This is a genomic window from Paenibacillus sp. FSL R7-269 (assembly GCF_000517865.1).
Taxonomy (GTDB): Bacteria; Bacillota; Bacilli; order Paenibacillales; family Paenibacillaceae; genus Paenibacillus_AQ.
In genome coordinates this window covers 57672-115342 of record NZ_ASPS01000023.1, presented here as the reverse complement: position 1 = coordinate 115342, position 57671 = coordinate 57672, and the positions used below count along the sequence as shown (strand labels likewise).

Annotated in this window: 49 protein-coding genes, 1 pseudogene and 2 riboswitches (2 of these 52 cut by a window edge); of the genes and pseudogenes, 12 read left to right on the top strand and 38 right to left on the bottom strand. The window is 47.8% G+C overall.

The features are described from left to right. The 23 genes from C162_RS12510 to C162_RS12400 form a co-directional block, all read right to left on the bottom strand. Positions 1-446: the 5' portion of a heptaprenylglyceryl phosphate synthase gene (locus tag C162_RS12510; RefSeq protein WP_036694806.1), read on the bottom strand. It extends 262 nt beyond the left edge of the window; only the first 446 of its 708 coding nucleotides appear in the window; its start codon is at positions 444-446; its stop codon lies beyond the left edge, outside the window. A 166-nt stretch (positions 447-612) separates the two neighbouring features. After that, complete coding sequence (locus tag C162_RS12505) at positions 613-1479, bottom strand: phosphatidylinositol-specific phospholipase C/glycerophosphodiester phosphodiesterase family protein (RefSeq protein WP_036694766.1); 867 nt, start codon at positions 1477-1479, stop codon at positions 613-615. Between the two features lie 120 nt (positions 1480-1599). Further along, on the bottom strand, positions 1600-3000 hold the full coding sequence (locus tag C162_RS12500) for an undecaprenyl-phosphate glucose phosphotransferase (protein WP_036694765.1): 1401 nt from the start codon (positions 2998-3000) through the stop codon (positions 1600-1602). Next, on the bottom strand, positions 2997-3950 hold the full coding sequence (locus C162_RS12495) for a glycosyltransferase family 2 protein (RefSeq protein ID WP_036694763.1): 954 nt from the start codon (positions 3948-3950) through the stop codon (positions 2997-2999). Before C162_RS12495 ends, C162_RS12500 begins: the two co-directional genes overlap by 4 nt. Before the next feature lie 151 nt (positions 3951-4101). Beyond that, a complete protein-coding gene (locus C162_RS12490; protein ID WP_036694761.1) occupies positions 4102-5157 on the bottom strand; it encodes an RNA-guided endonuclease InsQ/TnpB family protein in 1056 nt (351 codons plus the stop codon). Positions 5158-5263: 106 nt separating this feature from the next. Next, positions 5264-6343 (bottom strand): glycosyltransferase family 2 protein, encoded by a 1080-nt coding sequence (locus tag C162_RS12485; protein WP_051493427.1) that lies wholly within the window; start codon positions 6341-6343, stop codon positions 5264-5266. A gap of 175 nt (positions 6344-6518) precedes the next feature. Beyond that, positions 6519-7379: a dTDP-4-dehydrorhamnose reductase gene (rfbD, locus tag C162_RS12480; protein WP_036694802.1), complete on the bottom strand. Its 861-nt coding sequence runs from the start codon at positions 7377-7379 to the stop codon at positions 6519-6521. A gap of 8 nt (positions 7380-7387) precedes the next feature. Beyond that, positions 7388-8410, bottom strand: coding sequence for a dTDP-glucose 4,6-dehydratase (gene rfbB, locus C162_RS12475; protein WP_036694760.1), 1023 nt, complete (start codon positions 8408-8410; stop codon positions 7388-7390). Positions 8411-8456: 46 nt separating this feature from the next. Further along, positions 8457-9008 (bottom strand): dTDP-4-dehydrorhamnose 3,5-epimerase, encoded by a 552-nt coding sequence (gene rfbC, locus C162_RS12470; RefSeq protein WP_036694759.1) that lies wholly within the window; start codon positions 9006-9008, stop codon positions 8457-8459. 20 nt (positions 9009-9028) lie between these two features. Then, positions 9029-9772, bottom strand: a complete 744-nt coding sequence (locus tag C162_RS12465; protein WP_036694758.1) for a sugar phosphate nucleotidyltransferase — start codon at positions 9770-9772, stop codon at positions 9029-9031. 39 nt (positions 9773-9811) lie between these two features. Beyond that, entirely contained in the window at positions 9812-10159 is a 348-nt protein-coding gene (locus C162_RS12460; RefSeq protein WP_235218415.1) for an EamA family transporter, read from the bottom strand. Continuing rightward, the gene (locus C162_RS12455; RefSeq protein ID WP_036694757.1) at positions 10146-10496 is read right to left on the bottom strand and encodes an EamA family transporter; all 351 of its coding nucleotides are present in this window, start codon (positions 10494-10496) and stop codon (positions 10146-10148) included. Before C162_RS12455 ends, C162_RS12460 begins: the two co-directional genes overlap by 14 nt. Before the next feature lie 40 nt (positions 10497-10536). Continuing rightward, positions 10537-11097 (bottom strand): HAD family hydrolase, encoded by a 561-nt coding sequence (locus tag C162_RS12450; RefSeq protein ID WP_051493432.1) that lies wholly within the window; start codon positions 11095-11097, stop codon positions 10537-10539. 24 nt (positions 11098-11121) lie between these two features. Beyond that, a complete protein-coding gene (locus C162_RS12445) occupies positions 11122-13113 on the bottom strand; it encodes a lysylphosphatidylglycerol synthase transmembrane domain-containing protein (protein WP_051493426.1) in 1992 nt (663 codons plus the stop codon). Then, positions 13113-13856: a sugar phosphate nucleotidyltransferase gene (locus C162_RS12440; protein ID WP_036694755.1), complete on the bottom strand. Its 744-nt coding sequence runs from the start codon at positions 13854-13856 to the stop codon at positions 13113-13115. The genes C162_RS12445 and C162_RS12440 overlap by 1 nt, the downstream gene beginning before the upstream one ends. A 49-nt stretch (positions 13857-13905) precedes the next feature. Beyond that, positions 13906-14694, bottom strand: coding sequence for a glycosyltransferase family 2 protein (locus C162_RS12435; RefSeq protein WP_036694754.1), 789 nt, complete (start codon positions 14692-14694; stop codon positions 13906-13908). Next, positions 14687-16270, bottom strand: a complete 1584-nt coding sequence (locus tag C162_RS12430; RefSeq protein ID WP_156949618.1) for a hypothetical protein — start codon at positions 16268-16270, stop codon at positions 14687-14689. The genes C162_RS12435 and C162_RS12430 overlap by 8 nt, the downstream gene beginning before the upstream one ends. Before the next feature lie 48 nt (positions 16271-16318). Beyond that, entirely contained in the window at positions 16319-18523 is a 2205-nt protein-coding gene (locus C162_RS12425; RefSeq protein WP_084648909.1) for a glycosyltransferase, read from the bottom strand. Continuing rightward, the gene (locus C162_RS12420; RefSeq protein WP_036694751.1) at positions 18520-20553 is read right to left on the bottom strand and encodes a glycosyltransferase; all 2034 of its coding nucleotides are present in this window, start codon (positions 20551-20553) and stop codon (positions 18520-18522) included. Before C162_RS12420 ends, C162_RS12425 begins: the two co-directional genes overlap by 4 nt. A gap of 12 nt (positions 20554-20565) precedes the next feature. Next, positions 20566-21720: a methyltransferase domain-containing protein gene (locus tag C162_RS34340; protein ID WP_051493425.1), complete on the bottom strand. Its 1155-nt coding sequence runs from the start codon at positions 21718-21720 to the stop codon at positions 20566-20568. A gap of 13 nt (positions 21721-21733) precedes the next feature. Beyond that, a complete protein-coding gene (locus C162_RS12410; RefSeq protein WP_036694749.1) occupies positions 21734-22462 on the bottom strand; it encodes an ABC transporter ATP-binding protein in 729 nt (242 codons plus the stop codon). A 12-nt stretch (positions 22463-22474) separates the two neighbouring features. After that, the gene (locus C162_RS12405) at positions 22475-23227 is read right to left on the bottom strand and encodes an ABC transporter permease (protein ID WP_036694797.1); all 753 of its coding nucleotides are present in this window, start codon (positions 23225-23227) and stop codon (positions 22475-22477) included. A 33-nt stretch (positions 23228-23260) separates the two neighbouring features. Further along, entirely contained in the window at positions 23261-24205 is a 945-nt protein-coding gene (locus C162_RS12400; RefSeq protein ID WP_036694748.1) for an NAD-dependent epimerase/dehydratase family protein, read from the bottom strand. A 147-nt stretch (positions 24206-24352) separates the two neighbouring features. On the opposite strand from C162_RS12400, the gene C162_RS12395 reads away from it, so the two are divergent. Next, on the top strand, positions 24353-26812 hold the full coding sequence (locus tag C162_RS12395; protein WP_036694747.1) for an O-antigen ligase family protein: 2460 nt from the start codon (positions 24353-24355) through the stop codon (positions 26810-26812). A gap of 120 nt (positions 26813-26932) precedes the next feature. On the opposite strand, the gene galU is transcribed toward C162_RS12395, so the two are convergent. Further along, positions 26933-27820: a UTP--glucose-1-phosphate uridylyltransferase GalU gene (gene galU / locus C162_RS12390; RefSeq protein ID WP_036694746.1), complete on the bottom strand. Its 888-nt coding sequence runs from the start codon at positions 27818-27820 to the stop codon at positions 26933-26935. A 184-nt stretch (positions 27821-28004) separates the two neighbouring features. Here galU and C162_RS12385 point away from each other — a divergent pair, with 184 nt between their 5' ends. Beyond that, the gene (locus tag C162_RS12385) at positions 28005-28838 is read left to right on the top strand and encodes a hypothetical protein (protein WP_036694745.1); all 834 of its coding nucleotides are present in this window, start codon (positions 28005-28007) and stop codon (positions 28836-28838) included. A 134-nt stretch (positions 28839-28972) separates the two neighbouring features. Here C162_RS12385 and C162_RS12380 read toward each other — a convergent pair whose 3' ends face one another. The 4 genes from C162_RS12380 to C162_RS12365 form a co-directional block, all read right to left on the bottom strand. Further along, a complete protein-coding gene (locus tag C162_RS12380) occupies positions 28973-31492 on the bottom strand; it encodes a U32 family peptidase (RefSeq protein ID WP_036694744.1) in 2520 nt (839 codons plus the stop codon). Positions 31493-31680: 188 nt separating this feature from the next. Next, positions 31681-33645, bottom strand: a complete 1965-nt coding sequence (locus tag C162_RS12375; protein ID WP_051493424.1) for a stalk domain-containing protein — start codon at positions 33643-33645, stop codon at positions 31681-31683. Then, positions 33626-34813: a S1C family serine protease gene (locus tag C162_RS12370; RefSeq protein ID WP_235218412.1), complete on the bottom strand. Its 1188-nt coding sequence runs from the start codon at positions 34811-34813 to the stop codon at positions 33626-33628. Before C162_RS12370 ends, C162_RS12375 begins: the two co-directional genes overlap by 20 nt. A 130-nt stretch (positions 34814-34943) precedes the next feature. Beyond that, positions 34944-35153, bottom strand: coding sequence for a hypothetical protein (locus tag C162_RS12365; RefSeq protein WP_036694743.1), 210 nt, complete (start codon positions 35151-35153; stop codon positions 34944-34946). Positions 35154-35551: 398 nt separating this feature from the next. Here C162_RS12365 and C162_RS12360 point away from each other — a divergent pair, with 398 nt between their 5' ends. After that, positions 35552-35791 carry a DUF3977 family protein gene (locus tag C162_RS12360; protein ID WP_036694742.1) on the top strand — a complete coding sequence of 80 codons (240 nt, stop codon included), beginning with the start codon at positions 35552-35554 and terminating at the stop codon, positions 35789-35791. A 418-nt stretch (positions 35792-36209) separates the two neighbouring features. Here C162_RS12360 and uvrA read toward each other — a convergent pair whose 3' ends face one another. Next, entirely contained in the window at positions 36210-39086 is a 2877-nt protein-coding gene (gene uvrA, locus C162_RS12355) for an excinuclease ABC subunit UvrA (protein WP_036694741.1), read from the bottom strand. 368 nt (positions 39087-39454) lie between these two features. After that, positions 39455-41446 (bottom strand): excinuclease ABC subunit UvrB, encoded by a 1992-nt coding sequence (gene uvrB / locus C162_RS12350; protein WP_036694740.1) that lies wholly within the window; start codon positions 41444-41446, stop codon positions 39455-39457. Between the two features lie 181 nt (positions 41447-41627). On the opposite strand from uvrB, the gene C162_RS12345 reads away from it, so the two are divergent. Together C162_RS12345 and C162_RS12340 are read left to right on the top strand one after the other, a co-directional pair. After that, positions 41628-42413, top strand: a complete 786-nt coding sequence (locus tag C162_RS12345) for a flagellar motor protein (RefSeq protein ID WP_036694737.1) — start codon at positions 41628-41630, stop codon at positions 42411-42413. Beyond that, positions 42410-43285, top strand: a complete 876-nt coding sequence (locus tag C162_RS12340) for a flagellar motor protein MotB (RefSeq protein WP_036694736.1) — start codon at positions 42410-42412, stop codon at positions 43283-43285. Before C162_RS12345 ends, C162_RS12340 begins: the two co-directional genes overlap by 4 nt. 100 nt (positions 43286-43385) lie before the next feature. On the opposite strand, the gene gcvH is transcribed toward C162_RS12340, so the two are convergent. After that, entirely contained in the window at positions 43386-43778 is a 393-nt protein-coding gene (gene gcvH, locus C162_RS12335) for a glycine cleavage system protein GcvH (RefSeq protein WP_036694735.1), read from the bottom strand. A 184-nt stretch (positions 43779-43962) separates the two neighbouring features. Then, a riboswitch (glycine riboswitch) is annotated at positions 43963-44060 on the top strand. Positions 44061-44063: 3 nt separating this feature from the next. Next, positions 44064-44164, top strand: a riboswitch (glycine riboswitch). An 80-nt stretch (positions 44165-44244) separates the two neighbouring features. On the opposite strand from gcvH, the gene gcvT reads away from it, so the two are divergent. Genes gcvT through gcvPB form a run of 3 tightly spaced genes read left to right on the top strand, consistent with a single transcriptional unit; the run spans position 44245 to position 48175 of the window. Continuing rightward, positions 44245-45369 (top strand): glycine cleavage system aminomethyltransferase GcvT, encoded by a 1125-nt coding sequence (gene gcvT, locus C162_RS12330; RefSeq protein ID WP_036694734.1) that lies wholly within the window; start codon positions 44245-44247, stop codon positions 45367-45369. Continuing rightward, entirely contained in the window at positions 45366-46718 is a 1353-nt protein-coding gene (gene gcvPA, locus C162_RS12325; RefSeq protein WP_036694732.1) for an aminomethyl-transferring glycine dehydrogenase subunit GcvPA, read from the top strand. The genes gcvT and gcvPA overlap by 4 nt, the downstream gene beginning before the upstream one ends. Next, positions 46715-48175 carry an aminomethyl-transferring glycine dehydrogenase subunit GcvPB gene (gcvPB, locus tag C162_RS12320; RefSeq protein WP_036694730.1) on the top strand — a complete coding sequence of 487 codons (1461 nt, stop codon included), beginning with the start codon at positions 46715-46717 and terminating at the stop codon, positions 48173-48175. The genes gcvPA and gcvPB overlap by 4 nt, the downstream gene beginning before the upstream one ends. Positions 48176-48279: 104 nt before the next feature. Here the strand turns inward: gcvPB and C162_RS12315 are convergent, their stop codons facing one another. Continuing rightward, on the bottom strand, positions 48280-49056 hold the full coding sequence (locus tag C162_RS12315) for a helix-turn-helix domain-containing protein (protein WP_036694728.1): 777 nt from the start codon (positions 49054-49056) through the stop codon (positions 48280-48282). A gap of 209 nt (positions 49057-49265) precedes the next feature. Here C162_RS12315 and C162_RS12310 point away from each other — a divergent pair, with 209 nt between their 5' ends. From C162_RS12310 to C162_RS12295, 4 genes are all read left to right on the top strand, one after another. Beyond that, the gene (locus C162_RS12310) at positions 49266-49616 is read left to right on the top strand and encodes a hypothetical protein (RefSeq protein WP_036694726.1); all 351 of its coding nucleotides are present in this window, start codon (positions 49266-49268) and stop codon (positions 49614-49616) included. A 177-nt stretch (positions 49617-49793) separates the two neighbouring features. Beyond that, positions 49794-50843, top strand: a complete 1050-nt coding sequence (locus tag C162_RS12305) for an ABC transporter ATP-binding protein (RefSeq protein ID WP_305954401.1) — start codon at positions 49794-49796, stop codon at positions 50841-50843. Continuing rightward, complete coding sequence (locus C162_RS12300; RefSeq protein ID WP_235218411.1) at positions 50821-51630, top strand: ABC transporter permease; 810 nt, start codon at positions 50821-50823, stop codon at positions 51628-51630. The genes C162_RS12305 and C162_RS12300 overlap by 23 nt, the downstream gene beginning before the upstream one ends. A gap of 19 nt (positions 51631-51649) precedes the next feature. Further along, a complete protein-coding gene (locus C162_RS12295; protein WP_036694725.1) occupies positions 51650-52447 on the top strand; it encodes an ABC transporter permease in 798 nt (265 codons plus the stop codon). A gap of 776 nt (positions 52448-53223) precedes the next feature. On the opposite strand, the gene C162_RS35950 is transcribed toward C162_RS12295, so the two are convergent. The 6 genes and pseudogenes from C162_RS35950 to C162_RS12260 form a co-directional block, all read right to left on the bottom strand. Then, positions 53224-54072 (bottom strand): hypothetical protein, encoded by an 849-nt coding sequence (locus tag C162_RS35950; RefSeq protein ID WP_156949617.1) that lies wholly within the window; start codon positions 54070-54072, stop codon positions 53224-53226. 91 nt (positions 54073-54163) lie between these two features. After that, positions 54164-54364: pseudogene (locus C162_RS35370) on the bottom strand (cation:proton antiporter domain-containing protein); the annotation flags it as partial. 150 nt (positions 54365-54514) lie between these two features. Further along, positions 54515-54838 carry an L-rhamnose mutarotase gene (locus tag C162_RS12275; protein ID WP_036694720.1) on the bottom strand — a complete coding sequence of 108 codons (324 nt, stop codon included), beginning with the start codon at positions 54836-54838 and terminating at the stop codon, positions 54515-54517. A 108-nt stretch (positions 54839-54946) separates the two neighbouring features. Beyond that, positions 54947-56107: an ABC transporter permease gene (locus C162_RS12270; protein ID WP_235218410.1), complete on the bottom strand. Its 1161-nt coding sequence runs from the start codon at positions 56105-56107 to the stop codon at positions 54947-54949. Continuing rightward, positions 56100-57266 carry an ABC transporter permease gene (locus C162_RS12265; protein WP_036694719.1) on the bottom strand — a complete coding sequence of 389 codons (1167 nt, stop codon included), beginning with the start codon at positions 57264-57266 and terminating at the stop codon, positions 56100-56102. Before C162_RS12265 ends, C162_RS12270 begins: the two co-directional genes overlap by 8 nt. 15 nt (positions 57267-57281) lie before the next feature. Then, on the bottom strand, positions 57282-57671 hold the 3' end of the coding sequence (locus C162_RS12260; RefSeq protein WP_036694718.1) for an ABC transporter ATP-binding protein. It continues 546 nt past the right edge of the window; only the last 390 of its 936 coding nucleotides appear in the window; its start codon lies off the right edge, out of view; it ends in the stop codon at positions 57282-57284.

The following is a 57671-nucleotide window of genomic DNA, read 5'->3' as shown; positions in this document are numbered from 1 at the left end:
ATCTGCGCATAGGCTCCCGCACCAGCCACATCCAGCGAGCAGTCCGCACCGGTCAGGCGTGCTACCGAGGAATCGCTATTCAGCACAATATAGCCCTCTGTCAGCAGCAATTCCCATGGGATCAGACTGCCGAAACGTTCAATCGCCCGGCGGTGATGGCCGAGAATCCATGAAGTATCGTCAGTGTTGAGCACCATGGGAATCATATACAGGTCAAAACCGGGCACAGCGGCCTCCAGATCCGAGATCTCCAGCGCGCAAGGCAGGTCATACTGCCGGATTCTCGCAAGCAGACTCACTGTATTCTCATAAGTCACGCCGGTAGAGCCGCCGACTATAATCGCATCGGTTCCCGACTGGCACACAGCGGCCAGCTCCTTGTCACCAAGCACACGGTCCGGGTCCAGCTTGAATACATGCCGCCACGGCCTGATCATTTGCCGCATCTCGTTCATCTTTGTCCATCCTCATTGTTCATCTAAGTGAATATACACACTCCTGCGCACGCAAAATCCGTATCTCTAGTCTAAGTCAGCACGAAGGGGGGTGTCAATTTAAAAGAGAACAAAATGCGAACATTTTTTCGCATATTTGCTTTGGTCTGTTCCTCAATCAACGGAGACCCTTGATCCGGTTCAAATCATTTTCCGGGACAAAGTCAGTGTAGAAACCGTTGACACCCAACCGGGACAGCTCCACAATTTCCTGTTCATCGTTTACGGTATGCACGTAGACTCTGGCGCCCGCTTTTTTCAAGTTATGCACGAAGCTCTTGGTAGCCCTGGTTGTCGGCATCGTGATGTCTACGCCAGTCTGCTTGACAAATTCAATAACCACCTCGTCGCTGTCCTCTGTCTGGTATAGGGTATAGATGATTTCTGGAAAAGCGTACACCTGCTTCACAACCTCCAGCATCTCCCGGCTGTAAATCTGCGGAACAATCCGCTCTAGCAGCGCAGGGTCCTTCTTCCGGGCAGCTTCTACAATGAGCTGAAATTGCTTCGTTACCTGTTCGGGCTCCAGCTCCTTTGTGTCCGTTACAATATACGTGTCCGGGTAGAGCTCCATCAGATTGACAATTTTCTCAATATCCAGTGGAGAGTAAAGTTCCAGCACCGGGCTGTTCATCACTTCATCGTGAGTCAGCACCTCTCCCTGCTTGTCAGGAGGAAGAACCTCCTGTTGGCCCAGCTTCTTACTCATACCTGTAGTCCATTCATGCCGGGCCACGAGCTGTTCATCACTGGTCAGCAGCAGGTCTGCCTCAAAGATCCGGGTCCCCTGCTCATAGTTTGCAATAAAAGCGTCCTTGGTATTGGTATACGCCTTGTCATTGATTCCGCCCATGGCATGGGCAATTACCCGGTGGGCTGCGAAGCCGGTAGCCGGCTGTTTGTCTTTTCCTCCAAGCGTCAGTACAAGCAGAAGTGCAACAGCCCCGATGATAATCATAGAAGCCATAAGCTTGGTTCTCTTCATGATGGCAGTCTCCTTTGCAAGTAGTAGAGAGTCGGCTGAAAAAAGCAAAAACGGCTGTGTCATCCTCAAGGGGCAGCAACCGTTTTTTAGCGAAACCTATAATTTAGATAAGACCGTGTATTAATAAGCGTTCTTAAACCCGTTACGAATCGTCTTGACAATAATCCGGATGTCAAACAATAGAGACCAGTTCTCGATATAGAAAATATCATGCTTGATCCGGTCCTCAATCGAGGTATCCCCGCGCAGACCGTTACTCTGAGCCCAGCCGGTAATTCCGGGCCGCACATGATGCTTGACCATATACTTCGGAATCTCGCCACGGAACTGTTCTACAAAGAATGGACGCTCTGGCCGCGGACCGACCACACTCATCTGCCCGAACAGGACATTGAAGAATTGCGGCAACTCATCCAGACTCGTTCGGCGGATAAACGTGCCAAAGCGGGTCCGGCGCGGATCTTCCTTCGTGCTCCAGCCTGTGTCCACTTCACCGTCCGTCTGCATTTTCATGGAACGGAACTTGTACATCATGAAATTACGGCGGTTCAGCCCCACCCGCTCCTGCTTGAAAATCACCGGTCCTGGAGAGGTCAGACGCACTCCAAGCGCAACAATCAGCATCACCGGAGACAGCATGAGAATGGCGAACAAGGCGAACACAATATCAAACGCACGCTTCGCCATTTTGTTCCCGGCCATATCCAGCGGTATATCACGCACATTAATCATCGGCATCCCGGCAAAGTTATCGAAATACGGACGGGCCGGCAGATAGTCGAAGAAGTCGGGGATAATCAGCGTCCGCATCCCGGCTTTCTCACAAGTAGCAATAATAGCAGGGTATTTCGAGTGGGCATCCAGCGGCAGCGCCAGAATGACCTCATCGACAGGAAGCATCTCCAGCATCGCCTCCAGCTGATCCACTGTACCCAGAATTGGCTTATACCGCTGCTCCTCAATGCCATCCCAATGATGGAAGTCATCCAGGAACCCGATCGCCTCATAACCCAGCTCCGGATACTGCTCCAGGTTGTTATAGAATCTTTTACCCAATGTGCCTGCACCAAGAATTAGAACGAACTGGCGGTTGAAGCCTTTTTCACGCAGCGACTTCAGCATCTTCTTCAGCACATATCGGTACAGCATAATGGACAGAATATTGAAGCCCATGTAGATCGCCAGATATTGCCGGGAGACATCAATCTCCCTCAGGAAGAACATCAGGCCTAGTAAGATGAAGATCCCCAAGACATGCACCTGGAAAATCTTCAGAAATTCATCAATGAACCGCTTCTTCCGCTTGGGCAAATATAGAGATAGCACAATACCAATCAGTATGGCGATGGCCCCATAGATGACGCTCCAGTAAGCATAAGATTCTATAGGCAGCGTCCGGTAGGATTCCAGCAAGCCGCTCTTGAACTTCAGCCACCAGGCTGCAAGGAAGGACATCTGAATCACGAGGAAGTCAGCTACCATATAGAGTTGGGTCAAAAATTTTTGATTCCGGCGAATCATAATCTCACCTCAGCCTTCGATTCATTGCGGATACCAGCTTCCCCGGGAACATTCAGACTCTGTGCGGGAGTAGGTACCTTACGCGGGGCAATCAATGCGTTACGCAGCAGCGACAGAGTGAACTTAACGCCGACGCCAGCATAGACCGCTCCATTTATCATACTATTGTAACGGCTGCTATAATGCTTCTTATGAAATAAAATCATCGCCCGGTGAAACTCATACACAATCTTGAACGGTCTGCGGCGCGCGCTGCCACCCTTCAGATGTACGATGGACGTCTGCGGATAATAATAAATCCCCCAGCCCGCTTCCTTGATCCGGTAACACCAATCCAGATCCTCTCCATACATGAAAAAGGTCTCATCCAGCCCGCCCACCTGCTCAATCGTCTCCCGGCGCAGCAGCATGAACGCTCCAACCAGACAATCTACCGGATATTCATCATCCGGGTCCAGATAGCCGAGCTGATAGCCGTTGAACTTCGGACGGTCCGGGAACAGCTTACTGAAGCCAAAGGCATAATAGAAGGACGCAGACGGGGTCGGGAACCCTCTCCGGCAAGCCTTATCGAGCGACCCATCCGGCAAAATCACCTTACACCCGGACGCGCCAAGATCAAGGCGGCTGTCCATGAACGCCAGCATCGTCTCCAGCGTATCCTTACGGATCACAGTATCTGAATTGAGCAGCAGCACATAACGCCCGGAGGCGACCTCCATCCCCTGGTTATTCCCCTTGGCAAAGCCTACATTCTCTGAATTGGCGATTAACAGCACCTCCGGGAACTCCTTGCTTATCGTCTCCACCGAGTCATCCTCGGAGTTATTATCTACTAGAATAATTTCATAGGAATAGCTTGTCTCTGAATCATATACCGACCTCAGACAATCCATCGTCAGGCGGCATGTGTTGTAATTTAGAATCAATATACTAACATCTACATTCACTGCTATACTCTCCTGACAAATATATTGACATTCCCGAAGTTTACATGTTGGGATTCTTAAGTGATTAAACCGAAGTGTATTTCTACCATCGGAGTATGACCTTAAGGTGAGGCTATGCCGTTAGCCCTCCTAAGACAGTGCATATAGCATCTTAGGCTGATTGGCTACTACCACCAATCACAGGTGCGTGAATGATATTCACTGCACCGACTTTATCACGATGTGTTTGAAACCCGCATAGGCATGAATACTTTCTATCTGTTGCTTTATTTAGTGCAGAGCAAGAAGGACATTTTTGGGATGTATACGCAGGATCTACGTATTCCACTTTTATTCCAGCTATATTTGCTTTGTACTCAATAAATTGTGATAAGCGATAGAATGACCATGTGTGCAAGTTTTTTTCGTTTTTACGACTTGTTCTTGTCGTTTTCCTGATATTCGTTAACTTCTCTAAGTGGATGACAGACACTTGATTCTTGGTGGCAAAATTGATAATTTGCCTACTTGCTTTGTGGTCTTTATCTTTCATCCATCTTTGTTCTTTATTATCAAGTCTACGAATTGCATGTAGTTTTTTCTTCTTTCCTAATACTTTTCTTTCACTACGAAACTTGCGTTTCCTATATTTATTCTCTCTACCATTCCCAAAAAAACCTGTCTTTCCTCCGCTAGTAACCGCCACGGCAGGGACCTTCAACCCTAGATCAACACCCATTACATGTTCGCCTGTTGCTATCTCTGTGGGAACTTCAAGTGAAACCTGCGCAAACCACTTCCCTGATTTTTCAACAATTCGCATTAGACCACATTTTGCATGTTGAAGATACTTCTTATGTCTTTCTGTCAAAACAGCAGGAAAAACCGTCTTCTTCACTATATTGTTTGTAATTATAGGAAAAGCAATGGAAGAATCCCTAATGGAATAGTTTTGATTGTTGATATAATAGGTTGGCTTCTTTAAAATTGGACGCTTCCTGTCTTTCTTTACTTTCTTGAATATGCTCTTAGCATCACGAATAGCTTGATTAATTACAGCAGAAGGAAGTGTAGCTTCTACATGTTTTGTGGTGAGCTTTGGGAATGCCCCTTCTTGTTCTGCTTGTTCTGTTAATAAATTTATAACTCGAATATATTCTTTACTCAAGGATTTCAATTCGATGGAGTTATTTGGAAAGAATCTAATCTTTATGGTGACTGACTGCAAGGTTCTCTCCCCCCATCATGTAGTGTTCGACGTAATATTTCAAAAAAGTTTATAATCTATCGACAATTATTATAACATGAAAGGCGCATCGATAGGCGGAGCCTGTTTAGGTTTTTTTTACATACTTAGTATGATTTATATTAACCATGTTGCGCTTGACCCTCTCCTGAATATACCGGCGCTTGCGCTTAAGGGCAGCTCTCTGTGCGAAAAAGGAGGTCCAGGCTCCCAGCAGCTTAGGCTCCTTCAATAGGGAGTAGCCGTGTGCGGCAATCTCATAAGGAAGAGAATTTAGCAGAGTAATCAGCAGGGTATGGGAGGACTCGTTCTTGTATATCATTTTATACCGATTAATATAGGAGATCCGCTTAATGAACATCGCCTTGCCGCTCCGGCCCGACGTCTTCCAGCCCCGCTCATGATAGCCTATCGCTTCCGCATCATAGTAGGCCTTCCAGCCGAACAATCCCGCACGCCAGGCCACATCCACATCTTCCTTATACGCAAAAAAATCAGCGTCGAAAAACTCCCCGTCCACGCTGATATCCTCAATCATCCGCCGCGAGTACATCGCCGCTGCACCGGAGACACCGAATACTTCACCAGACTCATTCCACTGGTCAGCAGGCTCTCCCGCTCCACGGTCAAACGCTCTCCGCGCCTTATTCATCCGCAGACCGGTGCTGTCCACCAGCGAATGGTCCGCCTTCAGCAGCAGTTTACCTGTGGCACTCCCGATCCGGGAGTCGGCCTCCATCCGGGCGACCAGCTTGGAGATATAGTCTGGGGCCAACGTAAGGTCCGGGTTCAGCACCAGCACATAATCGGTCGTAGTCCCGGCAATCGCCTGATTGTGCGCGGGGGCAAAGCCTGTGTTATGTTCATTTTCCAGGAGGACAAGAGATGGACTAGGAATACAGTTGATAGCATCCCCTGAGCTGGTTGCTGCTGTAATTGTTGCTGCGTCCACAGAATGTGCTGGCTTTGCGGTGTGCAGCGCTGCACCCTTATTGCGCTCATGATAGAACGCCCTCACCTTCTCCGCCGATCCGTCTGTGGATGCATTATCCACTACTACAATCTTTTTAACCGGATAATCCTGAGTGAGCACAGCCGACAAGCATTCCGCAATATCATCTGCGCTGTTATAAGTAACAATATGCACACTGACTGTTTTAAGTTTCATGGGGTACCTCGAGTTCCATATATTCATTGTTCGAACCTGTTACTCCCCATTATAACGAAAACAGAGGTGCCGGGCTATGGAAGGTTGTTGAATTGACCCCACCAATACTATCGAATTACAATAAGAAACCCCTAACCATTAAGATGGATTAGGGGTTCTTCAACATATCCTGGAACTACTTCAGCTCCAGCAAAAAGTCTCTCAGCCCTTCACGCCATGGACGGATATCCTGGAACCCGTTGGTACGGATCGCCAGATGCTCCATCACCGAGTTGCGTGGACGAGGCGCCGGACGGGGGAATTGCTCCGTAGCACAAGGTTCAAGCTTCGCTGTAAACTTCAGCCCCAGAAGTTCCTCGGCTTCCGCAAAGATGGCCTGGGTGAATTCATACCATGTGCAAGACTCTGTGTTCGAGGCGTGGTACACTCCATACTTTTCAGTCTGGATAAGCTCAAGCAAGAATCTTGCCAGGTCCACCGTATAAGTAGGTGAGCCCTTCTGGTCATCGACAACCTGCAGCAACGGCTTTTCCTGCCCCAGCTTCAGCATCGTTTTCACAAAATTATTGCCGTATTTGCCGTAGACCCATGAGGTGCGTACGATAAAGAATTTAGAAGATAAGGACTGGACCAGGATTTCTCCTGCCCGTTTGGACTTACCATAGATACTCTTAGGATCAGTGTTATCATATTCATGGTAAGGCTGTTCCCCCATGCCGTCGAACACATAATCCGTGCTGATATAGACCAGCTTAGCCCCTGCCTTCTCAGCAGCGAGCGCCACATTGCGGCTTCCAGTAGCATTAATCAGGTACGCTGCATCCACATCAGTCTCAGCTGCATCCACCGCCGTATGAGCCGCACAATGAATGACCGCATCGGGAGCGAACGCACCAATAGTCTGTTGGCACTGGTCCAGATCGGTAATATCCATCTCCTGACGGTCACAGCCCAGCACTTCATACCCCTGCCCTTGAAGCAAAAGCATAAGATCCTGCCCCAGTTGCCCGCCAGAGCCTGTGACAAACACCTTCATCTTCGCCATTACAGAGAATCCCCCAGACGGGTACCGTACTGGAGTGCGGCATATTTCTGGTATTCGCCAGACTGAATGCGGGTCCACCATTCCTTATTATTCAGATACCACTGAATAGTTTCCTTAATACCGGTTTCGAACGTGTGCTTAGGCTTCCAGCCCAGCTCGTTCGTAATCTTTGTTGGATCAATGCCATAACGGCGATCATGCCCGGGACGATCCTGAACATACGAAATCAGCGAATCCGGCTTGCCGAGCTCTTGAAGCACAGTATTCACGATATGCACATTCGTCCGCTCATTGTTGCCGCCGATGTTGTACACTTCACCATTCACGCCTTCATGAATAACCAGATCAATTGCGCTGCAGTGATCCTCAACATACAGCCAATCACGGATATTCATTCCGTCCCCATACACAGGCAAAGCCTGATCTGCCAGCGCACGCGAGATCATCAGCGGAATCAGCTTCTCCGGAAACTGATAAGGACCATAGTTATTCGAGCACCGGGTAATGTTAACCGGCAACCCAAAGGTTTCATGATAAGCACGCACCAGCAAGTCTCCGCCTGCTTTACTTGCAGAATACGGGCTGTTCGGCGTCAGCGGAGTCTCTTCCGTGAACAGACCTGTAGCACCAAGCGATCCATAGACCTCATCCGTAGACACTTGAACGAACTTAGTCACACTATATTTCTTAGCCGCATCCAGTAGCACTTGAGTACCCAGCACATTCGTCTTCACGAACACTTCAGGCTCCAGAATACTCCGGTCTACGTGAGACTCGGCAGCAAAGTTAACCACTACATCTACACCGTCACCGATCAGCTTATCCATCGCCGCTACATCGGTAATATCCGCCTTCACAAACGTATAGTTAGGGTGATTCTCAACAGACTTCAAGTTCTCCAGATTACCTGCATACGTCAAGGCATCTACATTGACGATCTGGTAATCAGGGTGTTGCTGCTGCATGTAGATTACGAAGTTGCTGCCGATGAAGCCGGCTCCGCCTGTGATAAGGAGTTTCATTTGTGTACCCACCTTTTACTAATAATGATGATTGAGATGCTATAGCTTACACTTCAAAGTTCAGTTCTGCATCCTTTAACAGCGGATGACGCTGATCTTTATCAGACAATACCGGATTCGTGGCCGGCCAGTCAATCCCCAGCGCCGGATCATTCCATAATATGCCACGGTCATACTCTGGGGAATAATATTCGTCCACTTTGTATAAGACTTGGGTGTTGGGTACGAGCGTGCAGAATCCGTGGGCGAAGCCCCTAGGTACGAGTAGCTGACGCTTGTTGTATTCGCTGAGAATGACCCCGACCCATTGTCCGAAGGTGGGAGAATTGCGGCGTACATCCAGGATAACATCATAGATTGCACCGCTGAGCACACGTATGAGCTTCGTCTGTGCCTTGGGTCTCAGCTGGTAGTGCAGTCCTCGGAGTACGCCAACTTCAGCCGAGAGAGATTGATTGTCTTGAATGAAGTTATAGTTAACCCCAGCTTTATGCATGATTTCTTCGTTATAGCTCTCCATAAAAAAACCCCGGTTGTCGCCATGGACAACCGGTTCGAGTAGGCTAGCGCCTTGAAGTTTTAAAGGAGTGACATTCATAATGGAGCTCCTCCTCATATCTAAAGTTTCAGCTTACCAAACGCTTCATCAAAAATAATATTCTGCGCCAGCTCATTCGCCCTAGCCAGCGATGCATGTGTACCTGCGTCAGTCCACCAGCCATTCAGAACATCATAGGTAAGTTGATTCTTCATAATGTATGCATTATTTACATCAGTTATTTCAAGTTCTCCGCGACCAGAAGGAGTGAGCGTTTTAATAATTTGAAAAACCTGACTATCAAACATGTATATGCCGGTTACCGCATAACTGCTCTTTGGAGTCTGCGGCTTCTCTTCGATCGAAAGAATCTTACCCTCTTGAAGCTCAGGAACACCAAAACGCTGAGGATCTGTAACCTTTTGAATAAGAATTTTCGCCCCATTGCCTTGTTCACGGAAATTCTGGATGTATGGGGTGATGTCCTCTTCAAATACATTATCACCAAGAATAACAACACACTGCTCCTGCCCGACGAACTGCTCCGCCAACCCAAGTGCCTGTGCGATGCCGCCTGCTTCGTCTTGGACTTTGTACGTAAAGGAGACATTCATACTGGTACCGCTCCCTAACAAGTTCACCACATCACCCATGTGCTCCTTACCAGTTACAATCAGGATGTCATGTATACCAGCCTGCTTGAGCTTATAGATGGAGTGAAAGATCATAGGATATTTACCAACAGGAAGCAGGTGCTTATTGGTTACTTTGGTTAAGGGATACAGGCGGGAGCCTGTACCTCCGGCTAGGATTATGCCTTTCACTTGGTACCTCCTTTGAGCTACTTATAAACAACAAGAAAATCATTTTATTAAAAATGCCGCTCCGACAATAATAAGGGTTATGCCCAGAATCTTCTTACGAGAAACTTTTTCTGATAACAAAAAATAAGAAATCAGTATCGTCCATATATATGTTACTGATGATAAAGGGTACAAAATAGTATACGGTAAATTTCTTAATAGAATAATATTACTTATAGCTCCTAAAAAATATAACATTCCCCCAGACAAGAAAAAAAGTAAAAAACCCTTATTAATTCCTGGTTTATATGCTGAGAGTCGCTTAAATGCATATCCACCAAATGCCCCAAATAAGGTCATAAGGATAAACAGAACTATTAGTACTACATCCTGTTTAATGATCGCCACCCCCAATAAGTAACACCCCTATGAGGATAATAACGATACCTAGAAGTTCTTTAGGACTAACTGCTTCATTCAACAAAAAATAACCAATAACAAGAGCGAATAGATAACCTACGCTAAGTAAGGGATGAAGGACGGACAAAGATCCGTGGCGAAATGCCACAATCATCAATACTGCTCCAAAAAAATATAATATAAAACCTGAAATTAAAAATATCCATTGGTTTTCACTAAATAATTTCCAGAGCGCCTGTCCAAGAGAGGTACAAACAGCTGAACATAGTATATAAATAATACCTTTTTTGTTTTTGTGAAAAGATTCAATAATTTGCTCAAACATTATGACACTCACCTGCGATCAATAGTTTATACCACGACCTTCAAAATTGAGCTACGGTAAATACTACCGCACCACTACGCAATGCTGCTTCTATGCCGACTTCTGAGTCTTCAAAAATAATAGTATTTTCCGCAGAAATATTAAAAAAACTCATAGCTTTAAGAAATCCTTCTGGATCTGGTTTCACTTTCTTAACATCATTATGTGTAATGATTAGATCAAAAAGTTCCTTCTTCTCAAAATGCTTTAAAATATCATAGCAATTCTTATTTGATGCAGTAGTAACAACAGCTACATAATAACTTTCATTTAAACCCTCAATGATGCTAAATAAATGTTCATTCACTCTGGCAGCACTTAGATTTGAATTATACAAGTCTTTTTTCGAGTTATGAATAGCTTCCATTAACTCTATTGAAGGACTATCTATAATTTTAGGAAGATATTCTTTGTAGTATTTCCCATTGCACTCTTTAACATAAAATTCGTAATCCAAAGTATATTCGTGTTGTTGGAGTGCTTGTTTATAGGATAAATAGTTTACTTCATTAGTATCAAATAAAGTTCCATCAAGGTCAAATATAGCTAATTTATTCTTCAAATTCCCAATCCTTCCTCTCATCAATTATGCCAAAAAACTTTGCCTACCCTCCAGTGTAGCAGCCACCTCTAAGGTTTCAGTACTCATATCGCCAAACCAGTCAACAACATCGTTCATAACGATTATTAGTCCAGCATAAAACAGTAATGCTCTCTTCCCGTTCTTCTCGATTTTGTATGGCATTAACCTTAACCAGTGGACAATCTCATGGAAGAAAATACTCCTAATTTGTCTTTTTGTAAACTTCTCATTTAAATAATTGAAGTAAAAAGAAAACATGGAGTTGTATGCCTGAGAACGTGTAAATAAAAAATTAATCTCATTTTTTGATACCGTTATACTTTGTGTCTTCATTAGAAATTCATATCCGCCATGTAAAGACTGCATTAGTTTAGCGTAGTCTAAGTTAGGGGAATCATGTACATTTCCTGTATTAGGGTCAATTAGATAAAAATTCGGTTTGAAATTTGTATCCTCAACACATATTATATTTTCTATTGTTAGATCACCATGAATTTCTGTGTAAATATCATCTTTAAAAACATCGGTCAAATAATCTTCTTGCAGAAAATCCTCGAGAGCGTAAAGGTTTTTATATTGCTGACCGTTTATTATAATCGTCTCATATTCATACAAACCTCTTATTTCTCTTGCAGCTTTAATTTTTTCTAGGTTACCTCTTACTTTACTTGAAATATATTCAGAAATAAGCTTGGGCTCCGCTGGCCGTTGATTGTGTTTATACAAATTATCTGCAAGCGTATCTAAGGTGTTACGAATAATTCTTCTGCTCTTCTCCAGTGGACGGGAATGAATGTAGTTAAATAACCCTACAGCAGTGGTAGTATACTCCATATCATAGCTGCAATATCCATTTCCATACTGTTCATTTAATATTTGAGGTAGCGGTATCTGCTTTTCATATTGGCGTAACCAGTCAAGCTGCTGAGACAACTTATTTCCGTCTTCCCCAAAAGCATATTTCCGGTAAAAAGATTTGTTTTCATCCATGCATAGCATTACTGTCGCATTTGATCCAGCAGAAAAATCCTGGATAATACTAATATTCTGATTGAGTTCAATATATTTAGCTAGGTATTCTCGGCCATCTCCAGAAAAATAAGCTTCAAGGAAATTCAGACGATCATCTTCGTTGACTTGAGGCAATAAATTCAATACTTTACTGCTTGTTAACTTAGTTGGAAATACTGCATCTTTAAACTTACTTGGTAAATAGGAGAGTACCCATAATGCTAATAACGGTAAAATAAGATATACAGCAAATAAAATTTGAGGCCTTAGTGACAGAGACTCAATACTATATGTTAAATTTACTGTACCTGCATCCAAACTCCCCCGTGAAAATAAAGTCGCAAAAATATTCAAAAAACTAGAAAAGTGCATTTGATTTGACAAAAATAAACCTAAAGTAAAATAAGAAGCCAAATAAGATCCCCAAATAAAAACTGTATACATTAGTAATTTAGGCTTATTTACTTTATGGAAGATATCTTTAAATGCTGTGATAATAGACCAGCAAATGAAAAGCATACTTAGTTCGATCCGAGAGTTGAAAATAGAACAAATCTTTTTCAAACTTTTCTTAATTATCCTACTATATCTTACGGCAATTAGAGACATTACAATTAAAGCACATGCAAATAAGGCATAGAATATAGTTGAACTTCTGAACAAATCGTTATCCATTCCGCTAAGCGTAAAGGAGGAAAAGAGAATACTGACAACAATAACATCCAAGTAGCGATCGACTAAAACAGTTGAAAATGAAAAAGAAATGCCATTCTTCATATTCCGGCCTGATATAAATACTCTTAATAAATCTCCCAACCGAAATGGTAGGCAAAAATTGATTAAATACCCGATGGAAAGAGAACGCAACAATACTTTCTCATTTGGTTTTTCATATATTTCAATGAACTGTTTCCATCTTAGCATCTTAAAATAATGGCCTACCATCAATAAGACGATTGCAGAAACAAATAAGAGTGTACCCATTATCTAGCCACCTCAAATATATTTGAATCTTTAGCTAATTCATATTCTTCCGGTGTACCAAAAGGCACATGCATATCTACTCTGAAACTGCTTATAAGCATTCCTTTTTTTGCCATTACATTATAAACACCACTAACAAAAAACTCTTTGTAATCGCAAACTTTTAAATACTCTTCAACGGATTCTTCAAAAACTTTACGGTTCTTAAAATAATACGCTCCACAAATAGCATCACTACTAATTGCTTGCTTTTCAACCGTTTTAATGACATTCCCATTTTCATCGTAAGCTAAAAAGCTAAATTTAGGATCATTAGACTCAAAAGTTAATAAAGCGCCGTCCAAGGCACCGTATTCTTTGGCATTACAGAAATCATTAAATGCACTGCATTTAAACATATGGTCACAGTCATTGAACACGATGGGATATCCATCATTTATATCTCTAACACCTTCCATACTGGTAAGCACCGCTCCATTTAAAACCTCATCTAACACATTGATACGGGCATCAGGAAAATACTTCAAGATCTCTTTATCTATTTTGTAACATTCCATATGATCACGTAAAACAACAAACGTTAAACTTCTTAAAGTAATAAATTTAGCGATTGAAAGGGTTGCCCAATAAAAAAATGGCTTATCATTAATCATAATCAGTGGTTTAGGTACACTGTACCCCTGATTAAAGAAGCGCGAACCATTACCAGCCATTGGCATAACTAAGTGTATACCTTCATTCATTTACTTTCTCCTCTTCTCATCATTTACTTTTCTCATCACAATGTGCTGCTTATTTCTTAATAGATTTAGCTGTATATTTTAACACTTTGTTATTTCTAAAATCACGTTTTAAATATTCCGATTTGTTTCCTGAGAAAAAATACCCTCCTGCGATTTTCAATGTTTTCATAGCTTGACTAAACAATCTAACATTAGAAACTTGATCATCTTCCCTCCAAGAAATAGGAAAGAACTTAACATTTAATTTGTAAGCAGAGTTAGCTAGAAGCATATAACAATTGAACATTAAGTTGTCAGAAAAACGATAGAAAAATCTATTGGTTAGTATATCTGTTTTATACAAATTCAATCCGGAACCAAGATCGTAGATTCTTTTCCCAGTAGAAACAGTGAACACCCAATTGTACACTCTGTTACCAAAGGTCCGAAACCCGGAATATCCTTTTAACTTAGAATCTTTCATAAACCTGGCACCTAGGCAGCAATCAAAAGATCGATATTCTCCCGATTTCAGCAATGGTAAAATATCCTGTATATCTCCCTGATCATCGCCATGAAGCACAATTATATAGTCAAATTTATTATTCAAGGCATAATCAAATGCAACTTTATGGGAACCACCTAGTCCATAATTTTCATCATTCCTAAGAATTGTTAAGGGAAGTTCTTTATTAGCCACGTATTTCAACACAACATCCTCTGTGTTGTCAGTGCTACGGTTATTCACAACAATAATCTTTGTGATATATTGCATTAATTCTTTATCTAATTGATTAAGCACTCGGGGGATTTGTTGCGCGCAGTTGTAACTCGGTATAAACAGGAGAATTTTATCCACTTAGTCCTTCCTTTCTAGCTTTCGTTCTGTCTAATACATAAATTATGATAACAAAAATGCCTGCTAAATAAGTTGGGTAATAATACATAAAATAACTGCCTGGTTCAGTTAAAAAGAGAATTGGAATTCTTCCCAAACAAATCAAATTCATCCAAAATAGCGGATCCTTAAAGGATTTCGTTCTAAATATGATAATAAACAACAACAAAATAATCGGTATAAAATTCCAAAATATCATAGTGAAATTTAACGTTGCCAACTTACTTTTTGAGAAGTCTAGATAATCAATTACCGATTGTCTAATCTTTAGACTCAATGGATAATTCAATGGCTTTTCCAAAAAAAATTCGGCCGCTTTATTCTCAGGCTTATTATTTATAAAGTTATTAATGTAATCATTTACATAGTAAGCATGTGGAGAGAAACCCGAAGAAGCTACAAATGTTCTTGTTCTTGCAGACAAAAAAATATCTGCATTAAGAGTCACGAGCTTAACGTATTCCTTTTTAAAAGAATTAAAATCTTTTTTTGTAAATCCCTCTCTTACTGCTCCGTTCCAAAATGATGGAGTTTCATAGAAGTCAGGTTCAGCTTTGGTCTTTTCAACATCAATTACTTTGTCTATTACTTCCATGTTAGTGTTAGAAATATCAACACTTTTATCCGTTAATATTATTGATAGGGGATTCATAAATGCGGTTAATTCATATTTCATTTTCACATAGTTATCTCTCTTTATCAGATCATAACCTTTGTTAACTAATAGTGTCCCCAAAATTACAAAGACAGAGAAGTATACTAGCCTCTTTCTCATCCCTTTATTAATTCCATATTTAATAAAAAGAAATAGAGGTATTATCACACTATGATATATTCCCTCTATTCTCCATGTAGATAATATTATTGTTAAAAAGGCAAGGAGGAACAATTTGCTTTTTTCTACTGTTTTTTCAGAGAGAGCGAAGTAGATATAACCAATTAACCAAAGTTCAAAGATAGCCAGCATTGTACTCCGGAAAGTAATTAAAGTACTAAAAATAATTGGAGGCCATACTGCTAAAAAAAACAACAAAAAAAATCTAATAAGTTTAATATTGAATTGATATTGTAATTTTGTAATTATCCAAGAGGCAGCAAACGACATAACAATGATTTCAATAAATACAATCGCTCCAGCAGAAGGGAAAAAATACATAGAAATTATATAAAAATAAGAAGTAATATATGACTGCCAATTTTCAATATTAAAATAAGTTGCAGCTTCAAAGACCCAAAACTCATCCCACGTAAAAATCCCTGGCCATGAAAGAAGCAACCAAACAAATAAAGGTATAAATATACAAAGTAAATTGATCGTCCAAGCCTTCTTGAATGGATTTTTAATACCTCTAAAAAAGAAAATTAAAAATCGAGCGCTGAAATAACAAATAAAAAAGTAAACAATTTTTGATGAAATATAACCTTTATAACTAGCTATATTATCCGAAAACACTTTTTCTGTAAAAAAAGAAATTATTAATAATAATACGGCCGTTATAACGGCGTATAAATCAACTCGACTCTCTTCTTTTTTCAAGTATGATCTCACATCATTATCTCCACTCGTTTTTGGTTTTTAGATTTATCAACGGAAAAATTTATTGATTTTTAATTTAAAAGCCAATTTAATTAAACGAGCCCCCCATTTTGAATTTGCCAATCTCATCAATTCATATTTTTGAGCATTTATATCACTAAAATCATCAGTATTATTATTCCCATACCCTACAGTTGGATATGTCATAGTTGGGTTATCCCACAAGTATCCGGGGCCATTGGCGTCCACTAGTTTAAATAGTTCAGCACCATACTTTTCATATACTGGACTATTAATACTAGCCATTCGCTCACGTAAATATATAATCATATCACGATTAAACTGCCGAGACATGGAGTTCGTTCTAACTCTGTATTTCACGAGTGCTTCAGGAATACTCACACCTAAACATCCTTTAGCACACATAGAGATCCAACCTTCATAATCCTCCATGCCATATTCCATTTCATCCTTATTCAGACCATATTCAATGAAATCCTGCCTACGAACCACCACAAAAGCTGACAACATATTTGAGGCTAGTAAGTATGGAAATTCAGTATTAAATGTAGGCCAAGTGTTACTAGCGTTCCCGAAATACTCTAACCAAGAATAAACAAATGACACGTTGGCATAGGAATCTAATATCTTGATTGCCTTAGGATAAAAATGTGGCTCTATAAGATCATCCGCATCAAGAAAAGCAATATATTCGCCTTCTGCGTTTATCGCCCCAACATTTCTGGCATTAGCCAAGCCTTTATTGCTTATATCTACGACCTTTATTTTAGGTACTTTACTTCTGTATTTCTCAAGCACATCAATACTTAGAGGATCATTCGAACCATCATTGACAATAATAATTTCAAAATTATCATATTCTGTTTTTAATGCACTTTGCATTGTTTCCTCAATATGCGTCCCCAGATTATAATAAGGTATAATTATTGAAAGTTTACCTTTTATACAGTTTGTAGGAAAAGAATCTGCTTTAACTTTTAGACTTGTATCTAAAAGTGAGGGAAATGAGATTTTAGTATTAATTTTTGTTTTTTCAATTATTTGTTGAAAGTACTCTATACGTAATTTCAGGTTCTTCTCAATATTACACAAACTCCGAATTCTTTGATGCGATATAATACTCATTGCTTTCAATTCTTCTTTTGTAAAATTAATCATTTGCAGCAATTTATTCTCGAAGTCATCTTCTTTGTTCCAATCAAATATCAGTCCAGCAGCACCATCATTTCCTACCATTTCAGCTTGACCACCTGATTTAGAGACCAACATTGGAGAGCCTAACCACATTGAAGTTAGGCACGTATAAGGAAAGTTTTCATATAAAGAAGGAACAATTACAGCTTTCGCATTTAATATCTCAGGATTTAAATCTGCAGGTGGAATGGCATCCTTAAAAAGCAGCAGTCCTTCATTTATCCAGCGGCTGTATTTATTTTTTAAAAATTCGCCCAATTTCATTCCACGCGGATGAAAATAAGTATCTCCACCAATAATTTTCAACTTAAACCGGTGGCCTTTCAGCCATAATTTTTCAGCGCCGCTAATCATCTGCTGGACACCTTTTCTATACTCAGCCCGACCAAAATATAAAAGTGTATCCGATTCATGGTTCCTAACATATTCCTCGTTATCATATTCCTCTAATTGATAGGGAAGATTTATAACTTGAATAGGGTTTTCTGGAGCCACATTCTGAATTTGGTCTGCTAAAAACTGACTAGGACTCAATAATGCATCGGCTGCCTTCATGCAGAACTTCTCCATATGTCCGATCCAATAATTAGGAAACTTATATCTTGGGGCTTGATTTACCTTATCCAGTTCAAATGTTGGCGTATGCAGATGAAGTATAATAGGAATTTGAGAAATCTCTGTATCAAACTGCCATTTCCTCATAAGTAGGTAATACCCAATACCATTGTAATCCTGAACTTCTATCACATCTGGTTTATTTTCATCAGATTTTAATAGAGATGAAACCTCTTCCGCATACTGATAGGAGAGGGCGGTCCAATACCCTAGATAGTTATAGAATTCCCCTTGCATATGCTGAAACCGTACGATTCTCAGATTAGGTTCTTCATATGTTATGGTGTTTTGGTGTGGGTCTCTTACTAAAACCGTTACTTCATGCCCACCTCTTGCCATCATTACAGCTGCTTGGTTTACATACATTCCAATTCCCCCGCCGAAATCTGGAGGATATTCACTAGTTAACATCCAAATATTCACTTATTTTCACCTTTTGGTTTATTTTTAAGTTGTAGAAGACTAAAATAGGAATCGAATTTCTTACATTGATTTGTCCAATACCATTTTTTTATCAAATGAAGATTTTCGTTTGACATCTCGACAAGCTCATTTCTATTTTTCTCTAATGATATTAGGGTTTCTTTCAATGCCTTTTTTGTACGATCAATAATATATTTGTTTTGTTTAACCCCAAATACTTGAGGGACTATGCCTACGTCTGTCGAAATCACAGGAACACCACAGGCCATTGCCTCTAATACAGGGTTAGGAGTTCCCTCAATTAAAGACATACATACTAATACATCAATTTTCTCATAATAATGAACCATCTGCTCATGAGGAACAAAGCCATCTACTCTATCGCAGTACTGTGCATCAATTAAGTAACCTTCATTTTTCAATTCTTCAATTACTGGTTTGACAATTGTAGCAAAACCTTTAAAATCCATTTCTTCAGCAGCCCATTTACTATTACCAACCCATCCTATGATGAGTGGACGCTTTTTTATATCAAAACGTTTTAAGTTTTTGGGATAAAATAACTTTTCATCAATACCATCTTCTATTACCATTACTGGTTCTGGGTAAAGGGGAATACTCTTGTAAATTCTATCAAGCTTTTCAGATGATACATAGTAGTTAAATGTATTAAATAAGTTTTCTCTTTTTTCAATTTCTTCAGTTTCTAAAAAGAGATGATCATATACACTTGTAGATAATATTTTTTTGTAGAAATATTTATCTAAGAATTCATTAGGTGAAATGTTCAATGGTTTAAGATATTCATAATAACTATTTTCATTTGAAACAATTGCTATCATTTCTCTCCAGAAGAAGTGGAGGATGTCACAATCTGCAGCACGAAATAAAAGCTTAACAGGGTCCCAGTTACAATCCTCAAAACTAATCAATTTAATTTCATATCTATCACTCAGATTCTTCTCAATTTGTCTAGCGATATTACCAAAAGCCCAATAATCAACATCGGTAATCAATGCAATTTTAGGTAGTGGATTCGTAACAACGTTTGTTGGGGTAGAAAGAGAAACAGTTTCCCCTAACCCCTTGTTTTTTTCCTCCAACCATTTAACAAGATTAGAATCCCATATTTTATAACCGTACTTGTCCTCAAGATGTTTGGCTGACTGCTGAATTATATTTACTGAGAAACGCTTCTTCTCGTATTCTATATCAGTTTGTTCCACTGGCTTAGGGTGATCATGAACCAGAGATAAAGAACAAGTGTTCCCTATTTTATATCCTTCCCTGAAGATCCTGATTGATAAATCAGTATCTTCAAAGCCAATAAACATCTTCTCATCATAGCCACCTAATCTTAAAAACGTCTCTTTCTTTAAAAGAGAGGCTCCACCAAAGAGGAAATTCGAAAGAAAAGGTGCATTTAAATTTTGTTCATATTCTTTATAGTTTCCCTGTTTGTAGCAAGAACCTCCACCTACATTAATCTCTCCGTTTGTAGAATCCACATATAAATGACCTCCCAAAGCAAAAACACGCTCTTGATCGGGATCAAGCAGAGGAATGTTCATGAAATGACAACCAAGCATTGAAATTTCTTTACATATTTGAGCAATAGGATTATTTAAGAAATATATGTCATTATCCAAACAGAGAACCCATTCTGTAGCAACATGACTCAATGTTTTGTTTCTACCGCCCGCAACACCATAATTTTCTCCTAAGCTAACAATTCTATATTTAAATGAACACTTAGCACAAAATGCTTCTATTTGGTCTAGTTCGGTGCTCAGAGAGCCATTATCAACTATCAAGACCTCTCCCTTGAAACCAATAAGGCAGTTCTCTATAGATGTAAGCAAACGGATTGATAACTCTGATCGGTTAAGAGAAAGAAATGTTATCGTCAAATTTTCGCCATTTAAGCCAATATTGCTACCATGCAAAACATAATTATCACTTTCTAACAATTCACCATATCCCGTGTAATAATATGATGTTTTCTGTACCCCATAGTTTAAGTAAGTCATCTAATCCCCCCACTACCTCATCCTATTAAAAAAACTACGCAAGGGAGCAGTAATTTTCCAGCTTTTCGAATTAAATAAAGACTGCAACTCTGCTTCCAGTTCGTTCACTCTTTGAATGCTGTCATTTTGATGATTCCACTTTTGTGCTGCTGTCAAATTAGTTCTAAGAAATTCATTTTCTCTATTTGTGCCTTTTACTGCAATAGATAGTTTTTTGTTTTCAATTCTGCAGCTATTCAAGTCATCTTTAAGAATCTTTATCTCATTTTCTTTCATATGCTCAAGTTCTAACTTTAACATATTGATCTCAGAAGTTAACTTATGAACTTCGCCTTGGTATGTTGTAATTTTTTCTTTTGAGTGCATGTAATCAGAGTAAGACACTACTCTCGCCTCATCCATTGAAGTGCCATAGTATGTAGAAGTATTTTGGACTCCAATTTCGGGCGGCCCCCATACTCCTAAAAAATAACTGACGTTGTTTTGGTCAATATTGTGAAAAGAAGGTAGGTTAATTGTTTCAGCCTGCTTATAGGACAGCATGGTCTCCATGCTCGACTGTCTATTATTATCTATTAATGAATCTCTGTAGCTAATATTGGCGAATCCGCTAACAGGCATACCAAACATAAAATTCCTAGCAGTCCCAAGTACACCCTCACATAGCTCACAAAATCCCAAAAAACTGTATTTATTTTCGTGGAATGGATTGGATTGCTCCGGTTCACTGTAGTACCAATTATCATTAGGACATGATATCAGGATGATTCCGTCCTTTTTAAGCCATTTTTTCAAATTTTCAAGATAGGAAACAGGATTAACTAAATGCTCAATCGTCTCAAATGAAACTATAAGATCAAAATATCCCTCTTCAAAAAAATCTGTATCTTTCTCAGCGTTTAATGTATTGAAGTGAATTTTATCATGACCGAAATTTTCCTTTGCTTTTTTTATAGCATCACTCGATATATCAACGCCATGAACTTCTTTAGCTCCCCATTTTTCAGTCATAGCAAATGAGCCATAGCCCTCACCACAAGCAATATCCAAAACCTTTTTATCCTGACAGTATTGTTTCGCCATCAAATATCTACCAAGATGAATAGAAGATTCTAAAGCGCTATATTCTGTTTTCTCTCCAAATTCCAATCTCTCTATAAATTCCATAGGATTCACCCTCTTATTTCAGATACTTTTCCAATACTTCTGCAGTAGGACCAACCTCAACAACTCTTCCCTTTTCTAAATACGCGACCCTGCTACATAATTGCTCAACTTGTGATGTACTATGAGAAACAAAAAGAACAGTAACACCATTTGCTAGCATTTGCTCAATACGTTGCATGCATTTTTCCTGAAACTTATAGTCACCAACTGCAAGAATTTCATCTACAATTAAGATGTCAGGCTCTACAACCGTTGAGATAGCAAATGCAATTCTGGCTAGCATCCCGGAAGAGTAATTTTTAAGTGGGACATCCAAAAATTCTCTTGTTTCAGCAAAATCAACAATTTCTTCAAATTTCCCTGCTATAAATTTTTTATCATATCCTAATATAGCACCATTTAAATATATATTTTCTCGCGCGCTTAACTCCATATCGAATCCTGCACCGAGTTCAATTAATGGCACAATAGAACCGTTTACTGCAACTTTTCCTTTGGTTGGTTTCAGTACTCCTGCTATTACCTTAAGTAAAGTACTTTTACCTGCTCCATTGAGACCAACTAGACCAAATACCTCGCCCTTTTGAACTTGAAAAGAGACATCGTTCAGTGCCCAAAATTCCTTATAATTCACTTTTCCCTTAAGCATTTTTACAAAGTACTCTTTTAAATTATCAATTTTTTCAATTTGCATATTAAAACGGATAGATACGTCTTCTATTGAGACGGCTATATTCTCCATATTCGTCTCCTTCTATATATACATAATGAACCTATCTTGTTTTTTGTAAAAAACAAACACCCCAAGAAGAAAGGTAACTACAGCTGTAAGAAATAGTACCAAATGATGATAAAAATCGGGAACTTCACTATATAATATTAATTGGCGAAGCATTTGGATCGCTTGAGTGAGCGGGTTCATCTCAACCAGCGGACGAATGCGCTCAGGCAAAATATCAATGGGATAAAATACTGGTGTTAGAAAATTTAATGCTGTAATAAAAATTCCGTATAAATGAGCTAAATCTCTAAAAAACACTGCAGCACAGGATAATATCAAACTTATTCCTAAACTAAAAATAAACAAATAAATTATGGGAATGAATGATAAAAGCATGGTGACATGGAATCCAGTTCTAGTAGCAATCATCACAATTATAACTGCAATGAAAGAAGTAAATAGATTTATCAGACTAAATATGTTTTTAGAGAATGGGAACATATATTTCGGAAAGTACACTTTCTTTATCAGTGAAGCATTCGAGTATATTGAACCTAGTGCTAAATTTGTGGATTCTGCAAAAAAATTAAACATTACAGAGCCACAAAGAAAATAGACTGGGAAGTTCGGGATATTCGACTTAAACAGAGTAGAAAACACCATTGTAAGTATTAACATTGTCATAAGTGGATTTAACAGTGACCACAGTACACCAAGTAAGGATCGTTTATACTTCACTTTAAAATCTCTGCTAACTAATTGTATAAGCAAATATCTATATTTCATGAAATTTTGAATAGGAGTGCTAAACAACTTCACCTAGCGAGCCCCCTCTAGTTCATTATAATTCTTTAATAATTCATAGAAATCAAATGTCTTTCTCAATCCCTTTTCTAGTGAATATTCAGGCATCCATTGAAGCTCTAAATTTGCTTTTCCATTATCCAGGCAACTATCCTTGATATCACCGATCTTTGGTTCTAAATTTCTGCAAACGATATCTTTCTTAGTAACCTCTGAAATTATATCCACCAATTCTTTCAAAGATACTCTGGTATTGGTTCCAATATTAAAAAGACCTTCACTCCCTTTACTAAGGGCAGCTACATTTGCAGAAACTACATCTCTGACAAATATAAAGTCTCTTGTCTGAAGTCCATCACCAAAAATGCTAAGTGAATTTTCTTCTAAAACGTTATTGATAAAGATTGAAACAACTCCACCCTCACCTAGATGATCCTGTCTCGGGCCATACACATTGGCATATCTTAAAATCGTATAATCCATTCCATAAAGCTCAGAAAAAACTTTAATATACGATTCTGGTACAAATTTCGAAATCCCATAAAATGAAGTTGGTAATGTACTATGATCTTCGTTTATTGGTAAATACTTAGGTGTGCCGTACACTGCTGCCGAAGATGCGTAAATAATTTTTTTCACTTTGGAATTTACACAAGCTTGCAACAAATTAATTGTACCTCTTATGTTTAACTCCTGATCTAATAAAGGATCAATTAATGATTTACTAACACTTACTTGCGCAGCATGATGAATCACTATCTCTGGCTGAAACTCAGTGAACAATTCAACAAGCTTTAATGAGTTAATATCAATCAAAGAAAAGTCCGCCGACTTGTTAATATTCTCCTTCTTACCAGTTGAAAGATTATCTACTATTAATACGCGGTGCCCTAAATCGATCAGCTCATCTACAATGTTAGAGCCTATAAAGCCGGCTCCACCAGTAACAACAATTCTCATCAAATACGAACCTCCTAATAGTCATTACAATTTTCCTAATAAATCATTATAGTATGAATACTCATTTAAAAATTATTTATTTATTTTTAGTCCCCCTATATTTATGCTAAAATATCCTCGTACCTACAGATAAAGGAGATTAAAAACGTGTCGAAACCAGTATACGGTAAAAATGCGGTTCAGTCGAGAAATGTTGAAAAGATATCCAGTTACATATGGGCGTTAGCGATAGGGTTCATTGTTTTTTTGGTCTGGGCCCCGTTTCAAGTGGGATTATTTAATGGACAGCAGATTGACTTTGAGAAGCCAATTTATATGTCCTCACTGCTTAGCAGCCTATTGCTGCTGGTGTGGATAGGCCTATACTTCACCAAGTTCAGGCTGGAGGGACAGCGTGATGCGCTTGCCGTGGCCTCGTTGTTATTACCTGCTACCTACGCGTTGTCGCTTATTGGCGCTGCTTCGCATTATATGGCGATGAACCTGCTGTTTGTACAGAGCATGTATGTCGCAATATTCATTATAGCGTTATATTTGCTCCAGCAAAAGCAACTAAATGTTGTCATTCAAAATGCTATTCTGGCTATTGCTTATTTCATCGTCGGTTTCGGTCTGCTGAACTGGCTTGGCAGTTGGAAATTCGCTGGTGGGCTTGTAGGCTGGTTCTCCGATACGGTGCGTGGTGATAAATATTTGGATGCAGTCATGACGGACTCTAACGGGCTGCGTCTGACCTCCATTTTCCAGTATGCCAATACTTATGCAGCCTTCCTTATGGCCTTCCTGTTCGTGGCTGTGTATGCCCTGGTCCGCTCCAAAAAGTGGTATGGTACGCTCACGCACAGCTTCATGTTGGTGCCGATTATTGTATCTCTGCTGCTGACCTTGTCCCGTGGGGGACTTGTCATGCTGCCTGTAGTATTCATTCTGCTCTTGCTTTTCCTGAAGCCTGCGCAGCAGATTCTCTGGATTATTCATCTTGCGCTGTCTGGCCTTGCCGCTCTGCTAGTCACTAACCCGCTGACTACACTTGGAACAGAGCTAAATACTACTTATTCCTCATCAGCAGCACTTAAGGCCTGGGCCTATCTAATTGGGGCCTCGGCAGTCGTTGCTGCTTTGGGCTGGGTGATCCAAAGATTTGTGGCACCATGGCTGCATGAGAAGCTGGGGGGCTCAAAAACCCGCAAATTCACAGGGCTATGGATTCCACTCGGATCAGTCATGGCTGTAGCTGTCGTTGCTTTTCTGTTGATTGGGACTAGCGTCCGCAGTTTATTGCCGGATAACATTGAGACGCGCCTGGAGAACATTAACTTCAAGCAGCATAGTGTGTTAGAACGTTTTACTTTCTATAAAGATGCTATGAAGGTTGTGAAGGATTATCCGATTCTCGGATCAGGCGGGGGCGGCTGGTCTGCCTTATATGAAGAGTACCAGAACAACCCATATTTAAGCCGTCAGGTTCATAACTTCTTCCTGCAGTATTTAATCGAAGTCGGAATTGTCGGGTTCATTGTATTTATGGGCTTTATCGGTTTTATTTTCTACAAATACATCCGTACCTATCTGAAGCGTGAGAAGGATGAATTCCATAACGGGTTCTTCTTCTACATTATTGCGCTGTCTATCCTTGTACACAGTCTGCTGGACTTTAATATGAGTTATGCGTTCATGGGTATTCTGGTGTTCATCGGTTTGGCTGGTATGGGCGCTGAAATGGATAACAAACCGCTCCGCCAGAGCTGGAATAAAGCCGGCATTCGGATGGGATACATGGCTGTACTGACCATCGGGACAATATTCCTGCTGTTCCTGTCGATCAACTACATCGGGTCCAGCGATGCTGCGCTCAAGGGCAAAAACTTAGTTTCCGTGAGTACCTCCTATGAGGAGATCAAAACTCCGTTGGTCAAAGCATTAGATGCCCGTCCATACCATCCGGAAGCAGCATTATACTTGTCTTCTCTTGACATGCAGGTATTCAAGCAAATTCAAGATGAGCAGTATCTGTCTGAAGCCTCCAATGTGTTGACGCGTGCTCTGAAAGATGAGCCTTACAACAAAAATCTATTGGCTCAATTGGCCAGCTATTACGATCTGAAGGGTCAACCTGACATGGCGTTAGCAGTATACGGTGACAATGCCTACAAGTTCAAATGGGATATCACGTGGTATGAGTCATTGATTAACCGTGCTCAGACGCTTGCTGCTGCAGCTAATGAGCAGAAAGATGAGGCCAAGAAACAAGAATACCTCACCGCCGGACTGGATGCATACAAGCATGTGGTGGATGGCGTGGAGCATCTGAAGACTCTTCCACCAGAACAAATGCAAGGACGTCCGTTCTCGGTTACTCCTACCATTGCACTAAATGTGGGGAAGCTACAGGTCATCTCAGGACAAAATGATGTAGCTGCTGCTACGTTGAAGCTTGGGTTAAGTGAAGATTACAATGATACAACCAACCGCGAAATTGCCCGCTGGTACTTGGCGGCACTGAAGAAGGCAGGAGCAGCAGTCGATCAGCCAGTCTATGACAAGCTGGTTGCCGCTGATCCGGCTGAGGCCGCAGCCATTGAGGCTGTTGTGAATACGCAGTACTGATCGCAATAACAGAACAGATATACAAAAAAGCGGCTTCCTGTCTGTACAGTGGGCCGCTTTTTCATGATGATTTAAGGGAGATTGGATAAGAATACGTATGAAGATACGCTATAAGTATCCTTACCTACTAAACAGTCTCTCCTCATTCTCGATAACCTGCTTCAAATACTCCAACAGCCCTTCCTTAAGCTCTTCATGCTGAAGTGCGTAGTGGATGCTGGTCTGGATAAAACCCATCTTCTCGCCGACGTCATGTCGTCTGCCTTCGAAATCATAAGCTATAATCCGCTCCACTTCACTTAAACGGGAAATCGCATCTGTAAGCTGAATCTCGCCGCCTACACCTACCTGCTGTTCACCAAGCATATCGAAGATACGTGGAGTCAGGATATACCGTCCCAGGATCGCAAGGTTGGATGGAGCGTCCTCACGCTTCGGCTTTTCTACAAGCCGGTTAGCTTTATAGACACGTTCTGCTAATTCAGATCCGTCTACCACCCCGTAACGGGAAACATCCTCCCAAGGTACGGGTTGAACGCCGACGATAGAGGATCTGTATTGATCGTATACTTCGATCATCTGCTTAAGGCAGGGTTTGTTAGACTCCACGATGTCATCCCCCAGCAAGACTGCAAATGGCTCGTTACCGATGAACTTCCGGGCGCACCAGATGGCATGTCCGAGGCCGCGCGGTTCTTTTTGACGAATGTAGTGAATGTCAGCCATCTCGGAGGATTTGCGTACCGACTCCAACAGTTCCCACTTCTGCTTCTCTGCCAGATTGAATTCCAGTTCAAATGAATTATCGAAATGGTCTTCGATAGCTCGCTTGCCTTTACCCGTCACAATAATAATATCTTCAATCCCGGAAGCAACTGCTTCTTCAACAATATATTGGATCGTTGGTTTGTCTACGATGGGCAGCATTTCCTTGGGCATCGCTTTGGTCGCGGGCAGGAAGCGGGTTCCCAGACCGGCAGCGGGAATAATCGCTTTACGGATCTTCATCTCATGGCTCCTTTAACAGATATACTCATAATCTCAATTATAACAGTTCCTGCTGCTTTTGGGCAGTACACTAAGGCAGGGACAAATAGGGACGGAGCGTTCTGGGTGAACACCCGGCGTTGACGGTCTCATTGGATGTTGATATAACAACACTATAACAAGTACTTGGTAGAGGAGAATAGCCATGTTAGACTTATCCAGTCCAGTATGGGAAGAGCTTCACGGCCCTTTCGGTTCAGCTAAGGCGGTCCCTGTCTTGCTGCAGCAATTGCAGGAGGACTATACCTCAGAGGTTAAAGATGAGCTGTATTGGGAGCACCTGTTCCATCAGGACACAATTTACAGCATCACTTTTGCCGCATTGCCTTATTTGTCGCAGCTTGCCAGGCAGTCGGATAATCCCGAAGTAAAATTAGATATCTACGCGACCTGCGGGATCTTCGTGACGAATCAGTTGACAGTGCACAGCGGAAATCTTCCTGCTGAATTTGATCATCAGAATCCGCCGCTTGTTGAGGAGCTTGTCCAAGAGATTTATACGGCCTACCTCACTGCTGTTAAGCATCTGGGCAACCTGTCGGAAGAGATCTTCCGCTATGCAGAAGCGGCTCAAAAGGATGACCAGGAGAAGCGATACATCCTCGCTGCGGATGCTGCTTACCGGGGAGATCGGGCAGTAGCGGGTATATTGTTGACCTATTCGGAAGGCGATGAATACATGGTCGGATGCCCGAGCTGTTATGAGGAAATGTATATTTGGCCGAATGAGAACAGCCCCGGGATGACCGCCTATTCTGACGACCCGGTATTCAACGGCAAGGAGAATGGTCAAGCCGTTACGCCTTCCGAGCTTGGCAGCACCAGACAGGAGGACAGTCCTCTAGTCCGGCTATGGCAAGCAGCTCATACTATAAAGAACAGTCAACTCCTGGAGCAACTCCCTTACCTCTCTGGCCATGTGTACTGTCCAACCTGTGGTGGAGCTCTGGACATCTGGCCGGAGCTATTGCCTTTGTAAGAGATAGCAGGTGGGTAAAAGGATTGGTTGACCTGGATAGCGTGGAGGATATAAAGATAGGCCCGGGAGAACCTCGGGACCACCCGAATGGATGGTCCCGGCTTCGCCCGGGCCTATTATGCGTTTAATATTATTTACTTCGCATTCACCAGTTGTCCGCGTGTAACGCCAAGCTGGTTAGTGGCCTTCAGGCTTTTCCAGACCTGGGTTCCGGAGATTTCACCACGCAGTGCGCGGCTGTAAAGGCTGATAACCTCTGCTACCTGCTCTGGAGTCTCCTCTAGGAACTCTACACGGAAAGAAGCGACGCCTAGCTCACGGAAGTTATTGAGGTATTCAGCGCCCGACTGCTCCACCGCGTTATAAACCGTGTTGCGGCAGCCTTCGTCCACTCGGACGGGATGGGACATGCCAATCCGGTCCTGCAGCGAGGCCCGCTGCTCCTCACAAGGACGGCCACAGTTGGTGTAGTCTGTGCCTTCACTCATGAACGTACAGTAGACGCAGTGTTCTGTATGGAACATCGGCAGATGCTGGTGGATGACAACCTCCATGCGGGAGGTGTCGCTGTGCCCTAGCAGATCAACCATCTGCTGAATGTTCAGGTCATACGACGGTGTCACCATGTCACAGCCAGCGTCCAAGAACAGATCCACAGCTCTGTGATTGGCGATATTCAGCGAGAAATCACCGATCAGCCGGGGATGCGCAGCCTCCGGGTGCTCCATGCGGTGGCGCAGGTAATAATACAGCGCGCCGGTGTTGCGCACCAGCACAGCATCCGGCTGCAGCCGCAGGATGTTGGCATGGTAGCCGTTCTCGTTCGGCATATGGATGCGCGGGGTGGCCAGTGCAATACTGGCCCCTGCAGCCCGCACAGCGTCTACTGCCGCTGGGAACTGCTTGATGAACTCGAAATCGGCGTATATATTCGTTACGCCGACTTCGAGCGCAGCCTGTACCTGCGGCAGGCTGCGGCACAGCGCGGTGAGCTCCGCTTCACCGCTGCCAACTGCGGCGCCCCTGCGGGAGGCACCGCCGTAGACCTCGACCTCCCGTTTCACATACACGGGAGGCTTAGGGCGCTCGCCCGCAAGCAGCTCTACCGCCTGGCGGCGGATGCTGTTCAGCTCGCGCATGGGCACGATCACGTCGCCTTGCAGATGCGACTCCAGCGCTTCAAGCTGGAACAGGGTCCCGCCCAGGCGGCCAAATTGTTCTTCCAGCAGCGCGGTATCCATCGGACGCTTCTGCGCTGTCTCCAGCGCCAGCTCCGAATCCACACGGACAGTGACGTTCTTCTGAACGTCTGTCCACCAGGTCGTCAGCTTCTCGCCTACGCAGCCCTGCACCCGCACATGAACCGGGAATACCCGGTATGGCTTCTCGGTCTCGTAGGACTGGCGTAGCGCCTTATCTAGCGCCGGGTCATTCGTCTTCCAGATGCGGTCCCCCACATGCAGACGGCGCAGGTCTACGTCACTGCGGCCAGGAACGATATCAATGATCCAGCCCTCACCGGCTTCGCCTTCCAGCTTGACGCCCTTGCGGCGCAGATCATAGACGCGGCCGCCTTCTTCCTTCTTCGTCGGATCACCCGCATCGAACACAATGCCGTCTCCGCGCTTAAGCGGAGCATGAATGCGGCAGACCACCCCATCGCGCAGGATCTGCTCCACGGTGCCCAGGTACACCCCGCGGCTTTTCGGGAAGGTGCCATCGACTAATTTTTTATTATTGGTGCCTTCAAGGAAACCGTTCGTGAACCCGCGCGAGAAGCTCTGCTGCAGCTCCCGCATATCCTCCTTCGAGGTAGGCGTCCAGTTCCCTTCAAAATACTTATCGATCGCCTTACGGTATTTACTGACCACATTAGCGACATACTCCGGGGTTTTGAGCCGGCCTTCGATTTTGAACGAAGTCACTCCGGCTTCAATCAGCTCCGGCATCAGGTCGATGGCGGCAAGATCTTTCGGCGACAGCAGGTAAGTCACATCGCCCATCGGCTTCACTTCACCGTCAATCATCAGATCATACGGCAGACGGCAGGCCTGGGCGCATTCCCCGCGGTTCGCCGAACGTCCGCCCCACATTTCGGAGGTCAGACACTGGCCGGAATAAGACACGCAGAGCGCACCATGCACGAATACCTCCATCGGCAGGCGGGCTTGCTCGCCAATCGTGCGGATTTGCTTCAGATTATTTTCACGGCCGAGGACTACACGTTCCAGCCCCCATGGCTTCGTGAATTCCACCGCTTCCGGTGAGGTAATCGTCATCTGCGTAGAACCGTGAATCGGGAAGTCCGGCGAGATCTCGCGGATCATATGCACCAGCCCCAGGTCCTGAACAATAACGGCATCCACACCCGCATCCACGCAGGCATCAATCAGTCCCTTGGCATCCGGCAGCTCATTCTCGAACACCAGTATATTAAAGGTCAGGAACCCCTTCACTCCATAGCTGTGCAGAAACGCCATAATCTCCGGCAGCTCGTCCATCCGGAAGTTGTTCGCTCTGGCCCGTGCATTGAATTTCTCTACGCCAAAAAAGACAGCATCCGCCCCGTTCGCCACCGCTGCACGCATGCAGTCCCAATCTCCCGCCGGAGCCAGTAGCTCTACGTCTTCTCTGCGTATTCCTTGCTCTTTCATTTATATCCTCCCAAACCGCCTGTTCGGCGGGTCATTTACAGCTTTTTAACTTATTAATTGTATCAAATATCACACCTCCGCGCCATCTAAATGGCAAGAATTATATGAACACTTCATTCGTTAGCACCATACAAAAAAAGAATGCCTCCTGCCAATAATGGCAATTCAGGCATTCTTCGTATACCCCCCTACTCCCCCACCCACCCAAACGACCCCAGCACCCGCTCCAGCACCGCCTGCTGGCTCGCCGTGGCATTGGCGGTGTTCAGTGTGACGGTGAGCGTATAGACCACATCGTTGCGGCTGAAGATGATGATCTTCGTGCCCACCGGGATGCTGTTTTTGGTCTGCTCTATTATGAGTATCGTGGCTGGCATACCGGCGAAAGTGGTTTCTGTGATGCTTTTTACCTGCGGGCCCTTAGGATCTTGCTTGGTGTTCTGGTAATAGCTCTGCAGCTGGCTGACGGCATATTCCGGCGTAACCTCGGGGCTGGCATAGAGCTGGAACCGGCCGCCAGTGAAGCGGTATTCCACGCTCTGGCTCTCAAACAGATCCTGAACCGGGCTCCACAGCCGCGGAATATCGAGCTTGTAGCCGTAGGTCTTGGAGGTCTTGGTGACCGACTTCTGGCTGAGCTGTGTATAATCCTCTGACGCCAGGCGTCCGAAGTTACTCTTCGTTTGGGCAAAATCAATATCGATCGAATTCAGCACCTCTGTGAAGCGCGCCTGATCCCCACTCTGCCCTGGCCCGGAAGCCGCAACATATTCAAAATAATAACGGTACCCGTTCTTCAGCAGCAAAATCTGATATTCGGTACTCCACCCGCTGCCCGGATTAAGCCCGATCTCGTTAATCAGCACCGGCTCACCGGAGACCTTGCTTGCTACGCTGTCCTTCAAGGTGTAGGCCTCAGCCACATAGGTGTCACGGAGCTGAGACAACAGTTCCTGGTTCCAGCTTGCCAGCGTAGAGCCTGCAGGGGCGGAGCTTACTTTTACACGCAGATAACTCCCCTGCTTGCCCGCATAGTAGAGCTGCTGGTCATCCGCACTCCAGTCGGCAGGAACCTTGAGCGCAATCCCGTAGTCATCGTTGTAGCCTTCGCGCAGCCCGTTGCGGATAGTAGAGAGGTCGCGGAGCTTTCCGTCGGATGCGTCAAAAGAGGGCTGGAAAGAATTCAGCAGCGCCGCATATTTGCCCAGATCCTTATAATTCGCTGCATTGTCATCTGTCAGATAGATCTCATACAGCCTGCCTCCGGCATAATATTGCCTGCCCTCCCAGAGCGCGCCGCTCGAATCCTTGCTCACAGTCCGGGCGTAAGGAACCTTGGCCTTAGACACAGCCTCCCGGTCCAGCACAGTCTCCCCGCCCTCCTCCGAGGAGCGGACCAGATTCTCCAGCAGCCCTTCGGGATCAAGCGGAACGGCAAGCGGCGAAGCATGCACCTCCAGATAATACCCGTTCTCTGCACTCGTAAAAGTCGCTACGCTCTCATTCCCTCCGCTGTCGCCTACCACCAGCCCTGGCGGATAGTTCATGCTCCACTCCAGATAGCTGTTGCCGATCCGGGTTTTGCCGGCGTCACTATCAATCCCGCTCTGCGCTTCAACGCCTACTGCTGCCACCGGTGGAGTTAGCGTAACTAGTACCCCTCCGCCCTCCGCCGGATTTATCCGTGCACCGAGCACTCCAGCCACGAACCTCAGCGGCACCATCAGCACACCGGATACCATCCGCGGGGGCGCGGCGAGCTTGATATTGACGCCATCCTTCCAGGCAGTCGTACTGCCTATCGTCATCGCACCGGTATGCGGCCCGTACATAACCTTCACCACATCATCGCCTTGCAGGGAGACGGTGCTGCCGAAGGCTTTTTTGAAAATCCCCAACGGGACCAGCAGCGTTCCATTCTCCGAAAAAGGCTTCGGAATCGTGACCGGCTTCCCGTTAACCGTTGCAGAAGCACTGCCCGCTTGAAGACTAAGCTGTAGCAATGCCCCCTCCGCCGCCTGGGCCTTTCCCACAGGAAATAGGCTGAGCAGCAACAATAGGACTACAATAACAGACACTCCGCGCCGTAGATGTCCCGCCCTGCTACAAGGTCTGGCTGTACCTGCCGCCTCCTCACTCTGTCGTCTGATCATCGGTCTCCCCCTCCGTCTTAGCGGCGCTCACCAAAGGGTCACCTTGTCCAAGAACAAGGCTTCTGGCCACGATATCGCCGTCACTTTGCATCAGCAGCTTGACCACTGCCCCCGGCTTGTACTGTCTGAATAACTCATTAACATCGACAAGTGAAGTTACCCGGTGTCCGTCTATCGCATAGAGGGCATCTCCTGGCGTGATCCCTGCCTTGCGCGCTTCAGCCGTAAGCACCTTCGTCACCGTCAATGGCTCCTGCCCCGGCAGTCCGACAATCACAGGCCAGCTCTCCTCAAGCTCCACTCCAAGGCTCGGACGCCGGACCTCTCCATATTGGAGCAGCTGATTCATGATGTACTTCACCGTATCTGCGGGAATCGAGAAGCCCATATTTTCCACACCCACTGCTGCGAACTTCATACTGTTGACCCCGAGTACCTCCCCCTTCATATTGACCAGCGGCCCTCCGCTGTTGCCGGGATTGATCGCCGTATCGCTCTGGATCAGCCGGTACGCCGCATCCACCGAACGGTTGAGACCGCTGATTACGCCTACAGTCGCCGAATTTCTCAGGGAAAAGGAGATCGGCGTACCAATCGCTATAACTTTTTCGCCTACCTGAAGCTTGGTGACGCTGCCTGCGAAGGTTGCAGGCTTTAAGGCTTTGGCTTTGATTTTGACCAATGCAAGATCACTGAATTCGTCCGAGTATGTATCTGTGATGTTATAGCTCGTCCCGTCTGAGGTGACCACTACTGCCTTCTCCAGCCCTGCCATCACATGGGCATTGGTAATGATCCATCCGTCAGCCCTGACGATAATCCCGGAGCCGTGAGTCAGATTGTAGCGGTCATCCGGCCCGCCGGTTTCTCCGCCCGCTTTGCCGATAATGCCGACTACAGACGGCGAGACACTGCTTATGATTTGCGGAACCGGATCTGCTGCTGCGGGCTGGCTCCATTGTCCCTTACTCTCCTTTTGCACAATACCTGCTTGTCCGGCCTTCATTACGTTGACAGCCGGGCTTCTCTCAGCCGCTAATGCTCCTGCCTCTCCGTAGCCCACCCCATGAACAACACCGGCTGGACCTATGAATCCCGACAATGATATCAGCAGAATACCCGGCAGTACCACCTTGCCTCGGGCAATCCCGCTCCTCCCCATCCCCATGCTCTCCCCTTCTTTCCTGCGCGCGAAGCATATGAATTCTTATCTTCAAAAAAAGACGCCTTTAGGATCGCCGCTGGCGGTAAAGGTGTCTTTAAGATGAGCTTGCATCTGAGGTTATGTGTGCCTTACTCTAGCTAAACCAGTTGATAATCATTGCATAATCGGATACCACAAACACCAGCAGACTTACCACTGCAAAACCGATAGCAAATTTGTTCTTCTGTGGAGCTCTAAGCAGCCGGACCACACCGATAAGTATCAGGATCGTGAATACAATCATAAACGCATCGAAGGTATGAAATTTAGACGGTTCTTGCGCGGCAGCTTCTGCAAGCAGCATGGCAATCCCTCCCTGAGAGTGTTGTCAAGCAAGTTTCTCTAATCCATATCACCTTCTATGTTATCGTTACCATTTCAGTCACGCAATAGAAATATTTTAAAAACGGTGTATTTGTCACAAAAAAATATCCCTTATGACTAAAACGCACCTCAAATTAGCGATATTTATCATTGACCGTTGTTGTTTTATTCATTTTTCAAGGAGCCAATCCACTTCAAACCAGCCTACAGCTGCTGCTATCCATTCAACGTAAAAGCTTCTCATTGAATCTTACGGCGGACATGCTGTAGATATGCCTAAACTGCTTGTCTACTGTCCGTTTAATTTTCTTATAATATAGTGTTACAATCAATCCTGAATTCAGAATATAGGCCAGTAGAAGGAACGGTGATCCCTGCTTGAAATATATCGAATTTGGAATCGGAAACACATGGTGGGTGCGAACAGAGATTGAACAGCCGGATGGCACAGAGGTCGAAGTACAGGGGATCGTCCGGCCAGTCATCTTCCGTTCCTTCTACATCCGGGTCTGGATCGGAAGAACAGTCTGGATTGCGGACTCACAGGAAGGGTTCAAACGGGGAGCTAAAGCTACCCGCCGGTTCAAAATCATCCTGGGCATCCGCAGTGAGTTGTAGCGGGGAGCTGATACTATAAATTGCTGATCGGGCAGTATTGCTGTTACGTGTGTTTTTTGCTTACCGCTGGAGTGCAAGTGTGAGGGATATTTAAGTGGAATTAGTACATCTAGTTTGGTGCAACCGTTGCATTTATAACAAACAGTTGGAAAAACAACACTTGTTCAGCCCGATTTTCGCTGAATCCGCAGAGTTCCATGGAGAGAAGTGGAGTTTTTCCAACTACGTTCGTACTCCACGCCATTCCAGCAATATTAAGTGCCTTATTTCCAACTACGTCTACTCTACAAGTTAGAGAATAAGTAAGGGGGCGTTCTGTCTCCCCAAAATGTATGAAACTTGTGAAACCTGCCGCAATAGATTAAAAATACCCCATGCCTCTCCTGTAAGAAGGGACATGGGGTATTAGGGTTATCAGCTACACCGTCTCAGAAGTCTGTAGTTCCATAGCCAACGTACGTTCCGTATCACGGATCAGGACAGGCTTCAGGTAGCGGCCAGTGTAGGATTCCTCAACAGTAATCAGCTTCTCCGGTGTTCCAGTGGCTAGGACCGTACCGCCGCCGCTGCCGCCTTCCGGTCCCATATCGACGATATAATCGGCCGTCTTGATGACATCGAGATTATGCTCGATAACCAGAACCGATTCGCCTGAATCGACCAGACGGTGCAGTACCTCAAGCAGACGGCCGATGTCATCCACATGCAGGCCGGTTGTCGGCTCATCCAGGATATAGAGGGTCTTGCCGGTGCTGCGGCGGTACAGCTCCGAAGCCAGCTTCACACGCTGAGCTTCACCGCCGGACAGGGTGGTTCCCGGCTGGCCGATGTTAATATAGCCCAGACCTACATCCAGCAAGGTCTGCATTTTGCGGTGAATCTTCGGAATGTTCTTAAAGAACTCCGTTGCATCCTCCACTGTCATTTCCAGCACATCCGAGATATTTTTGCCTTTATATTTCACTTCCAGCGTCTCGCGGTTATACCGTTTGCCTTTGCAAACTTCACAGGGCACGTAGACATCCGGCAGGAAGTGCATCTCAATCTTGATGATCCCGTCTCCACGGCACGCCTCACAGCGGCCGCCCTTCACATTGAAGCTGAAGCGCCCCTTCTGGAAGCCGCGTACCTTGGCCTCATTCGTCTTGGAGAACAGATCACGGATATCATCGAACACGCCTGTGTACGTAGCCGGATTGGAGCGCGGAGTACGTCCAATAGGGGACTGGTCAATTTCGATGACCTTGTCCAGATTCTCCAGGCCGCGGATTTCTTTGTGCAAGCCTGGGCGAACCTTGACCGCCTTGTTAAGCTGGCGGGCCAGACTCTTGTAGAGAATCTCGTTAATGAGCGAAGATTTGCCTGACCCGGATACGCCGGTTACCGCTGTGAACACACCGAGCGGAATCTTTACATTCACATTCTTCAGGTTATTCTCCTTCGCTCCACGGATCTCGATCCAGCGTTCATTATCGGTTGGCCGCCGCTTAGCAGTCACCGGGATGAACTTGCGTCCGCTCAAGTATTCACCGGTCAGGGAACCGGGGTCCTTCATAATCTCCTCCGGGGTCCCTTGGGCAATGATTTGGCCGCCGTGTTTGCCAGCTCCCGGTCCAATGTCGATAATATAGTCAGCCGCCATCATGGTATCCTCATCATGCTCAACAACAATGAGCGTATTGCCGAGGTCACGCATATGGGCCAGTGTAGCAATCAGGCGGTCATTATCCCGCTGATGCAGGCCGATACTTGGCTCATCCAGAATGTAGAGGACTCCCATCAGACTGGAGCCGATCTGGGTAGCCAGCCTGATGCGCTGGGCTTCCCCGCCGGATAGAGAACCTGCTGCCCGGCTAAGGGTCAGATAATTCAGCCCCACATTCACCAGGAAGCCTAGCCGGCTGCTGATTTCCTTGAGGATCAGATTGGCAATCGCTGTTTCTTTCTCACTAAGCTTCAGATCTGCGAAAAAGTCCAGGCAATCCCCAATGGAAAGATCCGTCACATCGGCAACATTCCGCTCATTGATGGTCACCGCCAGAATCTCTTTCTTGAGCCGCTTTCCCTTACACGAATGGCAGGGCTTGGCGCTCATGAAGCCTTCAATGAACTCACGGATACCCTCAGAGGCTGTATCACGGTACCGGCGCTCCAGATTAGGAATTATTCCCTCAAACGCAACGAGAGCGTCTTTGCGCTGGCCGAAGTCGTTCTCATACCGGAAGCGGATCTTCTCGCTGCCCGTTCCGTGCAGCAGCTTGTTCATATGCTCTGGCGACAGGCTGCTGACCGGTACATTCTGCGGTATTTTGAAATGCTCGCATACAGATTTCAGGAACTGTGGATAGTAGTTCGACGTACTGCCTGTCCAGGCCAGGAAAGCTCCTTCTTCAATGGACTTCTCCATATCCGGGATCAGCAGATCGGGATCGACTACCATATTCATCCCCAGCCCGTCACACTCAGGGCAGGCCCCAAATGGGCTGTTGAAGGAGAACATGCGCGGCGCCAGCTCTTCTATGCTGAATCCGCAGACTGGACAAGCAAAGCTGGCACTGAACAACAGCTCTTCCTGGCCCATCACATCAACGAGAATCTGACCGCCGGACAGCTTCAGCGCAGTCTCCAAAGAATCGGTAAGCCGGGTCTCGATATCATCCTTAATCACAATCCGGTCAACAACAACCTCAATCGTATGCTTTTTATTCTTCTCCAGTACAATATCTTCCGTCACTTCGCGTAGTTCACCATCCACACGTACACGGACGAAGCCTTGCTTCGAGATATCTGTGAAGAGACCCTTATGCTCACCCTTACGGCCGGAAATGACTGGGGCCAGAATCTGCAGGCGAGTCTTCTCCGGGTATTGCATAATCCGGTCCACCATCTGTTCGACGGTCTGCGAAGTGATCTCTATGCCATGATCCGGACAATGCGGATGGCCAACCCGGGCAAAAAGCAGCCGCAGATAGTCATAGATTTCCGTAACCGTCCCTACCGTGGAACGCGGGTTACGGCTAGTAGTCTTCTGATCAATCGATATGGCCGGAGAGAGTCCGTCGATGGAATCTACATCCGGCTTCTCCATCTGGCCCAGGAACTGGCGGGCATACGCAGACAAAGACTCCACATACCGGCGTTGTCCCTCGGCGTAGATGGTGTCGAAGGCCAGGGAGGATTTACCCGAACCGCTCAGCCCCGTTAGCACGACGAAGCGGTCACGCGGAATCGTTACGTCGATGTTCTTGAGATTATGGGCCCTTGCGCCCTTGATTACTATACTTTCATGTGCCAACGGTACCTCTCCTTTAAGGGGAATTTAAAATGGAAAAACATTACCTTTCGATCCCTCCCAAACCCTCCCTTCCAAGGGAGGGCCCCAAGGGTTGCACCCTCTGGACACCCGCAAGCTCGGCGGAAGGAATTAGGTTGGTGAATGGACGACTACTGGGGCAATGGGCCCGCTAACCCCTACGGGGCCGCTCCTACGATTAGAGCGATTCGGCTCGCTGTGGCTTGCCGACAACGCTGTCCCTCCGGGATACGCGCTAAGGGCTTAACAGCGGGCTGTCCCTTCGGGATACGCAAGGACGTGGCCCCTTTATCTTCAAAAGGAACGGCCTGAATAGCACCGTTCCCTGGATCGTTAACTTCAGCGCCGGGTTACTCTGCCCGCAGTTCAAGCAAGGCATCGCGCAGCTCGGCGGCGCGTTCGAATTGCAGGTTCTTGGCGGCGTCCTTCATCTCGGCCTCCAGGCGCTGCATCAGGCTCTGTTTGTCTTTCTTGTTCAGCTTGCCGCCGACACCGGTGAGGTAATCGGCCTTGGACTCGGCCACCTTGGTCGCCTCGATGATGTCGCGGACCTTCTTGTTGATGGTTGTCGGGGTAATCCCGTGCTTCTCATTATGAGCCATTTGAATCTCACGGCGGCGCTGGGTTTCGCTCATTGCCTTCTCCATGGAATCTGTTATGCGGTCCCCATACAAAATAACACGCCCGTCAGAGTTACGCGCGGCCCGCCCGATCGTCTGGATCAGCGAACGCTCGGAACGGAGGAACCCTTCCTTATCGGCATCCAGGATGGCGACAAGCGAGACCTCCGGCAGGTCAAGACCCTCTCTAAGCAGGTTAATACCGACCAGCACGTGGAAGGTACCCAGACGGAGATCACGCAGGATTGCCATCCGCTCCAGCGTCTTGATATCAGAGTGCATATAACGTACCTTGATGCCAATCTCCTTGAAGTAGTCCGTCAGGTCCTCAGACATCTTCTTCGTAAGGGTGGTAACGAGTACACGTTCATCGCGTTCTACCCGGTCACGGATTTCACTAATCAGATCATCGATCTGTCCTTCGGTAGGACGCACTTCTATAATCGGGTCAAGCAGACCGGTAGGACGGATAATCTGCTGAACCATAGTATCGCAATGCTCCATCTCATAAGGGCCCGGTGTTGCGGACACATATACAATCTGGCTTACCTTGTCTTCGAATTCCTCGAATTGCAGCGGACGGTTATCCAACGCAGACGGCAGGCGGAATCCATGCTCCACCAGGACGGTCTTACGCGCACGGTCACCATTATACATCGCCCGGATCTGCGGAAGCGTAGCATGGGACTCGTCGATCACAATCAGCATATCATCCGGGAAATAGTCCATCAGCGTATAAGGAGTAGCTCCCGGCTCACGGAAGGTAAGCGGACCGGAGTAGTTCTCGATTCCCGAACAAAAGCCGACTTCCTTCATCATCTCGATATCATAACGGGTCCGCTGCTCCAGGCGCTGAGCCTCCAGCAGCTTGCCTGCTCCATTAAGCACAGCCAGCCGCTCCTCAAGCTCACGTTCAATATTAACAAGGGCTACACGCATCGTCTCTTCCTGGGTGACAAAGTGGGACGCAGGGAAGATCGCAATATGATCTCGTTCGCCGATCAGTTCGCCTGTCAGAACGTCTATCTCCGTGATCCGCTCGATCTCGTCTCCGAACAATTCAACCCGGATCGCATGTTCTCCCTGGGATGCCGGGAAGATCTCAACGACATCCCCGCGTACACGGAACGTACCGCGCACAAAATTAATATCGTTACGCTGATACTGGATATCTACGAGCCGGCTCAGAATCTGATTACGCGGCTTCTCCATCCCTACCCGCAGCGAGAGCAGCAAGCTTCCATATTCCTTCGGCGAACCGAGGCCATAAATACACGACACACTCGCCACAATAATAACGTCACGGCGTTCGAACAACGAGCTGGTTGCAGAGTGGCGGAGCTTGTCGATTTCTTCATTTATGCTGGAGTCTTTCTCAATGTAGGTATCAGAGGAAGGAATGTACGCCTCAGGCTGGTAGTAATCGTAGTAACTGACGAAGTAATCCACGGAATTGCTTGGAAAAAATTCTTTGAACTCACTCGCCAGCTGTGCAGCAAGCGTCTTGTTGTGCGCAATGACCAGCGTCGGGCGGTTCAATTTGGAAATCACTTGCGCGATGGTAAAGGTCTTGCCTGTACCTGTCGCTCCCAGCAGCGTCTGGTGCTTCTTGCCCTGCCGGATGCCGTCCACTAACTCTTCTATGGCATGAGGCTGATCGCCCTGGGGTGTATACTCGGACTCCAGTTCAAAAGTCTTCGTACTGACGACAATATCACTCATTTGCCCGTCTCCCCTCTATCGTCTAGAATATATGAATATATTATAATTTTAACCCTAATTATCCTTCATCCATACCATACTGAAAAATATGGAAGATAGGAATGCACGTTCCCGTTTATTATACAGCGTTGCCCAGACTGTTGCAAACCATAATATATAGAAATTTAAGGAGCCTGAATTTATGGATTTCATTACAATACTCGGCCTGCTGGCCGGAATTGCCGCTATGATCGGCGGTTTTCTGTGGGAAGGCGGCAGCCTGTCCGGCCTGCTGCAGCCCAATGCTGCCCTGATCGTGTTCGGCGGCACCCTTGCGGCGGTGCTCATCAGCTTCCCGGGGTCCAAGCTCCGCAGCATTCCGGCGGCGCTCCGCCTGGCTTTTGACCGGCAACGGGATACCAGCCGGGAACAAGCCGAAGAGCTGATTGCCATGGCTGCACTCACGCGGCGCGGCGGTGTTCTCGCCCTGGAGAAACGGGCAGAAGAACATCCCGATCCCTTCACCCGTGAAGGCCTGTTTCTGATTGTCGACGGCAATGACCCGGATCAGGTCCGCCAGATCCTGGAGCTTGGGATGGATGCCAAGGAGCTGAAATATGAAGGCTATGCCAAAATATTCGAAGCCGCCGGCGGCTATGCACCGACCATGGGCATTATCGGTACCGTTATGGGGCTAATCCGGGTTCTAAGCAATTTAACGGACCCTTCCAATCTGGGTGCGTCGATTGCCGTAGCTTTTACAGCAACACTCTATGGCGTAGCCAGTGCCAATCTACTCTTTTTACCCATCGCCTCCAAAATCAAATCCCGCAGCCAAAGTGAGCTGGGCACCATGGAGATGCTGCTCGTCGGCATTCTGTCCCTGCAGAATGGGGATCACCCGCATCTGGTCCGGCAAAAGCTGGCCCCTTTCCTGACAGACGCTCCTAAACGCAGCATCCGCACCAGCCCGGAGGAACCGCTATGAGACAAAGAAACCGCCGGCAGCCCCGTGCCGCCGCCGGCAAGGAGAGCCGGGACCGCTGGATGATTACCTACGCGGATCTGATCACGCTTCTGCTTATTTTCTTCGTGATTCTGTATGCTATGAGCAGCTTGGATTCGCAGAAGTATGCCATTGTCAGCGGCTCCTTATCGGATACCTTCAAGAGCGGAAGTGCAGTGCTGGAAGGCGGAAGCGGCGTGCTGGAAGGCAATCAGGGAATCACCGGGGCTGGCGTTTCGAAGGGTCATAATGAAGACGGTGGAGACACTGGCGCTCCTTCAGCCACAGACTCTGCGGATGCGGACGGGCTGAATGGAACCGGGCAAACAGGAGATGGGGCGGGGCACCAGCCGTCAGCGCGCGAGCTTGCTTTTCGGGAACAGGAAGCGAAGCTGGCTGCTCTTATGGGCGTCATCACGGAGTATGTGGAGGAGAATAACCTTGGGGAACAGATTTTTGTTGCTGATAAGCCGCAGGGCATTGCCATCACGCTGAGTGACCGGTTCCTGTTCGATGCGGGAAAGGCTGAGTTGAAATCCCCTGCCTTCCCTGCACTGCGCCAGCTCTCCGGCCTATTCCGCGGTATCGGCGCTACCATCAGCATCGAAGGCCACACCGACAATGTTCCCGTGACACCAGGATCAGTGTACAAAGACAACTGGGAGTTATCGGGCGCCCGGGCGCTGTCCGTCCTGCGCTTTTTTCTGGACAAAGAGGGGCTGAGCCCTGATACCTTCCAGTACGCAGGTTATGCCGATACCCGGCCTGCTTACGATAATACAACCACTGAGGGAAAGCAGCGGAACCGCCGGGTTGAACTGATTGTGCTGCGCCAGCTTCAGGAGAAGGAGTAAGATACAGACGCAAAAAGACAGACCTCTCACATTAGTAACATCTAATGTTATAAAGAGAGGTCTGCCGTATTAACATCCGCTTCCGCAAATAAGCTACCTTTTATTCCCCAACCAGTTCCTTGTACGCAGCCGCATCCAGCAGGCCGGTTACTGCCTCTCCGAACTCTGCATCAAGCTCCAGCTCAAAAATCCAGCCGTCCCCGTAAGGGTGATCGTTGATCAGCTCCGGGCTGGCCTCCAGCGCATCGTTGATCTTGGTCACCTTGCCTGATACGGGTGAATATAGCTCCGATACGGTCTTCACGGATTCGATACTGCCCACGCTGTCGCCTGCGGAGATCGCCGCGCCTACTTCCGGAAATTCTACAAACACGATATCGCCCAGCAGATGCTGCGCATGATCCGTAATCCCTACACGTACTACGCGTCCCTCGCCCTGCTGCGCCCACTCATGCTCTTCGCTGTATAGCAGGTTGTCAAGCACTTCACTCATGTCCAAGCCGCCTCTTTTCCGTAATTGGAGTTCTAAATTTAGTTATAGCCTAAGTTATCGGCTTGCCTAATGTCAATATAACTGACAGTAAAATTAAATTTGTCAACTTTTTGACGTTTTTTGATTGACAGGGCAGAGGGTTACCCGGTTTAATGGAGTCAGTAGAAAAACATATGGTTTGCGAATGATGGCATAGGGAGAGACTGTCTCACAGGAAGACAGCGCCGAAGGAGTAAGCCCGGGATGGGTGAATCTCTCAGGCAAAAGGACCTTTGCCGGACGCATCTCTGGAGAGCATCCGGGTGCCTGCGCCGCAGGCTTCACGGATCACCAACGGGGAAACCTGCGCTTCATTGCAGGGTAACTCTCAGGTACCAAGGACAGAGCGGAAGTCCATTTATGCATGCGTGCATAATGGCTTTCGCCTGTCCTTTTTCGTATGTAATCAGACCAAGGGAGTGACAAGATGGAGTCTTTGAGAAGAACGCCTTTTTATGACCTCTATGCCGCTTATGCGGAGTCCAGATGTATTGATTTCGGCGGCTGGGAGCTGCCGGTGCAGTTCACCGGCATCGTGAAGGAGCATGAAGCCGTCCGTGAACGGGCCGGACTGTTCGATGTCTCCCACATGGGGGAATTCATGGTTACCGGGAGCGGTGCAGAAGCCTTCCTCCAGAGAATGACCACGAATGATGTCACCCGCCTGGAAGACGGCGCAGCGCAGTACACCCTGATGCTCTACCCAAGCGGCGGAGTGGTGGACGATCTGCTGGTATACCGGCTGGGCGTGGAGCGTTACATGCTTGTCGTCAATGCGTCCAATATCGACAAGGACTTCCAGTGGCTGCAGGAGCATCTTACCGCTGAATTCAGCGGCGTCAGTCTGAAGAATATCTCGGATGAGACGCTGCTGCTCGCGTTGCAGGGTCCGCTGGCAGAGACGATTCTGGCCAAGGTCACGCAGGTGTCTCTAACAGAGCTTAAGCAGTTCCACTTCCTCGAACACGCTGAAGTCTGCGGCGTCACCGTCCTGCTCTCCCGTACCGGATATACCGGTGAGGACGGCTTCGAGCTGTATGCTCCCGCAGATACAGCAGCAGCACTCTGGAACGGCCTGCTGGACGCTGGCGCTCCGCATGGCCTGACGCCTGCCGGACTCGGCGCACGCGATACGCTCCGCTTCGAAGCCAAGCTGCCGCTGTACGGCCAGGAGCTGTCGGCGGAGATTACGCCGCTTGAAGCCGGTGTCCAGTTCTTCGTGAAGCTGGACGCCGGCGATTTCATCGGCCGCGATGCCCTGCTGAAGCAGAAGGAAGCCGGTCTGCCCCGGCGTCTTGTGGGCCTGGAGATGATCGACCGCGGCATTCCCCGTTCCCACTACCCTGTGTACGCGGACGGAGTGAAGATCGGTGAAGTAACGACTGGCACCCAGTCCCCGACCCTGAAGCGGAATCTCGGACTCGCCCTGCTGGACGCTGCCTATACGGAGATCGGCACAGAGGTGTACGTGGAGATTCGCGGCAAGCAGCTCAAGGCTGCCGTCATCAAAGCCCCATTCTACAAAAGAAGCCAAGGAGTGAAGCCGCAATGAAGCACCGCTATCTGCCAATGACTGAGCAAGACCGCGCAGAAATGATGGAGACCGTAGGCATACAATCCATCGATGAGCTGTTCGCCGATATTCCGCAGTCTGTCCGTTACCAGGGAACCCTGCCGATGTCCGGCGCCTTGGACGAATACGCACTGCTTCGCCATATGAAGGGCCTGGCTGACAAGAATGCCGACTTCGATACCCACACCAGCTTCCTGGGCGCCGGATTGTACGACCACCACGTTCCGGTCGTCATCAACCATGTGATTTCCCGTTCGGAATTCTATACTGCCTACACTCCTTACCAGCCGGAGATCAGCCAGGGGGAGCTTCAGGCGATCTTTGAATTCCAATCCTATATCTGTGAGCTGACCGGCATGAAGGTTGCCAATGCCAGTATGTATGACGGCGCAACCGCCTTCTCCGAAGCGGCTGTGTTGGCCGCAGGCGCCACCAAACGCAAGAAACTGATTGTCTCCCGTACAGTTCACCCGGAAGCGCGTCAGGTGCTGCGTACCTCCGCCAACGCCTGGGGTCTGCAAATTGTAGAGATTGACTATGCTGACGGGGTAACGGATCTTGCCAAGCTGGCCGAAGCCATCGACAGCGATACCGCTGCCGTTCTGGTTCAGTCCCCCAACTTCTTCGGCGGGATTGAGGATCTGCGCGGGATCGAACCGCTGATCCATGCGGTTAAGGGACTGCTTGTCGTCAGCGCGAATCCCATTGCACTTGGCGTATTGGAGTCTCCCGGACGGCTTGGCGCAGATATCGTTGTCGGTGACGCGCAGCCGCTGGGAATTGCCGCTTCGCTCGGCGGTCCGACCTGCGGATTCTTCGCCGTTGCCGAGCCGCTCATGCGCCGGATGCCGGGCCGGATCGTCGGCCAGACGGTTGACCGGAATGGCAAGCGCGGCTTCGTGCTGACGCTGCAAGCCCGCGAACAGCATATCCGCCGGGAGAAGGCGACCTCGAATATCTGCTCCAATCAGGCGCTCTTGGCGCTGTGCGCTTCCGTCTACTTGTCCGTGATGGGCAAGGAGGGCATGCGCGAGGTTGGTGAGTTGAACATCCGCAAGAGCCACTATGCCGTTGGGCGGCTGGCTGAAATCACTGGCGCAGAGCGCGTCTTCACTGCCCCGTTCTTCAATGAATTCGTCCTGAAGCTCCCGGAGGGCAGCAGTGTGAGTGCGGTTAACTCCAAGCTGCTGAAGGAAGGCTATCTGGGCGGTTATGACTTAAGCCGGGATTATCCCGAGCTGGCCGGACATATGCTGGTTGCCGTAACGGAGAAACGAAGCAAGACCGAAATTGACGAATTCGCAAGCGCACTGGAGGGCTGTGTATGAAACCGGAACAAAGTCTGATTTTTGAATTAAGCCGTCCAGGCCGCTCTGCCTACTCCCTGCCTCTGTGTGATGTGCCGCAGGACGAGGGCCTTGGCTCACTCATTCCTGAAGGGCTGCTGCGCAGTGAGCCGGTCGTACTGCCGGAGGTATCCGAGGTGGATGTGATCCGCCACTATACCGCCCTGTCCCGCCGCAACTTCGGAGTTGACAACGGCTTCTATCCGCTCGGCTCCTGCACGATGAAATACAACCCCAAGATCAACGAGGATGTCGCCCGCTTCCCGGGACTCTCCAAGATCCATCCGTATCAGCCGGAAGAGAGCATCCAGGGTGCGCTTGAACTGATGTACACGCTGCAAAAGGATCTCGCCGCCCTGACCGGCATGGATGCCGTATCCCTGCAGCCCGCTGCCGGCGCCCACGGCGAGTGGACCGGCCTGATGATGATCCGCGCCTACCATGAGAGCCGCGGCGAAGTCCGCTCCAAAGTGATCGTGCCCGATTCCTCGCACGGCACCAACCCGGCCAGTGCCGCCGCAGCCGGTCTCGACACCGTGACCATCCCCTCCAATGACAAGGGAATGGTGGACCTCGAAGCACTGAAGGCCGCTGTCGGCAGCGACACCGCCGCGCTGATGCTCACGAACCCGAGTACCCTCGGACTCTTCGAGACGCAGATCGTCGAGATCGCCGCGATTGTCCATGAAGCGGGTGGCCTGCTCTATTATGACGGAGCGAACTCCAACGCGATTATGGGCATCACCCGCCCGGGCGATATGGGCTTCGATGTGGTGCATCTCAATCTGCACAAGACGATGAGTACGCCGCATGGCGGCGGAGGTCCGGGAGCCGGACCAGTCGGTGTAAAGGCGAAGCTGATCCCGTTCCTGCCGCAGCCTACTGTGGCCCAGAACGAAGACGGCAGCTTCACGCTGGACTGCGGCGGGCCGGAATCAATCGGCCGCGTCAAAGCCTTTTACGGCAACTTCGGGATTCTCGTCCGTGCTTATGCGTATATCCGCACCTACGGTCCTGACGGCTTGCGTGAGGTGTCCGAGAACGCCGTGCTGAACGCCAACTATATGATGCACCGGCTGGCTCCTTACTTCGAGATTCCCTTCCCGGGCATCTGCAAGCATGAATTCGTCATGTCCGGCAAGAACCTTAAGCAATACGGCGTCCGTACCCTCGATGTAGCCAAACGGCTGCTTGACTTCGGCTATCATCCGCCAACCGTCTACTTCCCGCTGACGGTAGAGGAATGTATGATGATTGAGCCGACCGAGACCGAGAGCAAGGAGACGCTCGACGGCTTCATTGAGACGATGATCCGAATCGTTAAGGAAGCTGAGGAAACGCCGGAGATAGTGATTAACGCACCGCATACGACTGAAATCAGCCGCCTCGATGAGACGCAGGCCGCGCGTAAGCCTGTACTTAACTGCTCCTGCGGTTAACCTTCTGCCAGAGAAGCTAGGCTTCTAAATCAAACAGCCGGGTCAGGGATACATTCGTATCGCTGCCCGGCTGTCTTGTATGTACCCGGAAGCGGATCTCCCGGCTAAGGCGTAAGGCGCTTCACGAACTGGAAGCGGTCATTCACCCGCATTTTACTATAGATGCTCTTCAACATATTGCGCACCGTGCCTTCACTGATCCCCAGATCGCTCCCGATGTGCAGCGCGCTCTTCTCCATCAGCCATAGCCTCGCTACCTCTTGCTCCCGCGCAGTCAGTTTATATTCCAGAAGCATGGCCTCAAGCCGATACTGCTGCATCTCCGGGTTCTTCTCCATCCACTTCTCCATGATATTCTCGGCAATCTGCTGCACGAAGGGAACGGCGAATTCAATAGGCTCTCCTCTATTAAAAGAAATATCAACATACCCGTAAACGCTATCATCATCCTGCAGCGGAGCGCATACACAGTTCCAGTCGCGGAAGGTCTGATCCGTATGCTCCGTTCCCCGCACCACCCCGATGCAGTTCATCTCCATCGCCAGCGATACGGCATTCATTCCCGCCTGCTGCCTGCTTAAGCTGACCCCCGGACGCAGCTCCGCCTGCTCCATCTCCGCCTGCGTCTCCGAAGAGGAATAGACCAGCTCCAGAATGATCCCCGCCTTGTCTGTCAGGAATACCACATATGGAATCGAGAGCAGCTGGCTTAATTTGTTCATTTCACTGCGGATCGAAGAAATCATAGCTCTATGGTAGATGTGCTCCCTGGATTCTTCGGAAGCCCCCGCCGCCACGGACATCCCTCCCTGGACTTGGGCCTTAGCTGCCTCCAGGGGCCGGAAGGCTTCAAGTTCGCTAGCTTCTAAATCCCCAGGCATACTCCATGCTCTTGATTGATTAAAGACTCTCACAAACGATCCCTCCATATTTACCAATTCCTATATCATCAATTTTAAAAGAAAGCATTATAACATACAATTACGGAATAATGAACATTCAGTATTGGATCTGTAAATCCCCGCGTTAGCGCTGTAAAATGTAGAAATCTGTTCATCTCATATTTCTACATAATTCCAGGAGGTTCGACATGCTTCGCATCGGCTATCTATCGACTGCCCTCAATCTGGCTACCGCCATGGTATCCTTCCTGCGCTTCGGCAGTAATTATGCCCTCTTCATCATGGCCAGCTATACACTCTTAACCCTTGCGGGATACCGGCTGCTGCAGAATAAAAGGACACTGCATCTGATCCCTCTACTCACCTTCAGCTGTTCATTCCTCTTATACAACGTGACCTATGTATTATTGAAGCAGATTAACCTCGTAGACCTGTATGCTGTAGACTGGAGACTTGAGGTTCAGCTGGCGTTTCCCCTGCTGGTAGGGTTCGCCGTTCAGACTCTCCTAAAGCGGAGCGGCAAATCCCGGTTGGTGTAGTCTATCCGGGGTTGCCGATTTTTTTTTTGCAAAATCGACCTAATCTGATAGTTTTCGACATCGGCTCAGTGATATATTTACTCTTACGTCTTTCGATCGCTGAGGATTCAGATATTTTCTCCGCATGCATCTGCGGTAACGCTTTCAAATCAATGAACAGGAGGGTTAAGCTTGAGTATGATTGAAGCCAGAGGACTGAGTAAGTCCTTTATGCAGGCGGTGAAGGAGCCCGGCCTAAAGGGAGCGGTGAAGCATCTGTTCCTGCCCCGGCATATCGAGAAGGTGGCGGTCAAGCCGCTGAATCTGAGCATTGAAGCCGGGGAGACGGTGGCCTACGTAGGACCGAACGGTGCCGGTAAATCGACCACTATCAAGATGCTGACCGGCATTCTGATGCCTTCCTCCGGGAGTATCTCGGTGAACGGGATCAATCCGTACCGCAAAAGAATGGAAAACGCCGCCCAGATCGGCGCAGTCTTTGGGCAGCGTACCCAGCTGTGGTGGGATATTCCGATTGCCGAGTCCTTTTCGCTGCTGAAGGATATCTATCAGATTCCGGATGTCCTCTACAGGAAGAACATGGACTTGTTCACCGAAATGCTAGGGATGAGCGAATTCATCCACCTCTCCGCGCGGAAGCTCTCGCTGGGTCAGCGCATGCGTGCCGATCTGGCCGCTGCCCTGCTGCATAACCCGCCGATTCTGTATCTCGATGAGCCGACGATTGGCCTTGATGTATCCGTGAAGGAGAAGATCCGCGGGTTCATCAAGCAGATCAACCAGGAGCAGCAGACGACCGTGATGCTGACGACCCATGATTTGGGCGACATTGAAGACCTGTGCAAGCGGCTGGTCATTATCGATCACGGCGCGATTATTTATGACGGTACGCTGAGCGAGGTCAAGGCCCGTTTTGCCAAAAACCGTGTGATCTTCTTCCAGGTACGCTCCCCTATGCCGGAATTGCACGAGCTGCTGGAGCAGAGCCCCGGGCTGAAGCTGGAACAGCAGAGCAGCCAGGAGTTCTCCGTCACTTTTGACCGGTATGAGTATACCGCCAGTGAAGTGGTCAGCCGGGTGATGAAGCATGGGGAGGTACTCGATTTCCGCATGGAGGATACCCATATTGAGCAGGTCATTAAGGCTGTCTATGACGGCCATTTGGACCTGAACGAGCACCGGGATGCAAGGGGGCAGACGCACCATGATGACAGCAGCCCGGCTTAACAAATACAGAAGCATTGCCAACCGCTCCTTGCAGAATGTGATGGCCTACCGGAACTCCTACATCATTAATATACTAGCAAACTCAATTAATCTGGTCGCAATCTTCTTCCTCTGGCAGGGAATCTATGGCGGGCGCGAGGCGGTGGGCGGCTACTCCTGGGATCAGATGAAGACCTATCTGCTGGTGACCTTCCTGGCCAATTCCGTCTTATCCTGGTATTCCGAGACCTCCATCTCCGGCAAAATCCTGGACGGCAGCGTCGCCATGGACCTGCTGAAGCCGATTGATTTTCAGACGGCCCGATTCGCTGAGACCCTGGGTACGAGTCTGCTGGAAGGGGCGATAAGCACGGTTCTGCTGATCGTCTTCGCCACCTTCCTTACCGGAGTGACCTTCCCCCACTCGCTTATCGTCTATCTGCTGTTTGCGGTTAGTCTGCTCTGCGCGGTTGTGGTCAAATTCGGCGTGGTCTATCTGGCGGCCCTGTTATGCTTCTGGTCGACGGGGTCACTGGGGATAGTCTGGACGCGGATTGCGCTTACCAACCTGCTGTCAGGCGCACTGGTACCGCTGGCCTTCTTCCCGGACTGGCTGGAAAAGCTGGCGCTGCTGCTGCCCTTCCAGGCCATCATTCATACGCCGACGATGATCTTCCTGCAGCAGGCAGATACGTGGGAGAGCCTAAGGCTGATCGGGATTCAGCTCTTTTGGGGGGCAACGCTCTGGATGGCGGGCAAAGCCATGTGGAACTGGGCGGTCCGCCAGGTGACCATTCATGGAGGCTAAGGCTGAAGGAGGACGCAGAATGAAAATATCGCAAATGCTCTATCTCTATAGAAGGCTATATGTGCAGCAGCTTAAGGCGATTCTGGAGTATAATAAAGACTTTTACATCCTAATGTGCTCGGCGGCCTTGACGCAGGTTCTGGGATTTGTGTTCCTGTGGGTGATCTATGACCGGATTCCGGATATTCAAGGCTGGCAGTTCTGGGAGGTCACCTTCATGTACGCCATGATCTTCCTTACGGAGGGAGCGGGTTCGCTTTTCTTCGAGGGCAGTTGGAGGCTGGGCAGGCTGGTCAACACAGGGGAGCTGGACCGTTATCTGCTGTGGCCGGTGCCGGTGGTTCTTCAGGTGTTCTGCACGGGGATTGGGATTAACGGACTCGGCAATTTGCTCATCGGCGGGGTGATCATCTGGCAGTCGCTCATGCACAGCCCTATCCACTGGACTGCGGGCAAGGCCGCCATTCTTATCCTGCTGTTCGTCACTGCGGTCATTATCCGGGTATCCATTAATCTCATGGGCAATTCAGCGGCCTTCTGGATTCGCAATGCCGGGAATGCGTTTCCGCTGATGGTGCATAATCTGTCCGATCTGGCCAAATACCCGATTACCCTGTTTCCGCAGGCGATCCGCATCTTCATTTCGACGGTGCTGCCCTATGCGTTCATCAGCTTCTACCCGGCAACCTATATCTTCGGCAAAAGCGGCTGGTCCGGCTGGTGGCTGCTCGCCCCTGTCGCGGCAATTGGAAGCGCGGCTGCGGCTTACGGGGTCTTCCGGTACGGGTTGTCCCGGTATGAGAGTACGGGGAACTGAGGAGTGCGGCGGGTGTGGTAGTGTGGCAGTCCGCCGCTCACTTGCGGCGGGTTCCGGCGGGTGCTGGGGGAGCTTAAGGTAGCCGGGGGTAGGGTGAATGAGGTGCTCAGGGTGCAGAGGTGTACCTTATTTGCTGGATTGGCGCGCATTTGGCGATTTCAGGTGCATTAGTGCACTTCATTTACTGGTTTTACTCACATTTGAGGATTTCAGGTGCACTAGTGCTCCTCATTCAGTCATTTAGCCAACTATCTACGAATTCAGGGGCACTAATGCTCCTCATTCAGCCATTTAGCCAACTATCTACGAATTCAGTGGCACTAATGCTCCTCATTGGCTCCTTCAGCCCACTTCTGCCCGCATCTGAGGGATTTATCCCTCTCATTCCACTCATCCGCCCACTTCCGGTCACATCTGAGGGATTTATCCCTTTCATTCCACCCATCCGCCCACTTCCGGCCACATCTGAGGGATTTATCCCTTTCATTCCACTCACCCGCCCGCTTTCGGCCACATCTGAGGGATTTATCCCTCTCCTTCCACTCATCCGCCCACTTCTGCCCGCATCTGAGGGATTTATCCCTTTCATTCCACCCATCCGCCCACTTTCAGCATCATCTGAGAGATTTATCCCTTTCATCCGCCTATCCGGAATCCTTCCGCCAGCCTCCCGAATCACTCCCTTTGATTTTCAGTATCTTACTATACTAAAAAACCTCCCTTTGGTTACCTGAAAGAAAATTCCGGCTAAAAGGAAGGCTTTACTCTACTTCGTTCTACTGTGCGACAAATTGCCGCTTAGCGAGGTCCATCTCATACCTCTGCGGTCCCGGTTCCGGGTCGCCTCCGGCCCCTACTGGCAAGTACACCACTAACTGTTCGTTCTGGTTGGCCGGGAACGGCGGCAGCTCAGAGTACACCAGCGTATCATGCACAATTTCTCCCAGCTTGAAGGATAACGGAAACACTTTTCCGCTTTCCTTCTCCCTAGCAAAAGCATAAGCAACCAGTCCGTGCCCTGACTTGTATTGGGGCGCAAGCAGATAGACTTCTGCCTTCGCAAAGGAGACCACGGCAAATTTCAGCACGCGGTCGGTCGGCTGCACGAACAAGAAAGCAGGCAGCTCCAGCAATACCTCATCCTGGTCCCCCGTCTGGTACACGATAGAGTAATCAGCCTGATAGGTCTGCTCCCCTTCGAGGCCGTCATTGCTGGACACATTCAGATGTCCCCGCTCCTCGGGGCCGCTTGCGATCATCAGCAGTTCGCCTGGTCCGGCTGAGGTTCTCGCCCGAACCGTCCCTTCGGCATTCACGGAATCGATAATGACCGATCCGGCTAGACCCTCCGGCGGGAACTGGCTGGTGAGGCCGGCTGTAGTTACCGGGGTCGCTGCGGAAGCAGTTTCCGAGGCGACTACGGAAGCAGTTGGTGCAGATGAAATAGTCTGTGCAGTAGGAGTTGCAGATGGCGACGCAGAAGCAGACACTAAGGCAGACGAAGCCGGTTCTGCCGCCGGAGTACCGGTGGCGGATGTATTTTGGCTGCTACATCCCAGCAGCAGGCTAAGCGACAGAACTGTGCCCGCTGCCAGTGTTGTAGTTTTAGACCGGATAGGACTCATTCCCCTCTAATCATTTTTGGAGTACAACCCATTATATAAGATTATCACGGTCCACAAATTTAGAGATTGTCTTATTTTCTTTAAAAAATAGTCACCGGAACATTCCCTTGAGCAGCGGCGGCGTGGCGAGTGTGGTTACCATTACAGCAATAATCACGCTGGTAAAACACTGCGGCAGCAGCAGTCCGCTCGCAAGACCGGTGGCGGCTATAATCAGGGCGACTTCGCCTCTGGAGATCATGCCTGCGCCGATAATGAGCGAGGAACGCGTATTGAACCCGGTCAGCCGAGCTTGCGATTTTCACTCCTTTTATCCTAAAAAACACGTAAAACGACAAGGAGAAGCCTGCGTGACAGGCTCCTCCTAATAACACTGAATTATTCAGTTCACTTCAAACGATTCTCTCCAGAATCGCTCCAATGAACATTGCTGTAAACCGGATTACTTCAGATAAAAGACCTCACGCAGCGGCACCATCGGAACCGCATCATTGAAATCAAAGGAGCCCTCGACCATCTTTGAGGTGATCGCATTCCAGCGGTTGCAGGCCTCACTCCCGGCGATGTAGGCGAACGCAGCTTCCGTATCCTCACATTCAAAGCAATAGAAGAACTGGTTGCCGTTCTGAAAAATCGAATAATTGCGGATGCCCGCTTTGCTGTGCTCCTCCAGAATCTCCGGCCACGGCTCCAGATGCATCTGTACGTATTCCTCTAAGTATTCCTCTTTCACCTTCCAGGTCCAAGCCAGCTTATTCCTGCCCATCCTCGTATCCCCCTGTCATGCATTCCTTTGATCCGATCATATCACATAATTATACAATTTGAATATGTCCGTTTTAGACATGGAGGGCAGCAAGGATACGCTTCGATCTCAGGTGCTGATTCCCGCTTCATTCGGACGGAGAATGGCAGAGCCAATCGCCAGCAGAACTGCTGCCATCAGGCCTAGGATTGCAAACGGCAGCCACAGCTCATTCCAGCCGCCGCCGGTTGCGGCAATGTCCACCGCCTGAATCGCCCATTTCTGCGGTGTAAAGTTAGCCAGCTTCTGCATATATTCCGGCATGATGGAGACGGGCCAGAAGCAGCCGCCCAGCATACAGGTCGGTGTAAGAATCAGTGAATTCAGCATCCCCGCATTACGCGGATTGCGGATCAGGCCTGCAACGGTGCTGGCGATGCCCATAGATACCAGCATGAAGGCCGCCAGAACCAGGAAGTAGAGAAAGAGCGGCATCTCGTAATCATAGCGGAGCACCCATTTGCCCAGCACCAGCACGACAAGGATCTGAATCATTCCTACAAGAAAGCTGCCCAGGAAGTTGCCAAGCGCAATTTCATAAGAACGGACCGGCGCGCTGAACATGCGCATCATGGTACGCCCTCTGCGGTCATCCGTGATCTGGGAGACGGAGCTGGTCACCAGCGCCATCAGGAACATGAGCGTCATCCCTGTAACTACGCCCAGCGTCTGCCGCGGATAGAGATCATAATCGGTGCGTGTGCTGCCCACGTTGTGCTGCTCCGACTGCTTCAGTACAGCAGCGAGCTGCGCCTGCATTTCGCCTGTTCCCCCGCCTGCGGCAGCAACGGTATGCGCCGCTTCGGCAATTTGAGCGGCAGTGGCGGTGATCTTCAGCTTCATCATGATTGAGCTTTCACTTGCCCGCAGCTCATAGATACTGATCTGTGGCGGCTCCCCCGCCAGCAAGGCGGCAGTGTACCCGGCAGGAATGAACACCCCCACCGTTCCCTCCTGCTTAATTGTCGCCTCCTTCAAAGCGGCCTCGTCGCTGCGCGGCTCGAACTTATATTCTCCGGCCTGCTCCAGCTCCGTAATCAAATGTCTGCCGGCTGCCCCCGTATCCGAGTTGGCATATAGCACAGTTGCCGGCTCCTCCGCCATCCCTCCGGTAAGGGAGATAATCGCTGCCACCACTACACCGGGAAGCAGAATGAATACCATAAGCCCCCTGAAGGTGCCAATGCTTCGTCTGATCATATTCCAGGCAATGATTAATATTTTATCCACGGTAACCCACCTTCCGGTATGAGACAATCACTGCCGCGAACAAAGCCGCGCTGATGAAGCACATCACCCACAGATTCGGCAAAAGCTGCTCCAGACCGGAATGCAGCATCATCCGGATGACCGCCTGCTGCACCCAATGGTTAAGCGTGAATGCCCCTGCGCTGTTCACCCAGGAATCGGGAAGCGGCGCCATTCCTCCGCTGACGAAGGTCATCACTATAGTCAGGACACTAATGATGTTCGCAGCAGCCGCCGAGGTCCGGCTGAAGAGGCAGATCAGTACGCCCAGCGTCATCGAGGCGGCAATCATCAGCAGGCAGAACAGCAGCAGCAGTCCCGGGCGGTTCCCCCAGTAGACGCCGAACAGCCAGTCAGACAGCAGAATAATCGTAAGGCACTGCAGGATGCTGATCAGGCCTACGCCGAGCATTTTGCCGATGAACAGATGATTGTCTTTTACCGGCATGGATTGGATTCTGAACAGCGTATGGTTCTCTTTATCGTTAAAAAGTGAGGCTGTCACAGTAAGTCCGCTGTACATCAGGAACATCAGCAGCATGGACGCCGCATAGAACTGGGCCGCCGAATAGGTCTTCCCGCCATTGTTCAGATCTCCCAGCACCACCCCCGGCTTACTGGCAGGTACCGAAGTCGCTGTAAGCGCCTGCGGTCCAAGGGTAACGGCTGCCGCCTGCTTATAATTCAGCTCCATGAGCAGATTGTCGAAGGCGGTTCCGGCTACCCGGTTATCGTCATGGCTCCTGCCCAGAATGAACTCCAGACTCGCCTTCTTACCGCTCTGCACCTCCTGATCAAAGCCCGGAGGAACAATAACCCCATAGGCATATTTACTGGTACGCAGCCCGCTCTCTGCGGCTTCACGGCTCTCTGTTTTGACAGGAATAATGAGCCCCTTCACCTCAGGCGTCTCCAGAAAATCCGTAAGGATCGCAGATGCTTCTGCCCCTCCGCCTCCGGTATTCACAATAGCTACACGTACAGGCTTGATCTCATCTGCCCCCTGCACCCCAACCACCCCGGAGAGGGACGCGCCCAAGAGGAAGATCAGCACCAGCGGCAGCAGGAACATATTAAGCAGCAATGTGCGTGAACGGAGCTGTCTGCGCAGCTCAAACCCCATAATGATCCAGATATTCACACCTATCCCCCCTCTCTAGTCCCGCAAGGTCCGGCCGGTCAGACTAAGGAACAAGGTCTCCAGATCCGGCTCTTCTATATTCAGGGAGGCAATAACCCCTTCGTGCTTGGAGAAAATAAACAGAACATCCTGCAGCGCACTTTGCGAGGAGGGAAGATACAGCTCGATCGCATCCTGCACAGCTTCTACCCGGTTGATCCGGGGATGCTGCCCCAGCTCGTTCACTAAAGCAGGGGTGATGCCCGCTGCCTTCACAACGATTTTCTCCTCGTGGGCCACCCGTTCGCGCAGCTCGTTCTCCGTACCGCAGGCAATGATATGCCCCTGGTCCATAATGGCCACCCGGTCACAGATCGCAGCTACCTCCTCCATATAATGGCTGGTGTAGATCACCGACGACCCCAT

Excerpts from the sequence above, each read along its gene's own strand:
- C162_RS12505 (WP_036694766.1), bottom strand. The coding sequence starts at position 1,479 with ATGAAGAGAACCAAGCTTATGGCTTCTATGATTATCATCGGGGCTGTT.
- C162_RS12500 (WP_036694765.1), bottom strand. The coding sequence starts at position 3,000 with ATGATTCGCCGGAATCAAAAATTTTTGACCCAACTCTATATGGTAGCT.
- C162_RS12485 (WP_051493427.1), bottom strand. The coding sequence starts at position 6,343 with ATGAAACTTAAAACAGTCAGTGTGCATATTGTTACTTATAACAGCGCA.
- rfbD (WP_036694802.1), bottom strand. The coding sequence starts at position 7,379 with ATGAAGGTGTTTGTCACAGGCTCTGGCGGGCAACTGGGGCAGGATCTT.
- rfbB (WP_036694760.1), bottom strand. The coding sequence starts at position 8,410 with ATGAAACTCCTTATCACAGGCGGAGCCGGCTTCATCGGCAGCAACTTC.
- rfbC (WP_036694759.1), bottom strand. The coding sequence starts at position 9,008 with ATGAATGTCACTCCTTTAAAACTTCAAGGCGCTAGCCTACTCGAACCG.
- C162_RS12455 (WP_036694757.1), bottom strand. The coding sequence starts at position 10,496 with ATGTTTGAGCAAATTATTGAATCTTTTCACAAAAACAAAAAAGGTATT.
- C162_RS12445 (WP_051493426.1), bottom strand. The coding sequence starts at position 13,113 with ATGGGTACACTCTTATTTGTTTCTGCAATCGTCTTATTGATGGTAGGC.
- C162_RS12440 (WP_036694755.1), bottom strand. The coding sequence starts at position 13,856 with ATGAATGAAGGTATACACTTAGTTATGCCAATGGCTGGTAATGGTTCG.
- C162_RS12420 (WP_036694751.1), bottom strand. The coding sequence starts at position 20,553 with ATGACTTACTTAAACTATGGGGTACAGAAAACATCATATTATTACACG.
- C162_RS34340 (WP_051493425.1), bottom strand. The coding sequence starts at position 21,720 with ATGGAATTTATAGAGAGATTGGAATTTGGAGAGAAAACAGAATATAGC.
- C162_RS12410 (WP_036694749.1), bottom strand. The coding sequence starts at position 22,462 with ATGGAGAATATAGCCGTCTCAATAGAAGACGTATCTATCCGTTTTAAT.
- C162_RS12405 (WP_036694797.1), bottom strand. The coding sequence starts at position 23,227 with ATGAAATATAGATATTTGCTTATACAATTAGTTAGCAGAGATTTTAAA.
- C162_RS12400 (WP_036694748.1), bottom strand. The coding sequence starts at position 24,205 with ATGAGAATTGTTGTTACTGGTGGAGCCGGCTTTATAGGCTCTAACATT.
- galU (WP_036694746.1), bottom strand. The coding sequence starts at position 27,820 with ATGAAGATCCGTAAAGCGATTATTCCCGCTGCCGGTCTGGGAACCCGC.
- C162_RS12385 (WP_036694745.1), top strand. The coding sequence starts at position 28,005 with ATGTTAGACTTATCCAGTCCAGTATGGGAAGAGCTTCACGGCCCTTTC.
- C162_RS12380 (WP_036694744.1), bottom strand. The coding sequence starts at position 31,492 with ATGAAAGAGCAAGGAATACGCAGAGAAGACGTAGAGCTACTGGCTCCG.
- C162_RS12375 (WP_051493424.1), bottom strand. The coding sequence starts at position 33,645 with ATGATCAGACGACAGAGTGAGGAGGCGGCAGGTACAGCCAGACCTTGT.
- C162_RS12370 (WP_235218412.1), bottom strand. The coding sequence starts at position 34,813 with ATGGGGATGGGGAGGAGCGGGATTGCCCGAGGCAAGGTGGTACTGCCG.
- C162_RS12365 (WP_036694743.1), bottom strand. The coding sequence starts at position 35,153 with ATGCTGCTTGCAGAAGCTGCCGCGCAAGAACCGTCTAAATTTCATACC.
- uvrB (WP_036694740.1), bottom strand. The coding sequence starts at position 41,446 with ATGAGTGATATTGTCGTCAGTACGAAGACTTTTGAACTGGAGTCCGAG.
- C162_RS12345 (WP_036694737.1), top strand. The coding sequence starts at position 41,628 with ATGGATTTCATTACAATACTCGGCCTGCTGGCCGGAATTGCCGCTATG.
- C162_RS12340 (WP_036694736.1), top strand. The coding sequence starts at position 42,410 with ATGAGACAAAGAAACCGCCGGCAGCCCCGTGCCGCCGCCGGCAAGGAG.
- gcvH (WP_036694735.1), bottom strand. The coding sequence starts at position 43,778 with ATGAGTGAAGTGCTTGACAACCTGCTATACAGCGAAGAGCATGAGTGG.
- gcvT (WP_036694734.1), top strand. The coding sequence starts at position 44,245 with ATGGAGTCTTTGAGAAGAACGCCTTTTTATGACCTCTATGCCGCTTAT.
- gcvPA (WP_036694732.1), top strand. The coding sequence starts at position 45,366 with ATGAAGCACCGCTATCTGCCAATGACTGAGCAAGACCGCGCAGAAATG.
- gcvPB (WP_036694730.1), top strand. The coding sequence starts at position 46,715 with ATGAAACCGGAACAAAGTCTGATTTTTGAATTAAGCCGTCCAGGCCGC.
- C162_RS12315 (WP_036694728.1), bottom strand. The coding sequence starts at position 49,056 with ATGCCTGGGGATTTAGAAGCTAGCGAACTTGAAGCCTTCCGGCCCCTG.
- C162_RS12310 (WP_036694726.1), top strand. The coding sequence starts at position 49,266 with ATGCTTCGCATCGGCTATCTATCGACTGCCCTCAATCTGGCTACCGCC.
- C162_RS12305 (WP_305954401.1), top strand. The coding sequence starts at position 49,794 with ATGATTGAAGCCAGAGGACTGAGTAAGTCCTTTATGCAGGCGGTGAAG.
- C162_RS12300 (WP_235218411.1), top strand. The coding sequence starts at position 50,821 with ATGATGACAGCAGCCCGGCTTAACAAATACAGAAGCATTGCCAACCGC.
- C162_RS12295 (WP_036694725.1), top strand. The coding sequence starts at position 51,650 with ATGAAAATATCGCAAATGCTCTATCTCTATAGAAGGCTATATGTGCAG.
- C162_RS35950 (WP_156949617.1), bottom strand. The coding sequence starts at position 54,072 with ATGAGTCCTATCCGGTCTAAAACTACAACACTGGCAGCGGGCACAGTT.
- C162_RS12275 (WP_036694720.1), bottom strand. The coding sequence starts at position 54,838 with ATGGGCAGGAATAAGCTGGCTTGGACCTGGAAGGTGAAAGAGGAATAC.